Genomic DNA, 57,671 nt, shown 5'->3' with positions numbered 1-57,671 from the left:
TGTTGGCAATGCTTACCATTTTGCCGATGGCCGTGCATGCGGCGGGCTTCGATTGCGCGAAAGCCGCGTCGCCGAGCGAGAAGGCGATCTGTGCGGATGCCGGGCTGTCGGCGCTCGACGGAGAACTGGCGGCGGCGTGGAAGAAGGCGCTTGCCAAGGGTGGCGATACGGCCGCGCTGAAGGCTGCGCAGCTGGACTGGCTCAAGCAGCGCGATCGTTGTGGAAACGATGCATCATGCCTCGGCGACCGCTATCGCGAGCGGCTCGCGAACCTGAACGGCACGTCGCTTGCGGCCGATCGCTGGCAGCAGACGTGGTATCGCGACAGCGCGAACCCGTCGTTCGGTGGCGTGTTGACGTTCAGCGGCACGGCACCGCGCCTTCACTTCGAACTGAGCGGCAACAACGGCGCGAATACCGGCGGCCTGAGCGGCGATATCGAACTGCACGGCGACACCGGCACGTTCCGCCAGGATCGCTGCCGGCTCGATTTCAGCCGCAAGGGCGGGCGCGTGCACGTCGCTCAACAGGGCGGCGATGCCGATTGCGGCGCCGGTGCAGGCGTCGTGTATTCGGGCGACTACGTGACGGCATCGAAGGCGCAGGCGAGTCAGGCGGCGGATCTCGTGACCCTGAAGGTGCTGACCGACGCGCGGCAGAACGCGATCGCACACAAGCTGCTCGGCGCCGATTACCAGACGCTCGTCGACACGGTCAATTCCAGCGCGGACGAGCAGGATCTCGACGGCCTGCATGCCGGCGTGAAGTCGTACTGGGTACGCGGTATCGCAACGACGAACGCCGCGATCGTGATGCGTCGCGGCACTGATCTGTGGATCGGCCTGCTGGTATTCGATGCCCACGGCAAGGTACGGATGCGCTATTACACGAGCGTGCCGGCATGGAAAAAGACCGTGCCGAAGACCATTCGCGCATGGCACGACAATCTCGACAAGACGTTGCCGATCGATTTGATGTGATCCGCCAGTGTGGTATGCCGGCGCGAAATGTGCGCGGCGGGCCATGACGCGTTTGTTACGTGACAATTGTCCACTAAATAGAGACAGCGAATCTTGTTTTGACGGATTGATGATTTCCGGTGAGACAGTAGACTGCATCGGTGCTTCGCCAGAACCGCACCGCAGCCCGCCACGACGGCGCGACGGAACGGATTCTTCGGCAGCGGGCCGGACGGCCCGCGGTTCGAGCGTGCGAGGAGGGTTCGTTGCCGATCCGTGGATCCGCCGTTGCGCGGCCGTCGGCACCGAATGCGTCAAACCGTCAAATCAAGGTGATTGCTATGCGTTACGTTTCGCTGGAGTCGAAGAAGGACGAGCTGCTGCTGGCGGCTCGCGTGCTGATGATGATCCTGTTCGTGTTGTTCGGCTGGCAGAAGCTGAACGGCTTCTCGGGCACGGTCGCGTACATGGCGTCGACCGGCGCACCGTCGCCGGAACTGTCGGCGGTGATCGCGGTGGCGGTCGAGCTGGTCGGCGGCGCGCTGATCGCGGTCGGGTTCTATACGCGTCCGCTCGCGCTGGTGTTCGCGGTCTATACGCTCGCGACCGCGTTGATCGGGCATCGCTACTGGGCGCTGCAGGGCATGGATCAGTATCTGGCGATGATCAACTTCTACAAGAACATCAGCATCATCGGCGGGCTGCTGTTGCTCGCGGTAAGCGGGCCGGGGCGCTATTCGTTCGACCGCAAGTAAGCGGACGCGAGACTTCGTGCCGCACGACGGGCCCGGTGCGCGCAATCGCGCATCGGGCCTTTTTCATCATACGCACGTCGTCGACGTGCGCGCGAAATCGACATCGACTGCGTGTTCTCGTATAGATTGGGGGCCCTCATCCCCTTTCATCGTTCGCCACCGTGCCGCATCCGACCATCCTTCTCATCGGCGCGTCCGGCCTGCTCGGCCGTGCGGTTGCTGCATCGCTGTCCCGCGAATCGTCGCTGACGACGATCGGAACGATCCGTCACCCGGACACCGCGGGCGCACGGCGCCTCGCGCTGTCGCCGGAAAACGTCGCCCGGCTCGACGTGCTCGATCAGCCGGCGCTCGAACACCTCTTCGCGACTTCCCGGCCGGCTGCCGTAATCATCTGCGCCGCCGAACGTCGCCCGGACGTCTGCGAACGCGACCCCGCGGCCGCGCGCGCGATCAACGTCGACGCACCGGCCCGCATCGGCGCGCTCGCCGCACGCTACGGCGCGTGGACACTCGGCATCTCCACCGACTACGTGTTCGACGGCAACGCGGCACCGTACCGCGAGGACGCAACGCCGAACCCGTTGAACATCTACGGCCGCACCAAGCTGGAAGGCGAGGCCGCGTTGCTCGCCGCGTCGCCGCTCGCATGCGTGCTGCGCCTGCCGTTGCTCTACGGGCCGATCGTCGACTGGCAGGAGTCCGCCGTCACGAGCCTCGTGCCGGCGATCGTCGCGTCCGCGCGACCGGGTGCGGATGCGGTCGGGATGGACGCGTGGGCGATCCGCTATCCGACCTACACACCCGACGTCGCGGCGGTCATCCGCGACCTGACGCTGCGGCATCTCGCGGGCTCGCCCGTCACGGGCATCCGTCATTGGTCGGGCGAGGAGCCGATGACGAAGTACGGCATCGCGCAACGGATCGCGGCCGCGCTCGGCATCGATGCGACGCTCGCGCGGATCGACACGCCGGCCGATGCGACGCCGCGTCCGTACGATTGCCACCTCGATGCATCGAGCGTGCGCGCACTCGGCATCGATCATGCGACGCCGTTCGCAACCGGGCTGCAAGCGGTGCTGCGCGATGCGCCGCCGCTGTCCTGACGCGTTCGAAGGATCGGGAGCGACGGCCCGTCGCGATACGTGTTCGTCACGGACGCGATCCGGCGCGCGGCTGCGTGCGTGCCGGTTTACGAACACGCCGAGCGCATCCGGGCCGCGTTGCCCGGCGAAGCTGAACGTTACGTCGTCCATATCGAGCGCGCGCTGAACGCCGCGCGCGGCAGCGATCCTGCATGCGCCGGTCGCGCCGGAGGGTTGCAGCTTCGGCATGTAAACCGCTGCACCTGCGCCGACACTCGCGGGCTCGCGAAGGCAAGTGTGCGCCGGACCGCAAAAGTCCTCGAACATGACGGATGCGCACTGCTATCATTCGCGCCATGCCGCGCCTGTCCGATGCGGCGGCAGGTGGCGAGGAGGTCGCCACCGACGGCTCGTCGCGCGCTCGAACGCGCCGAGCCTCGTGTTGCGTGCCGATGCCATGTGTTTTTCGACGATGGCGCGACATTCGGCATACTTCGAAAGCCTTACAGGTCCAGGCAACCGATTCACATATCGCAACACAGATTGGCGGAACTTCGTGATAGCTTCGCCCATCGGAGGTTTTTTGAATAAAAACATGCCCAAAGAGGATGAATACATGACCCAGGCCCTGCAGGAGCTCGAAGCACAACTTCGGGACCTGAACATCAAGCTGTCGGAAGCGAAGCAGAAAGAGAAGCAAGCCGCACTCGCGGCGTTCAAGGAGCAGGTCGAGCTGTTGGGCATCACGCAGCAGGAAGTGCTGAGCGCCCTCGGCTACATCGTCCAGCGAAAACGCAAGGCGCCTGCCAAGTATTACGATCCGACGACCGGCCGCTCGTGGTCGGGCCGTGGCCCGCGACCCAAATGGCTCGAAGGCAAGGATCTCGATACGCTGCTCGTCGAGCGCGCGGCAAAGACCTGGTGGCCCGGCGACGATCAGGGCTGAGGCAGCACCGCGCCGGCACCGCTCCAGTGCCGGTCGATCCGCGCCGGCGGCGATGCCGGCCTCGCAACATCCGCTTCATCGCGTTGTTTCGGTGTCCCGCCTGATTGTGCGATCGCCGACTTCACCATCTTTCAAATTCATTACCCGCGCGGCCTGCCTCCGTTCCCGGAAGCGGGCCGCGCGACGCTTTGCGCGTGCGCGCGTCCGCCGGCCCGTCATGCACGGGGGAGGCTTTAGAATGTCGCCCGGACATTTCCGGCAGGACACCATGGCAGCAAACATGAGATCTTCGGCGCTGGGCGATCCGGCGCCGTCGCGCGACGATCAGGTCAACGCGTACGCGTGGAAGGCGCTGGCCGGCTCGGCGATCGGCTATGCAATGGACGGCTTCGATCTGCTGATCCTCGGCTTCATGCTGCCGGCGATCACCGCGGCATTGCAACTGACGCCCGGGCAGGGCGGCGCGCTCGTCACGTGGACGCTGATCGGCGCCGTCGCGGGCGGCATTCTGTTCGGTGCACTGAGCGACCGTTACGGCCGTGTGCGCGTCCTGACCTGGACGATCATGCTGTTCGCGGTTTTCACCGGCCTGTGCGCGTTCGCGCAGGGCTTCCGGGATCTGCTCGTGTACCGGACCATCGCGGGCATCGGCCTTGGCGGCGAGTTCGGCATCGGCATGGCGCTCGCGGCCGAAGCGTGGCCGGCGAGCAAGCGGGCGCGCGTGTCGTGCTACGTTGCGCTCGGCTGGCAGGCCGGCGTGCTGCTGGCCGCGCTGCTGACGCCGCTGCTGCTGCTCCATGTCGGCTGGCGCGGGATGTTCGTGGTCGGCGTGCTGCCCGCGCTGCTCGCGTGGCTGCTGCGCAACCGGCTGCACGAGCCGGAGGTTTTCGTGCAGCGCGCGGCGCAGCCACGGGCCAACGCGTTCCGGATGCTCATCGCCGACGCCCGCACCGCGCGCACGAGTCTCGGCATCGTGATCCTGTGCTCGGTCCAGAACTTCGGCTACTACGGGATCATGATCTGGCTGCCCACTTTCCTGTCGAAGCAGATGGGCTTCTCGCTGACGAAGTCGGGGCTGTGGACGGCGGCGACCGTCGTCGGGATGATGATCGGCGTCTGGACGTTCGGGCAGCTCGCCGATCGCATCGGCCGCAAGCCGACGTTCCTGCTGTATCAGCTCGGTTCGGTCGTGACGGTCATCGCGTATGCGCGCCTGTCGGACCCGACGGCCATGCTGTGGGCCGGCGCGCTGATGGGGATGTTCGTCAACGGGATGGTCGGCGGCTACGGCACGTTGATGTCCGAAGGCTATCCGACCGCAGCGCGTGCGACCGCGCAGAACGTGCTGTGGAACATCGGCCGCGCGGTCGGCGGTTTCGGGCCGGTGGCCGTCGGCGCGCTCGCCGCGCACTATTCGTTCCAGACGGCGATCGCGCTGCTCGCCGGCCTCTACGTGCTCGACATGATCGCGACGCTGTTCCTGATTCCGGAACTCAAGGGCGTCGAACTCGAATGACGACGTGCGGCGTGGCGCCGGGTGCCGCGACCCGGCGTCACGCCGCAATTCAACTGGAATTCGTCACTGGAATTCACCATGCAACTCAAGAACCGAACGATCGGCGTGATGGGCTCGGGCAAGGAGCCATGGCTCGCGTTTTCCGAGCCGCTCGGCGCATGGCTCGCGCAGGCTGGCTTCAACCTGCTGACGGGCGGCGGCCAGGGTGTGATGCTGGCGGTCGCGCGTGCGTTCGCCGGCGTGCCGGGACGGGCCGGCCGGTCGATCGGCATCGTGCCGACGCGGGCCGATCCGCACGCGGGCTTCGTGCCGCTCGACGGCTATCCGCATCCGTTCGTCGAGATACCGATCCTCACGCCGCTGCCGCGCCGCGAGCCGGGCGCCGATCCACACACGATCAATCGCAACTACGTGAACGTGTTGAGCAGCGACCTGATCGTCGCGCTACCCGGCGGGCACGGCACGGCCGAGGAGATCGCGCTCGCGCGGCGCTGGTGCAAGCCGCTCATCTGCCTCGGGCCGGACGGCGCGTTTAGTGAACTCGCTGCGGGTGCGACATGCACGTCGTCGCTCGACGACGTGGTCCGGTTTGTCGACGCAGTGTTCGCGACGGCGTTGCCGCATGCGGCGCAGGTACAGTGATAGTGCGATCGCGATCGCGATCGCGGTCGTGCGTCAGTCGCCGGGGGCCGGTGCCCGCGGCAACCGGTCGTCGAGTCGGTCGAGCACATCTTGCCAGTCGAGCGGCAGCAGCGCGTGGTAATCAAGCCCGCGGGCGGCCATCCTGTCGACGAATGCATCCTGCACGCGCGCGCATGCCGAGCTCATCTCCGGCGTGACGCCGCCTTCGCGCAGCGTATCGCATACTTCGCGCATCTCCGCCGCGCGCCGGCGGCCGTGTTCGGCAACGCGGCCGATCAGGTAGCCGGGCAGGTCGGGCAGCGTCGCGAACGTGTCGAAGGTCTGCCGCAGCGACGCGAGCACGAGCGCGTCGGCGCCGTATGCGCGCGCCGCGCCGAGGCATTCGACGGTCAGCGCTTCGATTCCCTTGATCATCACGCTGCGGCACATCTTGGCCGCCGACGCCACGCCGACGCGGGTCGACACGGCCTGCGCATGGAAGCCGAGCGCATTCAGTTCGAGCGAGACTGTTTCGGCCGCCGGGCCGGCCAGCAGCATCGGCACGGCGAGGCCGTGAGGCGGTACGGGCGCCATCACCGCCGCTTCGACGTAGCTCCCGCCGGCGGCTTCGATCAGACGCTGGCCATGCTGCTTTCGCGCGGGTGATACCGAATTGATGTCGATGAAAGTCTGTCCGGCGCGGATGTGCACGGCGACCGCCGCCGCGACTTCCGCGTCGGACGACGCCGTGACGGCCGACACGATCCAGCGCGAGTCGCGGATCGCGGCGGCGAGTGAAGATGCGGCTTCGACGTGCAGGCGCGCGGCCTTGCCGCGCATCGCGGGCGCCGACCGTGCGTCGTCGAGTTGCCGGTCGTACATCGTCACGCGCACGGCGCGGGCGGCCAGCGCGCCGCCGAGCAGCCCACCGGCTTCGCCGAAACCAATGAAGGAAATTGCCGGGTCGATCATGCGTGTCGCTCCTCGGGTGTGTGATGCGCGGGCGGTATCGCAATGCCTTATGGCGGCTACGCGCATCGGTTGCACACGGCTCCGTGTATTGATTGCATTGTGGGGCAACGGATTCGACCGGCCCGATGCGAATCGGGCTCGCCGGCCATGCACTTTGCTTATCGCGCGATGGTCGCGGCAGGGGCGTGCGGCGTGCGCGCGACCTCGGTCGCGACGATGCGTATCGCGTCGATCAACGCACGCGCCGCGGGCGACGGTGGACTACCGGTGCGTGTCATCAGGCCGATGTCGCGGGTCGTTTCGCGCATCGGCACATCGAGCACGGCCAGCAGCCCCGCATCGCATTCGTAGCGCAGTTGCTGCGCGGACAGCACCGCGAGCATGTCGCTATGCAGCAGCAGGCCGCGAATCACCGCGAGGTCCGCGCTTTCGACCGTCGGCATCGGCGGCTTGAGCTTCATGCGCCGGAACAGCGATTCGAACAGGCCGCGCGCGGGCGCATGGCTGCGCGGCAGGATCCATTGCGCGCGGGCGAGGCTCGCGAGCCCGAGGTTCCGGACGCCGGCGAGCGGGTGATCGTGCCGCGCGAGCACGACGAGGTTCTCGGACATCAACCGCTCGTTCTCGAGTTCGCTTGCCGGATCGCTCGCGCGCAACGCACCGAGGATGAAGTCGATGTCGCCCGCGCGCACGCCGGCGACGAGCGCCTCGTATGCGCTTTCGTCGGTGATCACGTGCACCTTCGGAAATCGCGAGACGACGCGCGCGACCGCTTCGGGCAGGATCAGCGTGCGGCCGAGCGGCAGCGCACCGACGGTTACGACACCCTGGATGCTGCCGTGCAGCGCGGCGACGTCGTCGGCGACGTGCCGCAATTCGTTCAGCGCGCGCCGCACATGAAGCAGAAACGTCTCGCCGTCGGTCGTGAGCAGGAGGCCGCGCGGATGACGATGGAACAGCGCGAAACCCGCACCGCTCTCGAGAATCCGGATCGCGCTGCTGACGGCTGGCTGCGTGAGGCCGAGCGCTCGCGCGGCGCTCGGCATGTGCCGATACCGCGCGAGCGTCGAGAACAGCTGGAGCCGCCGCGTGTTGAGCAGATACGCGGGCAGGCCGCCTTCGGCCGATGCGCGGCGGCGCGACTGGCGCAGCGCACACCAGCTCGCGAGCGCGCCGAGTTCGGTGAACACGCGCTCACCGCGTTTCAGCACCGCGCGCCCGACCGGTGTCGCGAGCATGCCTGACGGCTTGCGATCGAACAGCGGTTCGCCGAGGGCCGTCTCGAGGTCCTGCACCGCGCGTGTGACGGCAGACTGCGCACGAAACAGTGTGGCGGCGGCGCGGCTCACGCTGCCGGTTTCGGCAACGCGCTGCACCGCGTACAGGAAGGCGAGGTTCGGGAGTTCGGTGTTGTCCATGGGTCGGTCGGGCGATGTGCGTCGCGGCGGCGATCGCGCATGACCTGCGTGCATCCGCGCGAGCTGCGCCAGCATCGAAGCGCGTTGACCGACTTTACCGGAACGGCGGCGGCAGAACTTGCGTCGCGCTTATCCAGCTATCTGTTTTATTTATCGATCGCGAATCGACGGACAACGGGCCGCGATCGGCAACCTAGCGCGTCTCCATCCCCGAGCGCCATGCCCGGCGGGCGTTCCAGGCATCGGCGGCGCCGTTCGCATGCCGGCTGAAAGCGTGTCGGACATGCCGTTTCGCTGCGATTAAAGGGTTTACCCTGACTGTTTCGTCCCGCTGCCGAATGAGTAATTTCAGTTCCGGCGACAGCAAGCGCGCGGTTGCCGGCGCATCGGGCCGCCATCTGATTCATTGTTCGTCCGATCACAAAGGGGTTGCGCGGAGCGCGGCGCCCCCATTCACGAATGAGGCAGCCCAATGGGACAGCAGCACATCATCGGAGCACGCGAAACGACGCAAGCAGCGCAGGACAGCACGACGTTTGCCGACACGGTACGCGCGGGGATTCGCGGCGGCCTGGCGGGGGCCGTGCTGATCTGGGTCTACGAGGCGCTCGTCTGGGTCGGTGCGCAGCACCTGATGCCGCTCGCCGGCATTCCGCGCAACGCGACGGGGCTCGTGTTCGGCAAGGCCGCGCAGGATGCGCTGGGCATCGGCGCGTACTTCATCGGCACAGCGATCCACTTCGCGTTCGCGCTGTCGTGGGGCATCGTGTTCGCGGCGATCTGGCCATGGTTTCGCCGGCGCGGCTTCGAGGCGACGTTCGTCGCGCTGTTCTTCGCGATCATCGCGTGGATCGTGATGCACGCGCTCATCATGATCGCGTCGAGCAATCACCCGAACTATTTCGATCCGAACGTGATCATCGGCGGGTTCATGTCGCATTTCGTCTTCGCCGTGCCGCTCGCGCTGATCGTCAAGCGCAGTCTCGCGCCGCAGCCGAACGGCCGCGGCGCGTGAGCGTACGCGCACGCATTCATCAGTAGCGGACGGCGAAGCCGGAACGCATTCGAGCATCACGAAGGAGCATTGGCATGGCACGGATCATCGGAGGCATCGCGGCCTCCCACACGCCCACGATCGGGTTCGCGTTCGACAAGAACAAGCAGCAGGACCCTGTCTGGGCACCGATCTTCGAAAACTTCGCGCCGCTGAGCGCGTGGCTCGCCGAAAAACGCCCCGACGTGCTGCTGTTCATCTACAACGATCACGTGACGTCGTTCTTCTTCGATCACTATTCGGCGTTCGCGCTCGGCGTCGGGCCGCAGTGGCATCCGGCGGACGAAGGCGGTGGCGCGCGAGACCTGCCGCCGATCGCGGGTCACCCGATGCTGGCCGCGCATATCGGCCAGTCGTTGATGGCCGACGAGTTCGACATGTCATTCTTCCAGAACAAGCCGCTCGATCACGGCTGTTTCTCGCCGCTGTCGGTGCTGTGCCCGCATCGTCCCGATTGGCCGGTGCAGCTCGTGCCGCTGCAGATGGGCGTGCTGCAGTTGCCGGTGCCGTCAGCGCGCCGCTTCTATCGGCTCGGGCAGGCACTGAGGCGCGCCATCGAGAGTTATCCGGAGGACCTGCGCGTCGCGATCGTCGCGACCGGCGGGCTGTCGCACCAGGTGCACGGCGAGCGTTCCGGTTTCAACAATCCCGAATGGGATGCGCGCTTTCTCGATCTGCTCCAGGACGACCCGGAGCGCCTGGCCGCAATGCCGCTCGGCGAATATGCGACGCTTGGCGGTTTCGAAGGCGCCGAGGTCGTGATGTGGCTCACGATGCGCGGTGCATTGCCGGCCGGCGTCGTGTGCCGGCACCGCAGCTACTACCTGCCGTCGATGACGGGCATTGCAACGGCCGTCTACGAGCCGGCCGACACCGACGTCGACGAGGCGGCGGCCGAACGCCATCGGCAGCGAATGGCGGCGGAGCTCTCCGGCGTCGAGCGACTGCCGGGGACCTACCCGTTCACGATCGAGCGCGCGGTTCGCGCGTACCGGATCAACGACTATCTGCACCGGATGATCGAGCCTGCGCATCGCGCGCAGTTCCTGAGCGACCCCGAGGCGAGTTTCGAAGCCGCGGGCCTCGACACGGCGGAGCGCGACCTGATTCGCCGACGCGACTGGCTCGGCCTGCTGCGCTACGGCGTCATCTTTTTCCTGCTGGAGAAGCTCGGTGCGGTGACGGGCGTATCGAACCTGCATATCTATGCGGCGATGCGCGGCGAATCGCTGGAGGCGTTCCAGCGTACGCGCAACGCGCCGGGGGCGCTGTATTCGGTAGCTGGAAAGAGCGCCGGGCCCTTGGGCTGGGACGGCGCGGACAAGCCGCGCAACACGTAAGGCAGGACGAAGGCGCGCGGGATCGCCGCGCCTGCGGGACCGGAACGCCGGAACGCCGGCAGCGTATCGAACCATATAAATAGGATGACGAATCGACAGGTCGATCGTCTCCAAGGAGACAGGAGAGTCATGATGGACAGTGGAAAGACAATCGACATCAAGGCATTCATTGACGAGAGGCCGGTGTCGCGCTACCAGTGGCTGCTGGTCGTGCTGTGCTGCCTCGTCGTGATCGCCGACGGGATGGACGTCGCGATCATGGGGTTCGTTGCGCCGTCGGTGATTCGCGACTGGGCGATCTCGCGGCCTGAATTCGGTCTCGTGATGAGCGCGGCGCCGATTGGCCTCGTGATCGGCGCGCTGCTGGCCGGGCCGAGTGCCGACCGGTTTGGGCGCAAGCGCGTGCTGATCGCGTCGGTGTTCCTGTTCGGCGTGTTCACGATCTTGACCGCGCACGCGCATTCGCCGTTCGAGATGGCGATGCTGCGGCTGCTGACCGGCATCGGTCTGGGCGCGGCGATGCCGAACACGACGACGCTGTTGTCGGAGTACGCACCGCAGCGGATGCGCGCGTTGATGATCACCGTGATGTTTACCGGCTTCAACCTCGGCTCGGCGCTGATCGGTTTCGTCGCCGGCTGGCTGATCCCGCTGCACGGCTGGCGCTCGGTGCTGCTGTTCGGCGGCGCGCTGCCGCTGCTGCTGATTCCGCTGCAGCTTTGGCTGCTGCCCGAATCGGCACGGCTGCTTGCCGTGCGCGGCGCGCCGTCGCAACGCATCGGCGCGTTGCTGAACCGCGTGTGTGGCGGTCAGTTCAGCGGCAACGAGACGTTTGTATCGAACGAGCCGCCGCTGCCGACGCGCAAGCCGATCGGCGTGCTTTTCTCGCAAGGGTATGGCCGCGTCACGTTGTCGTTGTGGATCACCTATTTCATGGGCCTGCTGGTGATCTATCTGCTGACCGGCTGGCTTCCGACGCTGATCAAGGACGCGGGCCTGTCCGTCAGCACGGCCGCGAACGTGACCGCGATGTTCCAGATCGGCGGCACGGTCGGCGCGATCTGCGTGGGCTGGCTGATGGACCGCGTGCGGCCGGCGCCGGTGATCGGCGCCGCGTATCTCGGCGGCGGCCTGTGCGTGGCCGTGCTCGCGTGGGCTGGCGCGCTGTCGTCGTCGCTCGCGCTGCTGGTGTTCGCGGCCGGTTTCTGCATGAGCGGCGCGCAGACGGGGCTGAACGCTTACGCGCCCGGACGCTATCCGACCGTTGCGCGCGCAACCGGTGTGAGCTGGATGCTCGGAATGGGCCGCTTCGGCAGCATCTTCGGCTCGGCGATCGGCGGCGCGCTGCTCGGCTTCGGCTGGAAGTTCGGCGCGATCCTGTCGATGCTCGCGGTGCCGGCCACGCTGGCCGCGATCGCGATCATGACGACGCAGCATACGGCCGCGCCGGAACCGCGGGAACTCGAAAACCCGGCGCACTGACGCACGTTGCGCGCCGCCGTCCGGCGCGGTCGTTGGCAAGGAGCCGGACTCATCATCAAACGCAGGAGCATCAATGATCATCGACATTCATGGTCACTACACCACCGCGCCGAAGGCGCTGGAAGCGTGGCGCAATCGCCAGGTCGCGGCGCTCGGCAGTCCGTCCGAACAGCCGAAGGTCGCCGAGCTGAACATCGGCGACGACGAACTGCGCGAATCGATCGAGCACAACCAGCTGCGGTTGATGCGCGAGCGCGGCCTCGACCTGACGATCTTCAGCCCGCGTGCGAGCTTCATGGCCCATCACATCGGCGATTTCCAGGTATCGAGCACATGGGCGGCCGTATGCAACGAGTTGTGCCATCGCGTGCATCGGCTTTTTCCCGATCATTTCGTGCCGGCCGCGATGCTGCCGCAGAGCCCGGGTGTCGATGTCGCGACGTGCATTCCGGAGCTCGTGCGCTGCATCGAGGAATACGGCAACGTCGCAATCAACCTGAACCCGGACCCGTCGGGCGGTCACTGGACCAGCCCGCCGCTGTCGGACCGCTACTGGTACCCGATCTACGAGAAGATGGTCGAGTACGACATTCCCGCGATGATCCATGTGAGCACGAGCTGCAACGCGTGCTTCCACACGACAGGCGCGCACTACCTGAACGCCGACACTACGGCCTTCATGCAGTGCCTGACCTCCGACCTATTCCGCGATTTCCCGACGCTGCGGTTCGTGGTTCCGCACGGCGGCGGCGCAGTGCCGTATCACTGGGGACGTTTTCGCGGGCTCGCGCAGGAGCTGAAGAAGCCGCTTCTGAAGGACCACCTGTTGAACAACGTGTTCTTCGACACGTGCGTGTATCACCAGCCCGGCATCGACCTGCTGACCGGCGTGATTCCGGTGGACAACATCCTGTTCGCGAGCGAGATGATCGGCGCGGTGCGCGGCATCGATCCCGAGACGGGGCACTACTACGACGACACGAAGCGATACATCGAGGCGTCGTCGCTCGACGCGAACGCGCGTCACAAGATCTACGAAGGCAATGCACGGCGTGTTTATCCGCGCCTGGATGCGCAACTGAAAGCGAAGGGGCTTTGATCATGACTGAACTCGGCGTGGTGTACCGCACCATCCATCGCGCGGATCAGGACGTCGCCGCGCGGCTCGGCGCGCTCGGCTCGGCGACGGTACACGAAGCGATGGGCCGCACGGGGCTGCTGAAGCCGTACATGCGGCCGATCTATCCGCGCGCGCGTGCGTCCGGCACGGCGGTCACGGTGCTGCTGCATCCGGGCGACAACTGGATGATGCACGTTGCCGCCGAACAGATCCGTACCGGCGACGTGGTCGTTGCGGCGATTACCGCGGATTGCACCGACGGCTATTTCGGCGACCTGCTCGCGACCAGCTTCAAGGCGCGCGGCGCGCACGCATTGATCATCGATGCCGGCGTGCGCGACGTCGCGGTGCTCGAGGCGATGCAGTTTCCGGTGTGGAGCAAGGCGATTTCGGCGAAAGGCACGATCAAGGCGACGCTCGGATCGGTGAACGTACCGGTGGTATGCGCGGGTTCGCTCGTCAACCCCGGCGACGTAATCGTCGCGGACGACGACGGGGTGGTCGTGGTGCCGGCCGCGCGTGCGGCGCAAGTGCTCGAGAAGGCCGTGGCGCGTGAGGCGAACGAAGCGGCGAAGCGTGCGAAGCTCGCGTCCGGCGTGCTGGGTCTGGACATGTACGACATGCGCGAGCCGCTGCGTCAGGCCGGCCTGCGCTACATCGACTGATGCAGGCGGCGGCGATGGCGGCGTCAGGCGGGGCGGCGACCGCCGCGGGTATTTCGTCGATGGCGACGCGGCCACTGCTGGCGAGGCTCGCGGCCCTTTACGAGCACGAAACGGGTACACACGTGTCGATCACGTCGATTGGCGGGGTCGATGCCGCGCGGCGCGTGCGGAACGGCGAGCCGTTCGATTTCGTCGTGCTCGCGTCCGATGCGATCGAGCAGTTGGCGGCGAGCGGTCATGTCGATGCCGGCAGCCGCGTGGACGTTGCCCGCTCAGGCATCGCGGTCGCGGTGGCGAGCGGCGCGACGCGGCCGGAGATCGGCACCGAGGCTGCGTTGCGCGATGCGATCCTGCGGGCCGGCCGGATCGGTTACTCGACGGGACCGAGCGGTGCGCACCTGAATCGCCTGTTCGCGCGCTGGGGCATCGCCGACACGATCGCGCCGCGTATCGTGCAGGCGCCACCGGGCGTGCCGGTCGGCCGGTTGATCGCGGCCGGCGACGTCGAGCTCGGCTTTCAGCAGTTGAGCGAGCTGATGCATGCGCCGGGCATCGATGTCGCCGGACCGCTGCCGGATGAGGTCCAGGCGGTGACGGTGTTCGCGGCGGCAATATGCGGCACGGCGTCCGATCGCGCGGCCACTGCGCGGTTTCTCGCGTATCTCGCGTCTCCGCAAGCCGATTCCGTGAAGGGCTTGTACGGGATGGAGCCTGCATGAGGCCGGTTGGGCGCAACCGATAAACGGATCAGATGGAATATGGCCTTCTTCGCAACGGGTCGTGTCAGGAACGTAGTTATGCTGAGTATGAGGTAACGGGCGTGATGCGCCGCCCGATGTAGCGAATGGCCGACACCACGTCGCCGCATCGTTCATTCCCGAGCGAGCGACATAGCAAACAACGACAGGAGACAGGCATGCAGACGAACGGCAGGGCAGGGTGGATGGTGCGCGCTCGGCATCGCACGGCGCGCAACAGGTGCGATGTGCTGGCCAGGGTGCTGGCGATCGGCGTCGTGTGGTTGTGCGCTGCGCTGACCGGCTGGCCCAACGTGGCAAATGCCGCGAGCACCGGCGGCCTTGCAAATCTTCCGGCGGTGATGCCGGCGATGTCGTGCCCGTCGGTCGCGGCACTCGACCTGAGCGGCGTGACCGACGGTACCGTCACGATCACGTCGGCGGTGCTGCTGCCGGCCGGCACGGTCGTCGGCAACAATACACTACCCGCGCCCGTCTGCGACGTGAAAGGCACGATCGGCCCGGGCGCGTCGCTGTTTGAATTGCAGTTGCCGACGCAAGGCTGGACGCAACGCTATCTGCAGACGGGCTGCGGTGGCTTGTGCGGGAACCTGTCCGTCAATGCGCCGATGGCGTCGACCTGCGTGCCGGTGACGAACGGAACGATCGCGATGGCCGCGACCGACATGGGCCACGAAGGTGGCAACGACGGCTCGTGGGCGCTCGACCCAAAAGCGAAGCTCGACTTCGCGTACCGCGCCGAACATGCGACCGCGCAAGTGGCAAAAGCGATCATCGGCAAGTTCTATGCGCGGCCCGCCCGCTACGCCTACTTCGACGGCTGCTCGGACGGCGGCCGCGAGGCGCTGATGGAGGCGCAGCGCTTCCCCGACGACTTCGACGGCATTGCCGCCGGCGCACCCGCCAACGACCTGATCGTGCAGAACACGTTCCATCATGCGTGGCCGAACGCGGTCAACACGGACCCGAAGACGGGCAACGCAATCCTGCTCGCCGGCAAGCTGCCGATGCTGCACGCGGCCGTGCTGAAGGCATGCGACGGTCTGGACGGCGTGGTCGATGGCGTGATCGACAATCCGCGTGCGTGCCGTTTCGATCCCGCGACGATCGTCTGCGCACAGGGGCAATCGACTGCGACCTGCCTGACGTCGCAGGAAGCAGACGTGGTGCGCCGGATTCATGACGGCGCGACGGCGGCGGACGGCATGCGTCTCGAACCTTTCGTATCGCGTGAATGGGGCTCGGAGCTGAACTGGACGCTGTTCGTCCCGGCGACCGCCACCGCGCAGAGCGGCACGATCGGTTTCGTGCTGCCGTTCCTCCGCTATCTCGACTACTACAACGCGTCGTACCCGTCGGCGACGATCGCCGACCTCAAGTTCACGCTCGATGCATTCGCCAAGACGGTGCCGGTGTCGAACTACCTGGCCGCGACCGATCCGGACCTGAGCCGCTTCGCCGGCCGTGGCGGCAAGCTGCTGCTGTGGCACGGTCTGGAGGATCAGCACATCTCGCCGCGTTCGAGCATCGAATACTACGAAGCGATGAAGCGCTACATGGGCGATGCGAAGGTTGATCGCTTCGCGCGCTTCTATCTGTTCCCGGGTGTCGCGCACTGCGGCGGCGGACAGGGGCCGAACGTGTTCGATATCCTCTCGCCGCTGATGGCGTGGACCGAGACGGACGCGACCCCGGGCAGGATCGTCGCGTCGATCGTCGATACGAACGGCAACACGACGCGCACGCGCCCTGTGTTCCCGTATCCGGCCACCGCACGCTACACGGGCAGCGGCAGCACCGACGATGCGGCCAGTTTCGTCGCCGATACGCCGAATGCCGACCCGTACGTCGACCTGCGCTGGGCTGGCGAATGGCTGTACTCGCCCGGGTATGAGGCGCAGTGCCAGATCCAGGGTTCGCAACTCGTTTGCAAGGGCGGTAACGGCTGGCGTGCATATCGTCCTTGATCCGATGACGCCAGGCTCCGCCCCGATAACACATTAACCACTCAACGAGGCAAGGAAGGAGACTGATTGATGAACAAGCAGGCAATACGCGTGGCGCTGACGTTCGGTGCCGCGATGACGGCCGTTGCGCCGGCGTTCGCGCAGAGCAGCGTCACGCTGTACGGGATCGTCGATAACGGGATCGGCTACCAGAGCAATGCGACGACGCTCGGCTCGACGAGCGGTGGCAAGTCGGTCGTCAGGATGAACCAGGGGGTGTGGGCCGGCAGCCGTTTCGGCCTCAAGGGCGCGGAAGACCTCGGTGGCGGCACGAAGGCGATCTTCACGCTCGAATCGGGTTTCAACTCCGGCACGGGGGCGATGCAGTACACCGATGCGATGTTCGGGCGGCAGGCGTGGGTCGGGCTGACGAATGCGACTTACGGTACGCTCACGGCGGGCCGGCAATACGCGTCGTACTACCAGACGATGTCGCCGTTCAGCCCGACCACGTGGGTCACCGGCTATTACGGCGCGCACCCGGGCGACGTCGACGGGCTCGACACGATCTACCGCGCGAACAACACGCTCGAGTACACGTCGCCGAAATGGTACGGCCTGACGCTGAGCGGTTCGTATTCGCTCGGCGGCGTGGCCGGGAGCACGAACGCAGGATCGACGTGGGCGACCGGCATCCAGTACGCGGCCGGCCCGCTCGGCGTCGGCGTCGCGTTCGAGCGCGTGAACAACTCGAACACGGCCGGTGGCACGTGGGGCGCGAGTTCGACGACATCGAACGGCGGTTCACAGATCGGCGTGTCGGCGCTGACGAATGGCTACCAGACCGCGAAGGCGCAGCAGCGGTTCGCCGTTGGCCTCAGCTACCGGTTCAGTGATGCATGGGATGCGACGGCCACGTATACCAACACCGAATACATCCCGGGCTCGGCATCGAAGTTCTTCGATACCGCGATCTTCAACACGGCCGGCGCGGTGCTGCACTGGAAGCCTTCGGCGGTGTGGGATTTCGGTGCGGGCTATGCGTACACGCGCGCGACCGAGGCGAACGGTATCACCGACAGCGCGCAGTATCATCAGTTCAACCTGTCGCAGTACTACTCGCTGTCGAAGCGTACGGGCCTTTACCTGCTCGAAGCGTATCAGCATGCGAAGGGAAAGACGCTCGGCACGAGCGGCGCGGGCAGCGTCGTCGACGCGACGGCGACACTGGGTGACGGCTTCAACTCCGCACCGTCGTCGACCGGCAATCAGTTCGCGTTCGGCGCGGGGATCATTCACCGGTTCTGACCGGTGCATCATGCAGGCCGGGCGGCCATACGCCGGTGCAGCGCGTATGGCCGCCGTCACCGGCGGTCGGAGCGAACGCGCGGTCGCCCGTGCACGGCAGCGGCGAGCGGCCCTGCAACGGCCGGCTCGGACAAGCCGCGCCCGTCGCTCCGTCGTCCGACCGGCGCCGCCGCCTCAGCGTCCGGTCTTCAGTTGCGCCCACAACCGGTTCTGGAGACGGCGAATCTCGGGCGGCATCGGTTTGAGCAGCGTCATCTTGCTCAGCACCTCGTCTGCCGGATAGACCGACGGATCGCGTGCGATCGCGGGCTTCACGAACTGGCGCGCGGCCTTGTTCGCGGTCGGGTAGAACACCGCGTTGGTGATCGCCGCGTTGACCTTCGGGTCCTGCAGGTAGTTGATCCACTTCAGCGCGGCGTCGCGATTCGGTGCATCCTTCGGGATCACCATCATGTCGAACCACAGCAGCCCGCCTTCCTTCGGATTCGCGAAGCGGATCTCATACGGACGCTTTGCTTCCGCCGCCCGGCGATGCGCGATGCCGACGTCGCCGGAATAGCCGAACGACACGCACAGGTCGTTGTTCGCGAGATCGTTGATGTAACCCGACGAATTGAACTGCGTGATGTACGGGCGCACCTTCTTCAGCACTTCGTATGCGGCGCGGTAATCGGCCGGATTCGTGCTGTTCGGGTCCTTGCCCATGTACTGCAGTGTCGCGGCGAACACGTCGACCGCCTGATCCAGGAACGATACGCCGCAACTCTTCAACTTCGCCATGTTGGCCGGGTCGAACACCAGCGCCCAGCTGTCGACCGGCGCTTTGTCGCCGAGCGCCTTCTTCACGGCCTGCACGTTGTAGCCGATGCCGTCGGTGCCATAAGCCCACGGCACGCCGTACCGGTTGCCGGGATCGGCGTCGGCGACCATCTTCATCAACAGCGGATCGAGGTGCGCCAGGTTCGGCAGCTTCGTCTTGTCCAGTGGCTGGTAGACGTTCGCCTGGATCTGCTTGGCCATGTAGTTCGACGTCGGCACGACGATGTCGTAGCCGGAGTTGCCCGACAGCAGCTTCGCCTGCAGCGTGTCGTCGCTGTCGTAGTTGTCGTAGCGCACGTGCAGGCCGGTCTGCTTCTGGAAATTCGGGATCGTGTCCGGCGCGATGTAGTCGGACCAGTTGTAGATGTTCAGTTCGCCGGCTGCCCGGGCGTGCATGGCGCCGAAGGTGGCAATGCACGCGACGGACATCATGGCGGCGGTGGCGATGGTGCGGCGGAAGGTGCGGAGTTGCATGGCGTGTTTTCCGTATCGGGGGACGCGGCGCTCGGCGGCTGGCGAGTCGTCGCGTCTCGGTTCAGGGGACGGACGTGTGAAACCGGCCGGCGCACGAAACGGGCGCCGACGATGCATGACCATCACGAGTTCATTCGGGCTGCGAAGCGAATCGCTCGGACACAAAGCGCGCGCCGATCGCGTCGCGAGCCACGCGAGGCGATGCGCTGGTCGAAGGGAATGAAGTGGACGCGCTAAGGCAGGAGCGACGCCACGTCGTCGGTATGGATCGCGACGAACGCGCGTGCGGCGACGGAGTTGTGACGGCGGACGGAACGGCGGGACAGGATGGTATAGATCGACAGATGCAGGCGAGGACTCTGCCGGCGGTCACTGTCGTCGGCGGATGAGATCGCGACACGCACATTGCGCGCATCGCCTCGTCTCCACCGCACCAGCGGGCCACGGATTCTCACGATTACTCTCGACCGGTTGTTGAAAGTATTGAACACCTCGCGATGCGCGGGCGCTTGTCGTTTCACGCTTCGCTCGTCGCGGCTGCCGGTTAGTGGCACCGCGGCCGTCAAGCAAAACGAAAGCATTCTGCAAAGCGAAATCGCCGAAACATGGCGTTCCTGTGAATCATCAGGTAAATCGCTGTAAGGATGTCTCCGGATTTTCCCTAGTGATTCGCGTGCCGATGGAACCGGAAGGCGAGGGTGAGAACACGGGCCGCGCGTGCCCGTGTCGGTCGGCGTGTCGCCGAAGTGATGAGAATATTCGACGGATTGCCGGCGGCATGAGCGACATGCGCGGCACGTGAGTGCGCTCCCGAATAGCGGCCGCGACGCGAACAACGGCGCAAGCAATGGTCAAGCGACCCGGATCCCGAGATTCTCGATCAGCATCGCGGCCTGGTCATACGAGATGGTCGCGCCGCGCAGCACGCCCGACGCGAGCAGCCTGGGCGTGCCGCCGAGGTCCACGTCGCGCAGGTCGGCGCCGTCGAAGCGCACGTCGGCCAGATGCGCGTTGCGCAGGCTGCCGCCTTCGAACACGGCGTCGCGAAAATCCGTGCCGGCGAGATCGGCATCCGAGAAATCGAGCGCCACGAGCCGCGTCTTCCGAAACGAGAAACGGCGCAGGCTCGCTCCCACCAGCAGCGTGTTCGAGAACGCGATGCCGAGCGACTTGCATTCCTCGAAGTCGGCACCGGTGAGCCGGCATTCATCGAAGCGTGCCGAGCTCAGCTTGCTGCGGCGCCAACTCGTGTTGTTGAGATCGCAGGACTGAAACTGCGCATCTTCGAGATCGGCCGACGCGAAGCTTGCCTGGCGCGCGCGGCAACGAATCCACTCGGTCCGCGCGAGCGTCGCGCCGACGAACGACGCTTCCGCGAGCGCGCAACGCTCGAATCGCAGGCCGCGCAAATCGAGCCGCGACAGGTCCGCGCCTTCGAGATCGCAGTCCTCGAGATGAATCGGCGCGGGCGAGCTTTCGACGAGAAGCAGCAGGTCGGCGCGATCGAGCGTTCGGCCGGAGACGGAAATTCCGCAGGGTGCCATGGGGAATTCAGCGTGGGTTGAAGGTTTCGTGCCCGATATCGGCCATTCGGGCTCGCGGCTCATCGGCCGAGCAACGCGGGGAGGTTGCCTTCATGGAGATGAACGCCCACGTGAACGGTCTTGAACCACGAACATGCATACAGCTTGCCGCCGCACATCCGCCACTTCCTGCAGAAAGACAGATCCTCCGACAGCGAGCGTCCGTCGGGCTCCCTCAGGAATTCGAAGTGTTCGTACATGGTTGTGGAATTCGGCGACAGGCCTCGATAGCTCGACGGGAACTGCACCTTCGTTTCGGGAAAGGCTTGCGCCATCTTCTCGAATACGCCGTGCGCGATCATCATCAGGCCGGCGCCGCCCGAATGGACTTCGGAAACCGAATCGAGCTGGATCCGGGACGCTGCACCGTCCATCGCATACACGGTCTGGCTGTAATCGGCGCTGAACAACGCGAGCCGCTCGGGCGGCGCCGACGGATCGGCGCGCGCGGCGTCGGCGACTGCGGCCCAGTTGATGCTCTTGGACGGATACAGCCCGAGCATCACATCGTGCTGCTGTTCGAACATCCGGATCACGTCGCTGCCGCGAAAGCCGATGTCCGCATCGATGAACATCATGTGCGACAGGCCGCTCTGCAGGAAGCGCTCCACCGCGACGTTTCGTTGCTGATGCAACAATGCGGTGCCGCTCAGGTAGAAGTATTCGAACGCGAGGCCGGCGTCCAGGCACGCACGCTGAAGCTCCAGCAGCCCGTTCACGTAGGGCAGGTAGCACATGCCGCCGTAGGCGGGAGTGGCGACGAAAATGCCTTGTTTCATGGTCGGATGGCCTGATCGGGTAGTTGCCGCGTTCGCGCGGCGCGCGGATGACGATTCCGACCAAGCATCTTACGCTCCGTCACCGCGTGCCGGTCGGTGCTTTTTCAGTGTGGTGGCGAGATCGCGTCCGGCGCGAGCGCCGTCATTGCTACGGGCGCAGCAGATCGAATCCGCCGAACACGACCACGCCGCTGAGCGCAATCATCGCGACCGAATGCTGGCCGAAATAGAGAATCGCGGCCGCGAGCCACGTGGTCAGGCAGAAGGCGCCGATGCGGGCCATCGTGAGTTCCTCGAAATGCGTGATGAAGGGGGGCGCGCCGAAGTCGGCGCGTCGTCATGCCGATGTGGGCGTCGGGCCCGCTCTCCGGCTGCGCCGGAGGGCATCGCATGGCGAGCCTGACCGGGCACGCGCCTGCGCCGGGTTGGAGCCCGTGCAGGCCTTGCCGGAAGCCGCCGTTGTGCCGCGGCGGCAGGCCAGCCGACGATTTTACCAGCGTCGCCGGTCAGGCAATCCGGCCCCTTCGCGACAATCGACGGTCGGCGCACGTCAGCCACGGCACGGGCGTCGCTCAAGCCGCTTCGGAGGACGGGCCTAAAGTTTTATCCGACGAATACCGTAAACCGGTTGCAAGGTATTTGCCTGTTCAACCTATTCGGGTTGCACGCTCATTACGGACCAACACGATGCAGATCGATCTTTCTTCCGCCCCGCAAACTTCGCTGGCCGCCGGCAATGCGAATGCCAGCGCGTCCGGCACCGGCACCGGTGCCGCATCGACGGCGACGTCCACCGCTTCGTCGCCGACGAACGGTGCCACGCCGGCCGATGGCGCGGGGCAGACGGTGGGCGCGTCGGGATCCTCGGGCGAGGATCCCGCGGTCAAGCAGCTCAAGCAACTCATCGAGCGTCTGCAGAAACAGCTCGCGCAGCTGCAGCAGCAAATGGCGGGCGCCGCGCAGCGCGCGAAGAGCGACCCGGCCGCGGCGATCGAGCAGCAGACGCTGAGCGCGGAAGCCAGCACGATCTCCGCCGCGCTGTCGACGGCGATCGCCCAGCTTGCCCAGGCGATCCAGAAGTCGGGCGGCTCGACGTCCGGCGGGCTGGTGTCGACGCAGGCCTGACGGCACGGCGCCGTATCGTCCCGCAACGCGGTGCGCGCACGCGTCCCGGCACGCCATCCGCGCATTACAATCCGAAGCTCGTCTCCCTCGAAAGGACGGCAGGACGATGAATGCGGAATACGCCGACGACGATCTCGCCCGTTTCGACGCGCAGGGCGGCACGCCGCTGCCGGCGGCCGACACCGAAGGATGGCTGGACCACGACGGCGCGCGCATCTGGCACGCGTCGTTCGGCCATGGGCTGCCGGTCGTGCTGCTGCACGGCGGCCTCGGCCATGGCGGCAACTGGGGCAACCAGGTGCCGGCGCTGCTCGAGGCCGGCTATCGGGCGATCGTGATCGACAGCCGCGGCCACGGCCGCAGCACGCGCGACGATCGCCCTTATTCCTACGAACGCATGGCCGGCGACGTGCTCGCCGTGCTCGATGCGCTGCGCATCGGGCGCGCACGCTTCGTCGGCTGGAGCGACGGGGCGTGCGTGTCGCTCGTGCTGGCCGCCCGCGCGCCGGAGCGTGCTGCCGGCGTGTTCTTCTTCGCATGCAACATGGATCCGGGCGGCACGAAGGAGATGGCGCCGAGCCCGCTGATCGACCGCTGCTTCGCGCGGCACCGCAAGGACTACGCGCGGTTGTCCGCGACGCCGGGCGAGTTCGATGCGTTCGTTGCGGCCGTCAGCGAAATGATGCGCACGCAACCGGATTACAGTGCGGCCGACCTCGCGGCGATCGGCGTGCCGGTCGCGATCGTGCAGGGCGAGCACGACGAGTTCATCCGTCCCGAACACGCGGCGTATCTCGCACGCACGATTCCGGGCGCGACGCTGACGATCCTTCCGGGCGTGAGCCACTTCGCGCCGCTGCAACGGCCCGCGCGCTTCAACGCCGCGATGCTGGCGTTTCTCGACCGGCTGCCGGACTGACGTTCGCATCGCCGGTTCACATGCCGCATAAGATTTTCTTTAGGCTCGCGCAAAATTTCATCGATTGTTGGCAAGCGGCAGGCGGCGGATAGTCCTGCTTCGACAGGCCGGCTGCCGCGAAGGGCGCGGCGCGGGCGAACCTGTTGTCCACGCAACCATCAAGAAATCGAAGGAACCGCAATCATGCGATTCAACGCGATCCGCATTGCCGCGACCTTGTTCGTCGCCGCGTGCGCCGCCGCCACGGCCGGCCGCGCGGCCGCCGCCACGCAGGAAGAGATCCACGACACGGTGACGCGCCACGTCGCGCCGCTGATGAAACGGTTCGCCATTCCCGGCATGGCGATCGGCGTCGTGGCGGACGGCAAGCCCTATGTGTTCGACTACGGCGTGATGTCGACGCAAACCCGCGCGCCCGTGACCGCCGACACGCTGTTCGAGATCGGCTCGGTCAGCAAGACGCTCACCGCGACGCTTGCGGCGGACGCACAGGAAGGCGGCGAACTGTCGCTCGCGGACCGAGCCGGAAAATACCTGCCGGCGCTGCAGGGCAAGCCGTTCGGTGCCGTCACGCTGCTCAATCTCGGCACGCATACGCCCGGTGGAATGCCGCTGCAGGTGCCGGACAGCATCCGCGACGACGCGGACCTGATGCGTTATCTCGCCGCATGGCGGCCCGCATACGCGCCGGGCACGCGTCGCACGTATTCCAACGTCGCGATCGGGATGCTTGGCATTCTCACCGCGAAGGCGATGCACGAAGACTTCACGGTGCTGATGGAACAGCGGCTGTTCCCCGCGCTCGGGATGACGCACACCTACATCGACGTGCCCGCCGCTCGCCAGGGCGACTACGCGCAGGGTTATGCGCAAGATGGCAAGCCGATCCGGATGACGGGCGGCATGCTGTGGCAACCGGCGTACGGCGTCAGGACGACGGCGGCCGACCTGCTGCGCTTCGTGCAGGCGAGCATGGGTCTCGTCGAGACGTCGCCGCGGCTGCAACGCGCGCTCGAACGCACGCATACCGGCTATTTCCGGGCGGGCCCGCTCACGCAGGACCTGATCTGGGAACAGTATCCGTATCCCGTCGCGTTGCCGACGCTGCTCGCGGGGAATGCGCCGCCGATGCTCTACGACGCGACGCCTGCGACTCAACTCGAGCCGCCGCTTGCGCCGCGCCCGGACACGTGGATCAACAAGACGGGATCGACGAACGGCTTCAGCACCTATGTCGCGTTCGTTCCCGCGAAGCGAATCGCGATCGTGATGCTCGCGAACCGCAGCTTCCCGATCGAGGATCGCGTGAAGACTGCGTACCGGATCGTCGCGTCGCTGCACGGTAAGCCGTAACGTGCGCCGTCGCGGCCCGCATGCAATTGCCGACGATCGGCGCGAAGTGTGGATGAGCGACTCGCGCGACGAACGAGCGGCGATCGATCACAGTCGCGCCGGACGTGATGTCACGTACCGGCGCGTTGCGGCCCGAGCAGGTGCTCGGGCCGAAGAACGGGCTCAGGCGGGCGTGGCGTCCGTGGTGCGGGAAGCGGGCTCGCAGGACCCGTTGGCCTCGCTGGCCGAAGACGCTGCGGCCAGACGCCGATAGCGCGCGAGCGCCCACAGCGGGAAATACGCGGTATAGCCGTGATACTTCAGGTAGAAGATGCGCGGAAAGCCCGGCGCATTGTGCGACCGGTGCCACCAGAAGCCGTCGTCCTGCTGCACCGATTGCAGATACGCGATGCCACGCTTCACCGAGTCGGATTCGCAGTCGCCGAATGCCATCTGCGCGAGCAGTGCCCACGCGGTGCAGTTCGACGTGCTTTCACCCGCATTGGTGCCGGCGAGCGCCGGGTCGATGTAGCTGTCGTTCGTTTCGCCCCAGCCGCCGTCCGCGTGCTGGCGAGCGCGCAGCCACGCAAGCGCGCGGGCGATGTAAGGCTGCGACGGATCCTCGCCCGCGAGCGCGAGCCCGGCCAGCACGCTCCACGTGCCGTACAGGTAGTTCGTGCCCCAGCGGCCCCACCAACTGCCGTCGGGTTGTTGCGTGCGTTTCACGTAGTCGATCGCGCGCGCGAGCGATGCGCGGTCGTCCGGGCGCTTCGTGACGCCGAAGCACAGCAGCACGCGGCCCGACACGTCCTCCGTCGGCGGATCGAGCAGTGCGCCGTGATCGGCGAACGGGATCGCATTCAGGTACATGCGGTCGCAGTCCGCGTCGAAAGCCGCGAACCCGCCGTTGCGCGATTGCAGCCCGCGCATCCAGTCGAGCGCGCGCGCGACGCGCGCCGCATAGGGATGCGACCCGTCCGCGTTGCGATGCGCGCGCCCGCGGCGGTCGAGCATCGCGGTGACGACTGCGGTGTCGTCGATATCCGGGTAGTACGGGTTCGCATACTGGAACGCCCAGCCACCCGGTTGCGTGTCGGCGGGCGCGTTCTCGATCCAGTCGCCGCGCAGGTCGTTCACCTGGCGCTCGGCGAGCCAGTCATACGCGCGCGTGATGCGCGCGTCGAGTTCATCCAGTGTGCCCGCGGGTGTGCCCGATTCCGGCGTGGCCACGCCGCGCGCCTGTTCGAGTGCCATCGTGCTCCACGCGGTGTCCCATACCGGCGAAAGGCACGGCTGGCAGTAGACGCTGCCGTCAGGCCGCGTGACGAGCAGCTTCTCGAGCGCGTTCTCGCAGTCGCGGCGCAGCGGATGATCGTCAGGATAACCAAGTACTTCCATCATCTGATAGCTGTACACGATCGGCGGAAAGATCCCGCCGAGGCCATCCTCGCCGTTCATGCGCTCCGCGCACCACGCTTCCGCATGCCGGATCGCGCGCTGCCGCAGGCGTTTCGGCAGCAACGGCTCGACATGGCGCACCACGCGGTCGAGCACGAGGAACGCGCGGCGCATCCCGCGCGCAGGCGGGAAATACTGGCGTTCCTGGTCGGGCGGCGTGACGAACAGTTCGGGAATCGCGATGTTGCGCGGGTTGCGCGCACGCGCTTTCAGCGAGCACAGCACGAGCAGCGGCACCATCGTCGTGCGCGCCCAGTACGCGACCTTGTACATCGAGATCGGTACCCACTTCGGGAACAGCACGAATTCGATCGGCATGAACGGCGTCGCGCGCCACGGCACCTGTCCGAACGTCGCGAGCAGGATGCGCGTGAATACGTTCGCGCGGGCGGCGCCGCCGAGCTTCAGGATCGCATCGCGCGCGCGGACCATGTGCGGCGCGTGCTCGCTGTCGCCGGCGGCCTTCAGCGCGAAGTACGCCTTCACGCTGCAGGAGACGTCCGGATCGCCGTCGACGTACAGGTCCCACCCGCCATGCGTGTCGAGCCGCTGGATCGCGCGCAGGTAGCGCGCCATCTGTGCCTGGCGCGCGTCGTCGATCTTGTCCATGAAATGCATCATCAGGATGTATTCCGCGGTGATCGTCGCGTCGGATTCGAGTTCGAAACACCAGCTGCCGTCAGGCTGCTGAAGACGCATCAGCGCGTCGCGTCCGCGCGCGATCGCGGTGTCGAGCGCGGACCAATGGGAGGGGGCGGGTTTGTTCATGCGGCGGATCATACCATCCAGATGGAATGTTTACATCGAGACCGCGAGTGCTAACATCGCCCCCATGAAAAAACGCTCCGAATCCGCTTCGCGCGACATCGCCAAGCCCGCCGACGCTGCCACACCGGCAGGCGCACCGGAAGCCCACGAAGCCGCACCTGTCGCCGGTGTGCGACGAAAAAAGGCGCCGGAACAGGTGCGCGCGCAGTTGCTGGAAGCCGCGTCCGAGATCGCGACGCATCACGGCGTGGCCGCGTTGACGCTCGACGCGGTCGCCGAACGCGCGGGCGTGACGAAAGGCGCGCTGCAGTATCACTTTGCGAACAAGCAAGGCTTGCTCGACGCACTGTTCGAGCAGGCGACCGAGCGTTTCGCATCGCAGATGGCCGCGCATCGGGCGGCCGATGCGCACGGCAACGGTGCGGCGGCGCGCGCGTATCTGCATGCCGTGCTCGACACCGCGCAGCCGGCCGCGAGCACCGACGTCCTGCGCGTGCTGGTCGCGTCGATGATCACCGAGCAGGAGACACGTGCGCGCTGGTCGGTGCCGATGCGCGAGTGGACGCGACCGGACCCGGTGCCGCTCGAACAGGCGGCGACGCTGATGATCTGCCGGCTCGCGGCCGACGGGCTGTGGATCTCCGAGCTACTCGACAGCGTGGAAATTTCGGCGGAGTTGCGCGCGGAGATCGTCCGGCAACTGGACCGGATGAGTGCGGGCGAACCGCCGACCGGCAAGAGCGTGCGCGGCCGGCACCGCTGAGAGGGTTCGGTCGGCGCGCGGTAGAGCAGTGCCCGTCGATCTCGCCCCCGCGTTGATCTTGCTGCGCACGGTGCCGGGCCGCACATCGTCAACGCGCATTGGACATTTCCAGTCGCTGGTTCCCGCACGCGCTGCATGCGCGGATGCGATGCGATCGATTCCCGCCCGCATCCTCAATATTGGGGATGCCGGCGCGGCGGGGAGTATCTACGATTGTCGACCGAGGATCGCGGCGCGGATGCGGCCGGCACGGCGGCGCCGTTTCGAAGATGGCGCGGCAATGGTCCGATGATATGAACGAAATCATTGCGCGGATCGATGGTGTTCTGACACACGGCGTGCGTACCGTGACGGGCAGCGAATACGACGGGTCCCGCGAACAGACCATGCGGCGACGCGACGATGACGACAGGCCGACGCAGTGTTGCGGGGAGTACCGATCAGATGCTGACGAGAGACTATGTGGAGCGCGAGCTCTCGCATATCGAGAGGATGGTCGCGCTACTGGAAAGCGATGCCGATCGCGGCGACGCGGCGATGCCTTGTGCGATGCGGGTGAACCGTCCGAGTTACTGGCGCGGGCGCATCGAAGCGCTGCTGGCGATCCCCGGCATGCCGCGGCACGTGACGGAATTCGGGAACGGCCTGCTCGCGAAGATCGACGGGATCGAGTCACGGCCGGTGACGCTGAAGCCGTGACGGGCCTTGGCCCCGGCGGGGCGATGCCGGTCACGCTGAGGGCCAGGGCGAAGACGAGAAAAAGCCACGGAGCAATCCGTGGCTTTCCCTTTCAGTCACGCAGCTGCGTCACGGCCGCGCGCCGCGCGGCATCGTGCGAATGCGCTTACGCAATGCTCTTCGACCAGTTCGCGTACCAGTTGCGGAACAGCGTGTACTGCGCTTCCGCGTAGTTGCGTTGCGCGTCGCTCAGTACGTCGGTTTCGTTGAAGTGCAGCGTGTATTCCTTGTCGCCATTCAGCACCATCAGGTACTTGTAGTACAGGACCAGATCGCAGCCTTCGTCGAACGACGACAGCACGGCCAGCGCCGCTTCGAGTTCCTTCGCGCGCGCACGGGCGACTGCATCGCCTTGTGCGGCCTTCTTGCACAGGTCGACCAGTTGCAGCACTTCGCGCGGCAGCGCGTTGCCGATGCCGGTGATCGCGCCCGCGGCGCCGCAGTTCACGAAGCCGTGGAAGACTTGCGTGTCGACGCCGGCCATCAGCGTCACGCTGTCGTCCTGCGACGTGATGTGCTCGGCTGCGTACCGCATGTCGGCGGCACCGCCGAATTCCTTGAAGCCGATCAGGTTCGGGTGCTGGCGACGCAGTTCGAAGAACAGGTCGGCGCGGGTCGCGAAGCCGTAGTACGGGCTGTTGTAGATCACGGCCGGCAGGTTCGGCGCGGCGTTCAGGATCGCGGCGAAGTGTGCCTTCTGTGCGGCCGGCGATGCGCCGCGCGACAGCACGCGCGGAATCACCATCAGGCCGTGCGCGCCGACCTTCGCGGCATGCGCGGCGTGCGACACGGCTTCCTTCGAGTTCACCGCGCCGGTGCCGACGATCGTCGGGACGCCGGCTTCGACCAGGCGTGCGACGCCTTCCTGGCGCTGCGCTTCGGTCAGCAACGGCCAGTCGCCCATCGAGCCGCAGTACACCACCGCGCGCATGCCGAGCGCCACCAGTTCCTTGCCCTTCTTCACCAGCGCGTCGAAATCCGGCTGACGGTCAGCGGTGCACGGCGTCATCAGGGCCGGAATGGTGCCGGTAAAAATGTTGTCGCTCATCTCGTTTCCTCACATTCAGATAGGGTCAACTGCCATTGCTGGCAACGTGGGCGGTACGCGTGCTCGCCGTCACGTCGGTGCTTCACGTGAGCGGGCGGCGGCTGGCCACCTCTCGTTTGCCTCGGTGCCGAAACGTTGCCTCCGGTTTCGCCCGAGAGTCAGCCATCGACGAGTGCATTCTAGCGAGTTCGCATATTTTATACAATATAAAATAAAAAGGGCGTGACGAGGGTCGTCGGCACGGGGCATCCGGAGGTCGGCGAGCTGCGTCGCGACAGCCTCCGGCGACGATCGCGAATGATCGCGGCGAATTCGGCGCGATGCGGGTCGAGGCCCGCCACGATGGCCCGCGGCGCCCGACTGCCGTCGCGCAAAGCCCGTCCAGTCGCGCTTTCATCTGACTGCAATCCCTTCTCCACTGGCTCCCGGAACGACCAAACGCTCTACGCCGACGCGTCGCATTTCCACCGAAAGCATTTTTGAGATTGCGTGGATTGTGTATTGGATATTGTATAAAATCTGTCGGCGAGCTTACTCGCGAACCGGCCCGTCAAGGGAACTGGAAGACAACGAGAGGAGATACGGAGATGACAAGTCAGGTCGGCGAGGCAGTCTCGCCTGGTACTGCCGGGGCCGTGCAGGATACGGCGTCGAAACGGGAATTGAAGCGGGTCGTCGCGGCGTCGATGGTCGGGTCGGTGGCGGAGTGGTACGAGTTTTTCCTGTATGGAACGGCGTCGGCGCTGGTGTTCGGCACGCACTTCTTCAAGAAGACGGGCAACCCGATCGACGGCCTGCTCGCGGCGTTCGCGCTCTATGCGGTGGGATTCGCCGCGCGGCCGATCGGCGGGCTGGTGTTCGGCTACTACGGCGACAAGTTCGGCCGCAAGTATCTGCTGCAGGTCAGCCTGATCGTGGTCGGCATCACGACGTTCCTGATGGGCTGCCTGCCGACTTTCGATGCGATCGGCTACTGGGCGCCGGTGCTGCTGGTATCGCTGCGCCTGATCCAGGGCTTCGCGTTCGGCGGCGAATGGGGCGGTGCGATCCTGCTGGTCAGCGAGCACAGCCCGGACAACCGCCGTGGCTACTGGGCCAGCTGGCCGCAAGCCGGTGTGCCGGCCGGCAACCTGGTCGCGACCATCATCCTGCTGGTGCTGTCGAGCTCGCTGTCCGAGGCGGACTTCCTGTCCTGGGGCTGGCGCGCGGCGTTCTGGTTCTCGGCGGTGGTCGTGCTGATCGGTTTCTGGATTCGCCGCAAGGTCGACGATGCGCCGATCTTCAAGGAGGCGCAGGCGCGCCGCGCACGCACGCAGGAAAAGCAGCTCGGCGTCGGGCACGTGCTGAAGTACCACTGGCGGCAGGTGCTGATCGGCATCGGCGCGCGCTTTGCCGAAAACATCCTGTACTACATGGTCGTCACGTTCTCGTTGACGTACCTGAAGCTGGTCGTGGGCTTCGATACCACGCGGATCCTGAAGCTGATGTTCGCCGCCAACGCGATCCACTTCTTCTTCATCCCGCTGATGGGCCTGATGTCGGACCTCGTCGGGCGCAAGCCCGTGTACCTGACCGGCGCGATGCTGACTGCCGGCTGGGGCTTCGTCGCGTTCCCGATGATGGATACGGGCAACGACTGGATCATCATGGCCGCGATCGTGCTGGGCCTGTTCATCGAATCGATGACCTACTCGCCGTATTCGGCGCTGATGACCGAGATGTTCCCGACCAACGTGCGCTATACCGCGTTATCACTCTGCTATCAGGTCGCGCCGTTGATGGCCGGCTCGCTCGCGCCGTTGATCGGTCTGACGCTGCTCGAGCGCTATCATTCGTCGACGCCGATCGCGCTGTACCTGGTCGCGGCGGCGGCGATCTCGATCGTGTGCGTGGGCGTCGCGAAGGAAACGCGCGGCAAATCGCTGCGCGAAGTCGATGCCGAGGCGAATCGGCGGACTCGCGCGTGAGGCATGCGGCCGAAGCGTGATTGAACGCACGGAAGCCGCCCGCGAGGGCGGCTTTTTCCGGTACGTCGCGGATTGTCGGGGAAGAGCAGGGAAGACGGCCGGTGTTCGGACATGAAGGATCAGGCGACCGAATCCGGAAATCGCTGGAAACCGGTCCGATTCTCATCGATCGCTGCCGACCCCGACGAGCGCATATCACACGCGTCTTGTGCGAATTGCTCGCCCGGCTTGACGATCGCGGCAGCTTTCGGGAATTGAATCGGGATCCTATGTAACCGCCGGTGCGCCCGCGAGCCTGCCGGAGCGGCGATGGTCCTGCCCGACACGCCGCGTCAGCGCAAAGCCTCGCCGCCGCCCGGTGATGATCGTCGGCTGCAGTCGCGGCTCAGGCCGCCGCCTGCTGAATCGCGTCGTTCCGATCGCCACCGAGGATATCGACGAGATCGGTCAACATCCGCCCCAATTCACCCGTCATCAATGTAACGTCCGAATCGAAGCGTTCGTCGTCGTTCTGCGCGGTGGGATCCGTCGCTTCCTTGATCACGTCGAGCGGCGTGACGCGCTTGATCGTCAGCGACGGCGTCAGCACGAAGGAAATGCGGTCGTTCCAAGTCATCGCGAGGCGCATGCACTGTTTACCGGCCTCGATGTGCCGGCGCATGTCGTCCGCTTCGAGCGCGTGGCCGACGTATCGCACCGTGGCACCGCCTTCGCCGCTCGAGCGCAACTCGGCGTCCTGGTCGACGGTGAATCCGCCCGGCGCGTCGCCGGACAGCAGCCAATCCGTCATCGCGGCAACCGGCGAATGTGCCACCTGAACGCCGGCGAGCGGCAATTGATCGATCGATTTGACGAGCAGCCCGCGAACGTCGTCGGCGAGAGCCTGTGCTGCTGCATCGATGACCAGCCAGCCGTTCACCGTATCGATCCACACGCGGGTATCGCGGCGAATGGTGAACGCGCGCGGCAGCAGTTCGTCGGTAACCTGCTCCTTGAGTTCGCGCAGCTGTTTTCGACCCACCTTGAAGCCCTGCTGCTCCTCGATTTCGAGCGCCCGGGCCTTGGTCACCTGATTGACGACCGACGCCGGGAGCAGCTTCTTTTCGGCACGAAACGTCAGCAGCATCTGCCGGTTGATCGAATACACGAGCGCGCCGTCGTCACGCGGCGACGCCCATCCGACGCGCTGCATTTCGATGCTGGTGCCCGGCTGAAACGCGTGGGGCGCCAGCCATTCTTCCATCTGGTCGGCGGTGACGGCCCACGGTGCCGGAAGACGATGAAGCTGAAGATTCTTGAACCACATAGGCGTGCGGGCAAAGCGCATCATTCTATATGACGGTGACGCATACCGGTCGGGAGCGCCGATCGATTCGATGGTTGCGTGGGCGCCCGGACGTCGGCTTCGCCCGCTGAACGGTCATTACCATCGACCGCGACGCGTTGGCACACTTGCAGGACAGACGCTCGGGGCGCCGCTACGGCCGTTGAACGAGCGCGTGGCTGCACGCGCCGAACGTCGGTGTCCGGCGGCGCGTTGCACCTTGCGAATTCGCGGCACCTGTCCGGTGCGACCCGTGCGATGATGTGCGATGACCAACATGAGAGATGGAATGACGACTAGCTTCGACGAGGCGACGACGGCGGCGATCGCCGCGTTTGCCCAATTGGATTTCTACACGGCTGTGCAGGCGATGCGCGCCGAGGCCGATTACGACCACGAACGCGACCAATGGATCTCGCGCTACATCGACGAGCACGGCGGCGGCGCGGACGATGCAGCATACGATGCGCTGCACGCGCAGGCTCAGGCAACTCCGGAGTACGCGGAGTTCGTCGATGCGGTTCGCCGCGAAATCTTGCAGTACTTCGGCGTGTCCGACGAACAACTGGACATCATGATCCTGCTGCGCAACGACGACAGCGATGAGCTGTGGGCGGAAGTCAATCGGCAGCGGAGCGCGCTTGGAACCGGTGAGGTGCGCGGAGATCTCTGACCGCTGCTTGCCATCGTGTCTCGAGTCGCGCCAACTGCGGGACAGGCGTTGACTTGGGGCGGGCGGTGCATCGCGCTTGCCGTTGCTGCGACTGATCGGTCAATCGCCGGCGCGCTTTCGGATCGTGCGAACGAGTAATCGTTGGGCTCCGATATTTGTCGTTGCTAGTGGTAAGGACCGACCTCCGGTGGCGGGCCGGGAAGCGACGTCCGCGCACATCCGTGAAGCGCCTTCGGCGCATCAGAACGAGCGGCGCGGCGACGTGAACCACCATGCGGCGGCGGCCTCACGACGGCCCTTCGGCGGCACGGGTGCTCTGCTAATATTGTAGAAAGTATGCAATATCCGTCGCCGCGCCGGCACTTGCCTGACCGCCTTCCCCCTCCGAACCGCAACATGAACGAGAAACGCCCTGCTCTTGTCTACGCCACGCGCGCCGAAGCCGCAGCGAACGAATTGCGCCGCCGCATCCTGACAGGGGAGTATGTCGACGGCTACCAGCTTCGCCAGGACGCGCTGGCCACCGAGCTCGGCATCAGCCGGATCCCGCTGCGCGAAGCGCTCGTGCAGCTCGAGAGCGAAGGGCTCGTCAAGATCCTGCCCCACAAGGGCGCCATCGTCTCGGAACTGTCCCCGGAAGACATCACGGAACTGTTCGAACTGCGCGCGCTACTGGAGCCCGTCCTGCTGAAGAAGTCGATTCCGAAGCTCACCGCCGAGGATTTCGCCAGGCTCGATGCGATCCTCGAGGAATACAGCAAGGTGCTGCATGCCAGCCAGTCCGGGCGCTGGGGGGAACTGAACACCGAACTGCATCATCTGCTGCTGTCGCGTGCCGACCAGCCGAAGACGGCGGCGATCGTCGCGTCACTGCTGCAGCAGACCGACCGCTACACGCGCGTGCAGTTGTCGCTGTCCGAGGCTGCGCGCGACGTGGCCGAATCCGAACACGCCGAACTGGTCGCGTTGTGCCGCAAGGGCGATGCGCGCGCGGCGGCAGCGCTGCTCAAGCGACATATCGAGCATGCGGGCGGCGAGTTGAACGCTTTCCTTCGGGATCGGCGCCTCGGCCGTTGAGCGCGTGTCCGTCCCGGACGTTGCCCACTTCACGTTGCAGTAGTTCGGGGGCCGAAGGGCGGTTGCATGCTGCGGGGTGCTGCCCGCCTGCGCATCGCGGCAACCGGCCAGCACCTGGGTGCTTCGGCTATCCGCCGCCGATTCCCTGCAGCACCTTGCCCGTGCCGCCGCACACCGTGCACGGCTGGCCTTCGATCATGCCCGTGCCGCGGCACACGCTGCACACGTCTTCGCCCACGCCGGGCGCATCGGGCGGCCCTTCGTCACCCGGATTCAGCGGCGTGTCCTGATTCGGCCCCGCCGACGTTCTGGTCGTCTGCATCTCGTATCTCCTTTCGCGTTTCGGACCTCGCCGCGAGCACGCATCGCGCGTGCCCGTGGCGCCCGCACGCGTGCAGGCGCCGATCCGCATGCCGGAAGTGCGCAACGGCAGGCGCACCGCCCACCAGGACGCGGTGCCTCGTGTGGCGGCCGGTGCGGCGTCGCCAATCGCGGACTAATCCAGCAAGTTCGTGCCGGTGAAAAAAGGTGGCGCTGGCTTCCGGCGCGGATGGCGCGGAGCGCGCCGCGCGGGCGCGGGCGCGGGCGCGGTCGCACGGCGCATGCGGTCGGGCCGGCATCGGCTTGTGGCGTTGCAGGTCGTGGCACCATGTGATCAGTCGTCAGATCACAATGGAAATTGAAACGAAAGTCGACGGTAGGCATCGGGAAAACGAAGCATCCGGCTTGCCGATTCAAATGCACGCGGTTCTCCGGAAAACGTTTCGCCGAGAACTCACACAAACAAGAGGGTTTTCCTCCTTGACCAGCCCTTAACCCGATGCAGTCGGACTTATACGGGTATGCACCAAGTGAGTTAAACGATTAACCGACGTACATTCGCTCCGACACGTCATACAACGTATGACTGCGGTCACGGGGCGCGCACCGACGCATGCGGACGCCGACCGAATCGCCGCCAAACAACGAGCAAACCAAAGGAGACTGACGATGAAGCACCGATTCACCCGCTCCCGTACCGCACTGGCCGTCGCGCTGATGGCCGGCTTCGCGGTGTCCGCGCAGGCCCGCGTGTTCCGCTCGGCGGACGTGCACGGCGACAGCTTCCCGACCAACATGGCGGTCAAGTACATGGGCGACGAGCTGTCGAAGCTGACGGGCGGCAAGGATTCGATCAAGGTGTTCGGCAACAGTGCGCTCGGCTCCGAGAAGGACACGGTCGACCAGGTGCGGATCGGCGCGATCGACATGGCGCGCGTGAACGGCGCGTCGTTCAACGAGATCGTGCCGGAGTCGCTGATTCCGTCGTTTCCGTTCCTGTTCCGCGACGTCGACCATTTCCGCAAGGCGATGTATGGTCCGGCCGGCCAGAAGATCCTCGACGCATTCGCGGCGAAGGGAATGATCGCGCTGACGTTCTACGAGAGCGGCGCCCGGTCGATCTACGCGAAGCGCCCGGTGCGCACGCCGGCCGACATGAAAGGGCTGAAGGTGCGTGTGCAACCGTCCGACCTGATGGTCGACGAGATCAAGGCGATGGGCGGCACGCCGACGCCGATGCCGTTCGCCGAGGTCTACACGGGCCTGAAGACGGGCCTCGTCGACGCAGCGGAAAACAACCTGCCGTCCTACGAGGAAACCAAGCACTTCGAGGTAGCGCCCGACTACTCGGAGACGCAGCACGCGATGACGCCTGAAGTGCTGGTGTTCTCGAAGAAGATCTGGGACACGCTGTCGCCGCAGGAACAGGCCGCGATCAGGAAGGCCGCGGCCGATTCGGTGCCGTACTACCAGAAACTGTGGACCGCGCGCGAGGCATCGGCGCAGCAGGCCGTGACCAAGGGCGGCGCGAAGATCTTGCCGGCCGCGCAAATCGATCGCGCGGCGTTCGTGAAGGCGATGCAGCCGCTGTGGGCCAAGTACGAGAAGACGCCGCAGATGAAGCAGATCGTCGACGAGATCGAGGCCACCAAGTGACCCGTCGCACTTCCCTGAACGGCGCGGCGGCCGTGGGCGCGCCGGATGCGGCTGCCGACGATGGCGCGGCACCGTGCCGGCCGCGCGCGGCCGCGCCGCTCCTGCGTTGCGTGAACGACTTGCTGTTTCGCGCGCTGGCCGTGGTCGCGTCGCTGTGTCTCGCGGCGCTCACCGTGCTCGTGTTCTACGCGGTCGTGATGCGTTACGTGTTCGAGAACGCGCCCGATTTCGTCGAGCCGATCGCGCTGCTTCTGGTGATCGTGATCGCGATGTTCGGCGCGGCGATGAAGGTGCGCGACGGCGGCCACATCGGTCTCGACTCGCTCGTGCGGCGCCTGTCGCCGGGTGCGCGCACCGTGGTGATCGCGATTCAGCACGCGAGCCTGATCGCGTTCGCGATCGCGATCATGGTCGGTTGCGGCAGCATGGCCGCGGAGACGATGGGCGACCGCATTCCGATCATCGGGCTGCCCGAAGGCGTGCGCTACCTGATCACGATTCCGGCGGCGATCGCCATCATCCTCTTCTCGCTCGAGCACCTGCTCGCGCTTCGTCGTTCTTCGTCGGGCCAATAACGCCATGGAACTCGCGATTCTGTCCGTCAGTTTTCTGATTTTCCTCGTGCTCGGCGTGCCCGTTTCGTTCGCGCTCGGGATCGCCTGCGTGCTGACCTACATGGTCGAAGGGCTGCCGATCGCAACCGCGATGCAGTCGATGATCTCGGGGATGAACGCATTCTCGTTCCTCGCGGTGCCGTTCTTCATCTTCTCCGGCGAGCTGATGCTGCACGGCGGCATCGCGGACCGGATCCTGCGTTTCGCGCAGGCGACCGTCGGTCACTTCCGCGGCGGCCTCGGGATGGCCAACGTCGTTGCGTGCACGTTGTTCGGCGGCGTGTCTGGTTCGCCCACGGCCGATACGTCCGCGATGGGCGGCGTCGTGATCCCGCTGATGAAGCGCGAAGGCTACAGCGCGGCGTACGCGGTCAACGTGACGACCCACGCGTCGCTCGCCGGCGCGCTGATGCCGACGTCGACCAACATGATCATCTACGCGTTCGCCGCGCAGGGCATCACCGGCATGCTGCACGGCCAGCAGGTGAGTGGCGTGTCGATCGGCGACCTGCTGTTCTCCGGGCTGCTGCCGGTGCTCTGGGTGATGGGCTTCGTGCTCGCCGCCGCATACTGGCAAGCCGTGCGTCACGGCTATCCGCGCCGTGAAGACGGTTCGTCCGCGCTGCCGGCGTTCCCGGGCTGGTATGCGGTGCTGCGCAGCTTCGTCGGTGCGGTGCCGGGCCTGATGGTGATCGCGATCATCCTCGTGTGCGTCGCGAAGGGGATCGCCACTGCAACCGAAGCGGCCGCGATCGCCGTCGTTTACTCGCTCGTGCTGACCGCGATCGTGTACCGCACGCTGACCGTCGAGAAGCTGCGCCGCGCGCTGTCGCATGCGGCGCGCACGACGGGCGTCGTGCTGCTGCTGATCGCCGTGTCGAACATGCTGCGCTTCCAGATGTCGTACCTGGAGATCCCGGATGCGATCGAGGGGCTGCTGAAGCAGTCGACCGCGGCTCCGTGGCTGATGCTGCTGTACATCAACATCATCCAGGTGTTCCTCGGCACGTTCGTCGACATGGCCGCGCACATCCTGATCACGACGCCGTTGTTCCTGCCGATCGCGATGGCGTGCGGCGTCGGGCCGGTGCAGTTCGGGATCATGCTGCTGCTGAACTGCTCGCTCGGCCTCGTCCATCCGCCGATCGGCTCGGTGCAGTTCGTCGGCTGCGCGATCGGCAACGTGTCGATCGGCGAGACGACGAAGATGGCGTGGCCGTATTACCTCGCGATCTTCAGTGCGATCAACATCGTCACGTACATGCCGTTTTTCTCCACCTGGCTGCCGAGCCTCATCAGCGGGCACGCGGTGTTCTGAGCGCACGTTTCGCTCGTCGCGGCGCGGGACGACCGAGGTTGTCCCGCGCCGTCGTCACGTCAACTGTCGTTTCGTGCACGGAACATTCACATCGACGTGAATGCAGCATGGCGCGCCGTCGCGGCCGCCGCGTTGCTGGCGCACGCAACGACGTCGAACGTCCGTCTCGAACAACCATGGCCGCGACGTGCCGGAGCTCGACGTCGTTGCGGTCGCGCGGCGTCAGTGCGAGACGGGTGTCACACGCAACGGCGGCAACTTGTGCGATGATTCGCCGCTTCGCGTTCGTCGCAGAACGCCGCGCATCGCGATGCCCGCTTTTTGGGCCGCCGCCGATCGCATTGACATCCGGAGACGACATGCCCGCACACATCGTTAATGGCAGCACACTGCATTACCAGGATCACGGCACCGGCTTTCCGGTGCTCCTCGGCCACAGCTATCTGTGGGACTCCGCAATGTGGGCGCCGCAGATCGACGCGTTATCGAGCCGCTATCGCGTGATCGTGCCGGATCTGTGGGGCCATGGCGAATCGGGCCCGCTGCCGGATGGCAGCCAGACGCTCGACGACCTCGCCGCGCACGCGAGCGCGTTGCTCGATGCGCTGGAGATCGAACGCTGCGCGATCGTCGGGCTGAGCGTCGGCGGGATGTGGGGCGCGCGGCTCGCGCTGCGCGAACCGCAGCGCGTGCGCTCGCTCGTGTTGATGGATGCGTCGCTGGAGTCCGAACCCGACGCGACGCGATTGCGCTACTTCGGGATGCTCGATGCGATCGCCGCCGCCGGTTGCATCGCGCCGCCGCTGCTCGATGCGATCGTGCCGCTGTTTTTCCAGCCGAACGTGAATCTCGCGGGCCCGGTGCCGACTGCCTTTCGCGCCGCGCTCGCAAACCTGCCGGCCGATCGGCTGCGGCAGTCGATCGTCCCGCTTGGCCGGTTGATCTTCGGGCGGCCGGATACGCTCGCCGAGCTCGCCGAACTGGATGCCGGGCGCACGCTGCTGATGTGCGGCGCGGGCGACATGGCGCGTCCGCCGTCCGAGACGGCGAAGATGGCCAGCGTGATCGGCTGCCGCCACGCGCTGGTGCCTGACGCCGGACACATCTCGAATCTCGAGAATCCCGCTTTCGTTACGCGGATGCTGCTCGACTGGTTCGACGAACAGCAGCTCACGGCGGACTAAACACCGCGCGCAATGCCGGCGGCGGGTGCTGTCCGGCGTCGCGTGACGACGCAACGGCTTGCTTACTGCTACTGCAGCACCGCCTTACCGGATTACGCGCGTTCGCCGATCGGCGTGAACTTGCGTTCGCGCACGCGCCCTTCGTCGACGCCACGGCGAATCAGGTTCTGCGCTTCCGCACGGCTCGCGACACACGGCGCGGAGCCGGGTAGCGGCCGGCGCGCGGTTTCGCGCAGCGCGAGTACCGACACGATGCCGATGAACGACGCACCCATCAGGTAGTAGGCCGGCATCATCAGGTCGCCGGTGCGATCGACCAGCCACGCGGTGACGAGCGGCGTCGTGCCGCCGAACAGCGACACCGACACGTTGAAGCCGATCGCGAGCGCGCCGTAGCGGATTCGCGTGGGGAACAGCGCGGGCAGCGCCGACGGCATCACGCCGGTGAAGGTCGACAGCAGCGTGCCGTAGATCAGCATCCCGCCGAATACCGGCAGCATCCCGCCGGTGCGGATCAGCAGCAGCGCGGGCACCGACAGCACGAGCAGGCCGACACAGCCGAACATCATCACCGGCTTGCGGCCGAGCCGGTCCGACAGATGCCCCGCGTAAAGCGTCATCGGCATCATCAGCACCATCACGAGCAGCACCATGAACAGGCCGTGCGTTTCATTGAAATGCAGCGTCGCCGACAGGTAGTTCGGCAGATACGACAGCGCCATGTAATCGGTCACGTTGAAGATCAGCACGAGACCGACACACTGGAGCAGCGGCCGCCATTGCTCGACCAGCAGCGTGCCGAACGACTGCTTCGGGCGGCTGCGCTCGTCTGCTTCACGCGCTTCGGCTTCCTTCTTGAACGCCGGCGTCTCTTCGAGCTTGAGCCGCACGTACAAGCCGACGAGGCCCAGCGGACCGGCGATGAAGAACGGCACGCGCCATCCCCACGACAGCAGGGCGTCCTGCGACAGCGTCGCCGTCAATATCGCGACGGTGGCCGCGCCGAGCGTGTAGCCGATCAGCGTGCCGAACTCGAGGAAGCTGCCCATGAAGCCGCGGCGCTTGTCGGTGGAGAACTCGGCGATGAAGGTGGCGGCACCGCCGTATTCGCCGCCGGTGGAGAAGCCCTGCACGAGGCGGGCGACGAGCAGCAGCACGGGAGCCATGATGCCGATCGACGCGTAGCTGGGGATCAGGCCGATCGCGAAGGTGCCGACGGCCATCATGATCATGGTGGCGGCGAGCACGCGCTGGCGGCCGATGCGATCGCCGAGCGGGCCGAACACCATGCCGCCGAGCGGGCGCACGAGGAAGGCGGCGGCGAACGTGCCGAAGGTCGCGAGCAGCTGCGCGGACGGGCTGCTGGACGGGAAGAACACCTTGCCGAGCGTGACGGCGATGTAGCTGTACACGCCGAAGTCGAACCACTCCATCGCATTGCCGAACGCCATGGCTCCGACCGCACGCTTCAGGACGGCAGGGTCGACGATCGTGATGTCGTCCAGCTTGAGGGCCTTGCGCGAAGACCGGGCTTTCGCGGGGTGCGCTTGCGATGAACTCAATGAACGCTCCTGGAGGGGCCTTCGGCTGGCCGGGCGGATGCGGAACCGTCGGGGACGAAGGCGGTTTTCTCGGGATCGCCGTGATGTCGGTGATGCGACGTGTCATGCGACATCCGGCCGGTATGTGCTGGTGTGAAGCAGTGTAGAGAAACGGAAGACGCGGACTATCGGTCATGCGCCCGGAAACCGGTCGTAAACGACACGGATGGCGTCGCCGGCCAACGCCGGGTAACAGGCGGTTCGGCACTTGGCGGTCCGGGTTGCGCCCATGGTGGTCTATACCGGTCGCCGATTTTGCCGCGAGTATGCATGCGGCACGTCGCGGCTCATGCGGACGCGGGATGGCCGATGCGTCGGGAACCGATTCGTGCGCGGCGGCGATCGCGCCGAATCGGAACGGGTCTTTGCGTAGCGAAGCCGGCGCAGAATAATTCGGAGTTCGAATGCAAGGAGGTGGCGATCCGGCATCGGGATCGCCACCGGTGCGTCAGAACATGTGACGGATCCCGACGTTCGCGGCGACGGTCGTGCCGGTGACCGCATAAAGCGCGTTGTTGATCCCGAGCCCGGTGTTCATCGTACCGTGGTTGTTGACCATCGCGACCTGCGCGTACAGCGCGGTCGCCTTCGACAGGCTGTAGGTCGTGCCGACGGCCGCGAGCAGCGAGTGATTGGCCGTGTCGTTGCGATCGCTGGTGAACCAGACGCCGCCGTTCAGGTCGACGGCCGGCGTCGCCTGGTAGTCGAGCCCGCCGCCATACACGTTGTTGCTGAACGATCCACCGACCTTGTAGCTCGTGAACGACGCCTTCGCGGTGACGGGACCGAACCGGTACGCGGCGCCGATCGTGCGGCCGACGAAGGCGACGGTGCTGGGCGTCGGCGTCGGATTGGTGCCGTCGTTGCCGTCGTAGAACGCGGCGTCGATCATGAAGCCCTCATGTTCGTACTTGAGGCTCGCCGAATACTGGCGGCCGGCCTGGAAGTCGCCGGCCTTGCCGCCGAACGCGAACATCGCGCTGCCGGTGAGGCCGGCGATCGTCGGGCTTGTATACGACACTGCGTTCGGGTTGAACAGGCCCGTCACCAGCACGTTGTCGACGTAATTGATCAGCCCGCTGCCGAAGTGCGAGAAGCTGCGTGGATCCGAATCGAAGATCGCGAGCAGGAATGGCGAATACTGCACGCCCGCCTTGACCGTGCCGAAGCCGCCGTCGAGGCCGACCCACGCCTGGCGGCCGAAGAAGTTGCCGTTCGAATGGGCGAACGCGCCGTTGGTGACGGCAAAGCCGCTTTCGAGCTGGAATTTCGCCTTGAGGCCGCCACCGAGGTCCTCGGTGCCGGTCATCCCGAACGTCGTCGGCGTCATGCCGGTGTCGGTCATCGCGAACTGATGGCCGGCGTTCGTGCCAGTGGCTGCGTCGAGCGTCTTGCTCGTATACAGCAACGCGGCGTCGAGATTGCCGTACAGCGTCACGCTGCTTTGCGCGAACGCGCCACCGCTAACTACGGCGCCCGCCAGCGCGGCGCAACCGATCACGATTCTGCTTTTCATTGAGTGTCTCCAGTGTTGTTGTACGTCGATGCATTGAACGGGGGGATGCGGCGGACGTCCGCGAAGCGGTGTCCGGCGCGCGGGCCGCATACGCAGGGTGGGGCGCGGCGAAACGCACGTGCGTGGCCGGGTGTCGGCCGCGTGCGACGCGTTCGTGGCGGGGATGGGCGCCGGAACGCGCGTGCGTCGAAGAATTCGGGCGGGGCCGGCCGACGCCGGCCCCGTCATTCAGAGCGACTGGCCGAGCTGCTCGAGGATCGCCGGGTTCTCGAGCGTGGAGGTGTCCTGCGTGATCGCCTCGCCCTTCGCGAGCGAGCGCAGCAGGCGCCGCATGATCTTGCCCGAGCGCGTCTTCGGCAGGTTGTCGCCGAAGCGGATGTCCTTCGGCTTCGCGATCGGACCGATCTGCTTGCCCACCCAGTCGCGCAGCGTCTTGGCCAGCGCCGCGGCCTCCTCGCCTTCCGGACGCGAACGCTTGAGCACCACGAACGCGACCACCGCCTCGCCCGTCGTGTCGTCCGGGCGACCGACCACCGCCGCTTCCGCCACCAGCTCGTGCGACACCAGCGCCGACTCGATCTCCATCGTCCCGAGCCGGTGGCCCGACACGTTCAGCACGTCGTCGATGCGGCCCATGATCGTGAAGTAGCCGGTGTCCTTGTCGCGCACCGTGCCGTCGCCGGCGAGGTACAGCCGCCCGCCGAGTTCCTCCGGGTAATAGCTCTTCCTGAAGCGCTCCGGGTCGCCCCAGATCGTGCGGATCATCGCCGGCCACGGACGCTTGACGACGAGAATGCCGCCTTGCCCGTTCGGCACGTCCTGGCCCGTTTCGTCGACCACCGCGGCCATGATGCCCGGCAGCGGCAGCGTGCACGAACCCGGCACCGTCGGCGTCGCGCCCGGCAGCGGCGTGATCATGTGGCCGCCGGTTTCGGTCTGCCACCACGTGTCGACGATCGGGCAGCGCTCCTGGCCGACGTGCTTGTGGTACCACATCCACGCTTCCGGATTGATCGGCTCGCCGACCGTGCCGATGATGCGCAGGCTCGACAGGTCGTAGCTCTTCGGGTGGACGTGGTCGTCGGCTTCCGCGGCCTTGATCAGCGAGCGGATCGCGGTCGGCGCGGTGTAGAACACCGTGACCTTGTGAGCGTCGATCATCTTCCAGAAGCGGCCGGCGTCCGGATAGGTCGGCACGCCTTCGAACACGACCTGCGTGCCGCCGCACGCGAGCGGGCCGTAGGTGATGTACGTGTGGCCGGTGACCCAGCCGATGTCGGCCGTGCACCAGAACACGTCGGCGGGCTTCCAGTCGAAGGTCCACTTCATCGTCTGCGCGGCCCACAGCAGGTAGCCGCCGGTGCTGTGCTGCACGCCCTTGGGCTTGCCGGTCGAGCCCGACGTATAGAGGATGAACAGCGGATGCTCGGCGCCGACCCATTCCGGAGCGCACGTGTCGGACTCGCCGTCGGCGATCTCGTGCATCCACAGGTCGCGCCCGGCGTGCCAGTCGATCTTGCCGCCGGTGCGGCGGTAGACGATCACGCTCTTCACGGCCTCGCAGCCGCCCATCGCGAGCGCCTCGTCGGCGATGCTCTTGAGCGGCAGCGTCTTGCCGCCGCGCGCCTGTTCGTCGGCGGTGATGAGCGCGACCGCGCCGACGTCGACGAGCCGCTCGTTGAGCGACTTCGCGGAGAAGCCGCCGAACACGACCGAGTGCGTGGCGCCGATGCGCGCGCAGGCCTGCATCGCGACGATGCCCTCGATCGACATCGGGATGTAGATGACGACGCGATCGCCCTTGCCGATGCCGCGTTTCTTCAGCGCATTCGCGAAGCGCGACACGCGCGCGAGCAGATCGGCGTAGGTGACGCGCGTGACGGTGCCGTCGTCGGCCTCGAAGATGATCGCGACGCGTTCGCCGTTGCCGGCTTCGACGTGACGATCGAGGCAGTTGTACGACGCGTTGAGCTCGCCGTCGTCGAACCACTTGTAGAACGGCGCATTGCTCTCGTCGAGCACCCTGGTGAACGGCTTGTGCCAGGTCAGGCCCTCGCGCGCGAGGCGCGCCCAGAAGCCTTCGTAATCCTGCTCGGCTTCGGCGGCCAGCGCGCGGTAGGCCGGCATGCCGGAAATGGTCGCACGCTCGCGCGCGTCGGCCGTCGGTTCGAAGATTCGGTGCTCCTGAAGGATCGATACGAGGGCAGTCAAGATGGTCTCCATGAAAATCGTCGGATGCGGCATGACCGTTGAAACGCAACTTGCATGCCAAATGCGAGGATTGGTGGTCTGAACGGCGTGCAGGCGCGCTGTTGTGCGGCTCGCGACGATTGATATGCACTGCAGATCAATGAAGGATAGAAAGCGGCACGCGCTTGCCGGCACTTACGTTGCGTCGAAATGCAGCAACCGGTGTTGCAAGCGTCAACACGACACACGGCGTTCGTGCCGTGCGGCGCGCGTCGTGCTATGCGATGAACGACCGGAGCACGCCGAGCGCGTCCGACGCGCGAAGGCGGGTGAGCGCCGACGCCTCGATCTGCCGCACGCGTTCCGCGGACAGGTTCATCTGGCGGCCGATGTCGCGCAGCGAGCATCCTTCGTCGGCATGCAGCCCGTAGCGCAGCCGGAGCACCGTCGCCTCGCGCGGCGGCAGCCTGTCGATCGCGGCGGCGATCATGTTGCGCAACTGCATGGCGCCTGCGGCGTCCTCGGGTGACGGCGACGACAGGTCCGGCGCGATGTCGGCGAACGTCATGTCGCCTTCCGGCGAAACCGGCAGGTCTGCCGACACCGGTTCCTTCACGATCGCCAGCAAGTCGCGCACCTTGTCGACCGGCTCGCCCATGTGCACGGCCAGTTCTGTCGGCGTCGCGGCGATGCCCGCGCGTTGCCGATGCTCGCGCGCGAGCCGCGTCAGCTTGTTCAGCGCGTCGACCGTATGCGTCGGCACGCGGATCGTGCGGCCGAGGTCGGCGAGCGCATGCGTGATTGCCTGCCGGATCCACCAGGTCGCGTAGGTCGAGAACCGGAAGCCGCGGCGGTAGTCGTAGCGCTCGATGGCCTTCAACAGGCCGATGTTGCCTTCCTGGATCAGGTCGGCGAACGGCAGGCCGCGATCGGGATAGCGCTTCGCGATCGACACGACGAGCCGCAGGTTCGCGTCGAACAAGCCGGCTTTCGCGGGCTGCATCGCGCGTTCGATCGCATCGAGCCGGGCATCGAGCGACGCGGTCGGATCGGGCGGCAATTCAGACGCCGGTGCGTCGCGCGCGATCGCGGCGCGTGCATCGATGAATTCGGCCGCGCGTCGCGTCAGCGTCGGCGCGCAGGCCGGATGTGAGGCAAGGCACGACGCGAGCCAGCCGGCGTGATCGTCGTGGTCCGTCTGTGCGAACGACGGCGGGACGCCGGCTTCGGCCAACAGGCGCGCCAGCCGTCCCCGCAGTGCGCGATGCCGGCGTGCGCGGCTGCGCAGCGGCTCGCTCATCCGTTCGAGTGCACGCGCCGACAGGCAAAGCGTACCGAGCAGCGCCGCGGCGTCGCGCACATGCATGCGATACGAGGTAGACGCGACGCCACCGGATGCCAGCGCGGCACGGATGTTGTCGGCGATCGCGTCGATACGAGCGAGTCGTGTCAATACCGCGTCGCGCCAAGCCGAATCCTCCGAGGGCGCCTCGTCGTCGCACCCGGCGTCGCCGGCGGACGCGCGGCGCGCACCTGCCTCGGCGTGGTTGCAGGCTCGATCGTCGCGCGGAGCGTCGGCCAGGAAGAGCACATAGGTCGATGCGGCGGTCCGGCACTCGGCAATCTCGGTACGCATCGACACGAGCACGTCGAGCGCATCGGGATCGCCGCACAGCACCGCGACCGACGCTGCGCGGCCGCGCTCGATGCGTTGCGCGTACGCGAATTCCTCGTCGCGCGTGAGGAGCGGCGTCGTGCCCATCTCGCGCAGGTACAGCCGGACCGGATCGGTCGTGCGCGGGGCGAGCAGGTCCGCTGCGGCGAGCGTGCCGTCGCCGTCTCCGTCGACCCATGCGCGTGCGGGCGGCGCGGACCGGAAGTAACGGTCGAGTGTCCAGCCGCTCGCGGTATCGGCGCGCTCGGACACCGCGATGCCGAGTTCGGCGAGCACGGCGGCAGCCGCGTCGATACTGCTTTCGTTTGCGTCGTCGTCGGACAGCGCATCGACGATGTCGGCGCGCGTGACGAAGCCGCGCGACAGGCCGGTCGCAATCAGCGCGTGCAGATGCGCGACGGTGTGCGGCGGCGCGCCGTCCTCGATGCCGGCGGCGGCCGCCGGTGCGCGCCGTGCCGGCAGCCCGTCGCGCGACGCGTCACGCGCGCTTCGCATACACGTTGCACCAGCCGTCCGCCGCCACCAGCTTGCCGGCGAACATCGGGCACGTGCCGGCGGCATCCGCCGCTTCGCCCTTGTAAAAGCGGCAGTTCGCACAGCGCTGACCGGCCTGGTATTTCGGGAACTGCGCGGTGTCGACGCTGGACGCGTGCGCGCGATAGCCGAGCGTCTTCGCGGCGGCGTCGTTCTCGTCGACCAGCGGCGGGGCCGCGCATGCCGTGCGGGCCGCGGCGAGCGTCGCACACAGGCCGATGGCGTTGATGATGAAGGTTCTGCGGGAGGTCGGGTACGTCACGGTCGTTTCCTGTTGAAGATGAAATCGTGCGGAAGGGCGCGGCCCCCATCGCGAGGCGGTGCCGCTTGCCCGGCGTTACTGGCTTGCGTCCTTGTGCGCGGCGGGACCGGCGACGAGCGGCGCGGTCGACGCGTGTGCGGTATCGGCCGTCAACTTGCTCTTGCTGGCGGCATAGCCGTTCGACGCGAGCAGGAAGGCCATCAGATCCGCGTATTCGTCGTCCTTCAGCTTGCCCGGCTGGTCCGCCGGCATGTTGGTGGCCATGTAGCCGAACACGCCACCGATCGTCAGGTGCGAATGCGACAGCGGCGCGAACGACGGGCCGCTCAACGCGGGCGCGGTGTTGCCTTCGAGATCGGCGCCGTGGCACTTTGCGCACGCGTTGCCGTAGATTTCCTTGCCATGGGCGACCTGGCTCGCGTCGAAGGACGGTGCCGCGTCGCCGGTGCTCGCGCCGACGCGGATGAAACCGCCGCCGGCAGGCACGTTGCGCGCGCGCAGCAGGTTACCGGGCGCGCGGCCTGCGCTCGCCGTCGCGCCGTCGAGGAAACGGGACGGCATGCGCGACTCGTGCGCTTCGAGCGCGCTACCGGGCAGCGCCCACTTGCGGGTCAGCGCGGCGAGCCGGCCGTTGTTCTTCATCTGCGTGAGTGCCGCGTCGATACGCTGCTGCAACGCGGCCGAGCGCGGCGCGAACGCGAACGTGAGCTGCCATTCCGCATACGGCGACGAGGTCGCGCCGATGCGGAACCCCTGTTTCGGATGCGCGGCCTGATACGCGACGACTGCCGGATACCAGACGATCGCGCGATGCGCGCGGCCGCGCGCGACCGCGTCCACCGTTTGCTCGGACGTGTTCTCGAGATCGAAGCGTGCGTTCTTTTGCTGAACCGCGATCAGTTGCGCGGGGCTCGCGTAGGTCGCCGCGACGATTTCGCGGTCGGTGGCCGGCGCGCCGCCATCGCGACGCGTGACGCTCACGTAGCCCGAGCGCAGGTAGCCTTGCGAGAACAGCAGCTTCGTATCCGATGCGTCGGCGATGGCCGAGCGCGGAAAGCCGGCGAGCACGTCGCAGTCGTGTTCGAGGAGGTGGGCGAGCTCGTGGGCGGACACGCCGTCGTCGTCGCTGCCGCCCGCGTCGTGTCCCGAGAAGGTCGCGGCGATACCGGCCGTGCGGAACGCGTCGCGGGCGACGGCCTTGTCGAGCGCGGCCGTCGGCGTGCCAGGCAGCGAGCACACGCGCACCGCCGTCGCGGCCGTGGAGAGCGCCGGTGTCAGCGCCGTGCCTGCCGCGAGCGCACAGGCCACGGCGAGGCGGGAAAGTCGGAGGTTCATGATCGTACGCCCGGTTGAAATGGAGAAGGAGAGGGCGCCCGCGCCGGCGGCGCGGGCGCAATGCGATTGCGCCGGCTGACGATCAGCCGCGGTCAAGGGCGAACACGTACAGCGTGCCGCCGCGCGGCACGTCGTCCGCCGCCTTGGCCATCGGGCCGCCCCAGATCGGATTCGCACCGCCGTAGCCGGCGAGCACCGCTACGTACTCCTTGCCGTCGACTTCAAAGACGGACGGTTGCGCGATGATCCCGCTCGCGAGCTTCGGGCTCTCCCACAGCACCTTGCCGGTGGTGACGTCGAACGCGTACAGGTGGCCGTCGAGCGAGCCGCTGAACGCGAGGCCGCTCGCGGTCGTCGCGACGCCGCCGTTCCAGGGCAGCTTGCTCCAGTGGCTCCATACCTTCTTGCCGGTGTTCACGTCGATTGCCTGGAGTTCGCCGTAGCCTTCGCTGCCCGGCTCCGGCTTGATCTCGAAGCCCTCGCCGAGATACGGCAGCCCTTCCATGTAGTTGACCGACTTGCCCGACAGGCTCATGCACGCATGCAGCGAAGGAACGATCGCGAGATGGCGCACCGGGTCGTACGACACCGACCACCAGTTCTTGCCGCCGAGGAAGCTCGGGCACGTGTCGATCGTCGTGCCGACCTTCGGATACTTCGCGGGATCCTGGATCGGCGCACCGTCTTCCGTGTAGCCGGTCACCGACGTCGCCTTCACGAACGGTTCCGCATAGATCAGCTTGCCGGTGTCCCGATCGATCGCATGGAAGTAGCCGTTGCGGTCCGCGTGGATGATCGCGTCGTGCTCCTTGCCCTTGTACTTGATCGTCGCGAGCACGGGCGTGTTGACGCCGTCATAGTCCCAGGTGTCGTGCTTCGTGTACTGGTAGTGCCACTTGAGGTCGCCGTTCTTCGGATCCAGCGCGAGCAATGAATCGGAGTACAGATTGTCGCCGGGGCGCAGGTCAGCGAGCCACGGCCCCGGGTTGCCGACGCCCCAGTACAGCGTGCGCGTTGCCGCGTCATAGGTGCCGGTCAGCCACGCCGGGGCGCCGCCGTGCGCCTGCATGCCGTCGGGCCAGGTGTCGCCGTGCTTCTCGCCCTGGCCGGGGATCGTGAAGCGCTTCCACAGCAGCGTACCGTCGTTCGGGCTCAGCGCCGCGATGAAGCCGCGCGCGCCGTATTCGCCGCCCGAGCTGCCCACCACGATCGCGCCGTCGAGCGCGAGCGGCGCGAGCGAGAACGCGTAGCCGAGCCCCGGTTCGAACATCTGCTTCTTCCACACGAGCGCGCCCGTTTGCGCGTCGAGGGCGGCCACCTCGCCGCTCAGCATCGCGACGTATACGTTCTTGCCGTACAGCGCGACGCCGCGGTTCACGACGTCGCAGCAGGCCGTCTTGAACGATTCCGCGCCGAGTTTCGGTTCGTATTTCCACAACTGCGCACCGGTGGCCGCGTCGAACGCGTACACGTTGTCCTTCGGCGTGGTGACGAACAGATAGCGGCCGTTGACGATCGGCGTGGCTTCGAAGCCCTGCTTCAGCTCGGCCGGAAACTTGTAGCTCCACGCCAGCGTGAGCTGCTTCACGTTCGACGCGTCGATCTGCTTGAGCGGCGAATGCGCCTGGCCGTTGTACGTGCGGTAGTAAGTGAGCCAGCCCGGATCGCGTTGCGCATCCGTGAGCCGCTGATACGTGACGGCCGGATAATCCGCGGCAGCGTCCACCAGGCCGGGATTCAAGGCGATCGCTGCTGCCGCCGCGATTCCGATGGTTGCCAGTCGGCTCGTCGAAGCCGAGAGTTTTTTCATGGTTGTCTCCTGAGTCATTGTGGTCGCACCGCGGCCAACACTTGGCCGGGCCGGCAGGGTGGGGATCCGGATCCAGTGCGCAGCCAGTCACGCAAATCGCATGCCATTGCGGCGCATGCCCTGTCGCGCAACGCACAGCGGCCGATCGAACGGGTCGTGGCGACGTGCGCTGGCACGGCGCGAATGATCCGCATGTGTTGCGTTCGGGGACAGCCTCGGGCGGAGTGTTGCGAAAGATGACAGTGCGGTGCGCGGGCAGAGGTGTCGCGCTGCTGATCCAAATTGACACAGGCGCAACGCGGGTGACACGAAATGCAACAGGTGCGCGCTTGCGTCTCGATGTGCGGCGGCTGCGCCGGGCGATCGGCCGGGCGTTGCACGCATCGGCATGCTTCTTGCCGTTCGACACGGAAATGTTTCCGCGCTGCGAGAGGCTGCCATGCATGTCCCGATTTCGTCCTATGCCGCGCGCAAATGCGAACGCCGCCGTGTGGTCGCGCTCGCATACGGCGTCGCGCCTGCCCACGCGTACGCAGCGACGATCGCGATGCCGCAGGCCGTGCGCCGACGCGAGCCGGTGCGGGCCGTCGGGCTGACGATATTTGCCGTCCATGCGGCCATCGTGGTCGCCCTGTGGCATGCCTGGGTACCCGATCGACGCCCCGCGCTGCTGCGCGCACTGGCCGTCGAGGTGGACGCAAGCGAATTCGCGCAAGCGGCAGAACCCGGCGTGCACAGTTGGCGGGATGTGGCGACACAGGTTCCTCCCGAGCGCACGCCGTCGCGTTCGAGCCGGGACACAGTCGTACATCGAGAGAATCGGTCAACGGCGGTCGTAACGCGCCAGATCGATCATGCCGCTTCTTCGCGCAAGTCCGCTGGCGCGATTGCCGCGGCGCAGCCGGACGGAGAACGACCCGTGCCGGAGCGGGAACCGGTTCAGCCTGCCGCTGCAAATGCAGCGGCGGATACTGCGACGATGCCCGCGCGTGCGATGCCAGCCGAGCGATCGTCGGCGGCAGCCGAACCCGTGACCGCGCCGCGCTTCGCGGCGGCCTACCTGCACAACCCCGCACCCGATTACCCGGACATCGCGCAGCGGCGCGGCTGGGAAGGCACCACGTTCCTGAACGTGCATGTGCTCGCGAACGGCCGAGCCGACCAAGTGCTGCTCTCGGCGAGCAGCGGACACGACGCGCTCGACGATGCGGCCGTCGCGGCGGTCACGGACTGGCGCTTCGTGCCGGCGAAGCGCGGTGCGGAATCGACTGACGGATGGGTCAGGGTGCCGGTCGTGTTCAAACTCGGAAACTAAGGAATCCGTCATGTCAAATTTCATCCACTACGCGGTCATTGGCGCGTTTGTGCTCCTCGCGATGTTGTCGGCGCTCACCTGGACGCTGATCGTCGTCAAGACGCTGCTGTATGCGCGCGTCGCGTTCGGTAACCGCCGTTTTGCCGCGCGACGCGGCGATCGTGCGGCGCTGTCGATGCCGGCGGACGACGATGTGGCCGGCAGCCTGAACGCGCGCTTGCAGCGCGCGGTGTGCGTTGCATTGCGCGATCTCGATGCAGCCGAGCCGGACGTACCGGCCACGCTGGCCGCATGGGATCGCCGCGACCTGCTCGAACGCACGCTCGCGCGCGAGATCCGGCGCGCGCAGCGCTCGCTCGAGCGCGGGCTTGCGGTGCTCGCGTCGATCGCGAACGTCGCACCGTTCGTCGGGCTGTTTGGCACCGTGTTCGGCATCGTCCACACGTTGCAGTCGATGTCGGCCGCGAACGGCATCGAAGCGATCGCGGCGCCGATCGGCCAGGCGCTGGTCGCGACCGGGATCGGCATCGGCGTCGCGATTCCGGCCGTGCTGGCTTACAACCTGTTCCTGCGCCGGCAAAAGATCGTGACGGCCGGGCTCGACGAGTTCGGGCAGGACCTGATCGCGCTGGCCGAGCAGCGGCGGTTCAGGGTCGACGCACCGGTGCACGCCGCGCCACCGGCTACCAGCAGCGCGGGCACCGTGCGTCCGGCGGCCGTATGAAGACGGATGAACGGGAAGCCGACGTGGGCGAGCCGCTCGGCGAGATCAACGTGACGCCGCTCGTCGACGTCGTCCTCGTGTTGCTGGTGATCTTCATGGTCGCCGCGCCGTTGATGACGCATGCGATCCGCATCGACCTGCCGAAGGCAGCCGCCACCGCACACGACGCGCACGCATCGGCCGTCGTCGTGACCGTCGACGCGCACGGCGCGATCCGTATCGATGGCGCGCCGGCCATGCCGGCGGAGGTAGAGACCGTGCTGGCACGCCGCGTCGCGCGCGACCCGCAGACAAGCGTCAGCCTGCACGCCGACCGCAACGAGTCGTTCGGTACCGTGGCCGGCGTCATCGCGTCGATCGGGCGCGCGCGTGTCGCGCATGTCGCGATCGCGACGGCAGACGTTGATTCCGGTGCGGCGCGATAAGGCGATCGACGCAAAGTCGCGCGATCGACGATGCGTCGATATGGACAACGATATAACGACGCTGAAACAAGAAAACAGGAGACGAGGAGATGAAGGAAAGGGATGGCGCGAAGCGCCGCTTCTGTGCGCGGCGCGCGGGCGTGACGCTGTGCTTCGGCGGGATGCTCGGCTCGCTGACGCCGGCATCGGCACGGGCCGAACCGGCCGGCAACGTCGACGCGCCGACGCTCGCGCCGATCGTCGTCGTCGGCACGACGCCGCTGCTCGGGATCGGCACGCCGCTGTCGCGCGTGCCGGCCAACGTCCAGACGATTCGCGGCGAGGACGTCGCGCGACAGCACGGCGACGTGCTGACCGACTACTTCGAGAAGAACGTGTCGAGCGTGGATATCAACGAGGCGCAGGGCAACCCTTACCAGAAAGACGTGAACTACCGCGGCTTCACCGCATCGCCGGTCGTCGGCACGCCGCAGGGGCTGTCGGTGTTCGTCGACGGCGTGCGCGTGAACGAGCCGTTCGGCGACGTCGTGAACTGGGATCTCATCCCTCAGGCGGCGATCGACACGATGCAGCTGATCCCCGGCTCGAATCCCACCTACGGGCTCAATACGCTCGGTGGTGCGCTCGCGATCACGACGAAGAACGGCAGGACGAGCCCGGGCGGCGCCGCACAGGTTTCGATCGGCTCGTGGGGGCACAAGACCGCGCAGATCGAGCAGGGCGGGCGCATTGGTGGCAACCTCGACTACTACGTGACGGGCAACGTCGCGAACGACAACGGCTGGGCCGATCACAATGCGAGCCGTGTGCGGCAGGGATTCGGCAAGCTGCGCTACAACGATGCCGATTCGACGCTGTCGATCTCGGCCGGCGGCGCGGACAATGCGCTGCAAGGTTCGCAGACGATTCCGCGCTCGTTTCTCGACAATCGTGCGCAGGCCTATACCTATCCCGACCTGAATCGCAACAGCGTCGCGTATGTCACCGTGTCGGGCGATCATTCGTTCGACGATCACGTGCAGCTCAGCGGCAACGTCTACTACCGGCATTACCGCAATACCAACACCAGCAGCAATGTGAACGACGATTTCGGCAGCGTCGACGGCAGCGGCGCCCTCGATGCCGTGCACGCGACCAACGACCGCTCGGTGATCACGACCGACAGCTATGGCGCGAGCCTGCAACTGACGCTGCTCGGCAAGCTCGCGGGCCTGGACAACCAGCTCGTCGTGGGCGCGTCCGCCGATCTCGCGAACTCCGGATTCGAGCAGTCGGCGCAGGATGCGCGCTTCACGGATACGCGCGCGACGGTCGGCATCGACGACTTCACGCCGAAGACGCGCGCGAAGACGCGCAACGCCAGCTACGGCGTCTACTTCGACGACACGCTGGCGCTGTCGCGGCAATGGTCGCTGACGCTGGCCGGGCGCTACAACTGGTCGCGGGCGGCGATCGAGGATGCGAGCGGCCTGCAACCGTTGCTCACCGCGCGTCATACGTTCTCGCGGTTCAATCCGGCCGTCGGCATCACGTGGAATCCGCTTCCCGGCTTCACCGCATATGCAACGTACAACGAAGGAATGCGCTCGCCGACCGCGATCGAGCTCGCATGTGCGGACCCGGCGGCGCCGTGCTCGCTGCCGAACGACTTTCTTGCCGACCCGGCGCTGAAGCCGGTGATCGCGAAGACGATCGAGCTGGGCGCGCGCGGCCGGGTGGACCCGGCGACGACGTGGAGCGCGGCCGTCTACAGCACGACGCTCGACGACGACATCCAGTTCGTCAGCAGCAACGGCGGCGCGAGCACGCTCGGCTATTTCCAGAATGTCGGCAAGACGCGCCGCCAAGGCATCGAACTCGCCGGTCATACGCGGCTGGGGCCGGTCGGAATCGGCGTCAGCTACAGCTATGTCGACGCCACCTACCGCTCGACGTGGACCGAAAGCAGTGCGAGCAATTCGAGCGCGGATGCGCGCGGCAACATCGTCGTTCGCTCCGGCGACCGCATACCCGGGATTCCATCGAGCACGGTGAAGCTGCGGCTCGACTATGCGGCGACGCCGACGTGGACCGTCGGCACCAACATCACGTATCGCAGCGGCGTGTTCGCGCGCGGCGACGAGAACAACCGGGACGTGAACGGCAAGGTGCCCGGCTATGTCCTGATCGACCTCGACACGACCTGGCAGATGACGAAGCACCTGCAGCTGTTCGCGTCGGTCACCAACCTGCTCGACAAGCGCTACGCAAGCTTCGGGATGCTCGGCCGGAACTTCTTCAATGGTCCGAATCATTCGTTCGACGGGCTCAATCCCGTCAACGAGCAGTTCGTCGGGCCGGGCGCGCCGCGCGGCGCGTGGGTCGGCGCCCGCTATGCGTGGAACTGATCGGGCGGCGCGATGTGCAGGGACTCGTCTGCTGCCGTGACCGGGAGCATCGCGCGCACCGCTCGTGCGATGCCACGCGCGAGCGCAGCGTCGCTCGCGAGATGCCCGGCGGGCACGCGTTCGACGACGGCTGCCGGCACCGCGCACGCGAGCCGCTCGACGTTATCGACCGGGCACACGCGATCGCGCGTGCCGTGCACCGCATGCAACGGCACACCGGCGTGCGCGGCGTGCCGCGCAAGCGCGAGCAACCGGCGCTCGCCGAGCCAGCAGTTGCGTTGCAGGTAGTGCGCCTGGATCCGGTATTTGTCGATCAGCCGGTCGATGACGGGTTGCGTCGGTCGCGCGCCGCGCGCCGGCCGCCCGGTCAGGATCGCCTCCTCATATGCGTTCCAGGCGAGCGCGACTGCGCGTTGCCGCAGCGCGCCCGCGCCCGGCTGGAGACGTCGTGCGCAGCACGCGATCAGTCGATCGGCGCGCGCGGTGCCGGCGGCGGCCGTCAGCCGCCGCCAGGCCACCGGCGCCCGTGCGCGCGCGCCGACGAACAGGCCGCGCACTTCGCGCGACGACGTGAGGAACAACCCGCGCAGTACGACGCCCGTCACGCGCGACGGATACCCTCCCGCATACGCGAGTGCGAGCGCCGCGCCCCACGACCCGCCGACGACGCACCAGCGCGAGATCCCGAGCCGCGCGCGCAGCGCGTCCAGATCGCCGACCAGACGCATCGTGTTGTTGTGACGCAGGCCACCGCGAGGTGTCGATGCGCCCGCGCCGCGCTGGTCGACCAGCACGATGCGCATGCGCGTCAGGTCGAACAGACCGAGCACCGCCGGCCGGCTCCCGCTGCCGGGCCCGCCGTGCAGCACGACGACCGGATCGCCGTGCGGGTTGCCGGCTTCGGTCCATGCGATCCGGCATGCGTCGCGGGACAAGGCCGGTCGGGACGGGCGAGCGGAGCGTAGCGGTCGCTGTGTCATGTCGGGTCGGAAAGAGGGTGGCGCGTCAGCGCCGCAACGGCGGTGTCCGGGGGAACCCGCGAGCCGGCCGGGATCTTGACCCATGTCAAAGCCAGAATCGCGCCAGCGAACACGATGGGGATCAACCGGGTAGCAGCGACAGGCGGAATCGCGATATTACGTCCGTGCGCGTCATCTCGCGTGCGCGGCATGCGATCGACGTTCCTTTCATTTTCATTTCGGCGCGTGCCGTGTGACGATGTTTGGCGTCCGACGCAAGCGCTGCGGACACCGTGGCCCGAAGTTTGCTTGATCCAGCACAAAGTCCGGCACCGACCGGAAGGATCCCCGGAGGAGACAATGCGCGATGACGTTCATCCGACGGCCAACGCACGGGCCACGCATGCGCCCGGCTGGCCGACGCCGACGATCCAGAAGTCCCATGAGCGGTCCGAGACGTTCGGCCTGCAGGCATCGGCACGTCCCGACTACGACGTGCTGTCCGGCGCCGCGCTTGCGCTCAAGCGCGAGCAGAACCGCGTGCTGTGCGTGCATGCGATGCCGGTGATGGAGACGCTGCACGAGCAGATCGTCAATACGCAGAGCATGATCGTGCTGACGGATGCGGAAGGCCTGATCCTGCATTCGATCGGCGACGACGACTTCCTGCGGCGCGCCGAACGGGTCGCGCTGCGCCCCGGCGCGAACTGGGCGGAGAACCGGCAGGGCACCAACGCGATCGGCACCGCGCTCGCGGAGCTGTGCCCGATGGTCGTGCACGGCGACCAGCACTTCCTGGCCGCGAACCATTTCCTGACGTGCTCGAGCGTGCCGATCCTCGACCCGTATGGCGACGCGATCGGCGTGCTCGATGTGACGGGCGACCACCGCAGCTATCACCAGCACACGATGGCGCTCGCGAAGATGTCGGTGCAGATGATCGAGAACCACCTGTTCACGACGACGTTCCAGGAGACGCTGCAGGTGTCGTTTCACGGCCGCCCCGAATTCCTCGGCACGTTGATGGAAGGGATCGTCGCGTTCACCGCGGAC

General features: G+C 66.6%; 50 protein-coding genes (2 of these 50 only partly in view). 31 read left to right on the top strand and 19 right to left on the bottom strand.

The window, feature by feature from the left end; translation table 11 throughout:
* The 6 genes from WS51_RS29545 to WS51_RS29520 all read left to right on the top strand — a co-directional run.
* On the top strand, positions 1-980 hold the 3' portion of the coding sequence (locus WS51_RS29545; RefSeq protein ID WP_069230390.1) for a lysozyme inhibitor LprI family protein. The gene continues 4 nt to the left of window position 1, outside the view; only the last 980 of its 984 coding nucleotides appear in the window; its start codon lies beyond the left edge, outside the window; it ends in the stop codon at positions 978-980.
* Positions 981-1,300: 320 nt separating this feature from the next.
* The gene (locus tag WS51_RS29540) at positions 1,301-1,714 is read left to right on the top strand and encodes a DoxX family protein (RefSeq protein WP_059449243.1); all 414 of its coding nucleotides are present in this window, start codon (positions 1,301-1,303) and stop codon (positions 1,712-1,714) included.
* Positions 1,715-1,875: 161 nt separating this feature from the next.
* A complete protein-coding gene (locus WS51_RS29535) occupies positions 1,876-2,820 on the top strand; it encodes a dTDP-4-dehydrorhamnose reductase family protein (protein ID WP_069230299.1) in 945 nt (314 codons plus the stop codon).
* Positions 2,821-3,415: 595 nt separating this feature from the next.
* Positions 3,416-3,745 carry an H-NS histone family protein gene (locus WS51_RS29530; RefSeq protein WP_059449241.1) on the top strand — a complete coding sequence of 110 codons (330 nt, stop codon included), beginning with the start codon at positions 3,416-3,418 and terminating at the stop codon, positions 3,743-3,745.
* A 268-nt stretch (positions 3,746-4,013) separates the two neighbouring features.
* The gene (locus tag WS51_RS29525; RefSeq protein WP_069230298.1) at positions 4,014-5,261 is read left to right on the top strand and encodes an MFS transporter; all 1,248 of its coding nucleotides are present in this window, start codon (positions 4,014-4,016) and stop codon (positions 5,259-5,261) included.
* 78 nt (positions 5,262-5,339) lie between these two features.
* Positions 5,340-5,903 (top strand): SLOG cluster 4 domain-containing protein, encoded by a 564-nt coding sequence (locus WS51_RS29520; RefSeq protein WP_059951769.1) that lies wholly within the window; start codon positions 5,340-5,342, stop codon positions 5,901-5,903.
* A 33-nt stretch (positions 5,904-5,936) separates the two neighbouring features.
* On the opposite strand, the gene WS51_RS29515 is transcribed toward WS51_RS29520, so the two are convergent.
* Both WS51_RS29515 and WS51_RS29510 read right to left on the bottom strand, forming a co-directional pair.
* The gene (locus tag WS51_RS29515) at positions 5,937-6,920 is read right to left on the bottom strand and encodes an NAD(P)-dependent oxidoreductase (protein ID WP_236872434.1); all 984 of its coding nucleotides are present in this window, start codon (positions 6,918-6,920) and stop codon (positions 5,937-5,939) included.
* Positions 6,921-7,012: 92 nt separating this feature from the next.
* Positions 7,013-8,272: a LysR family transcriptional regulator gene (locus WS51_RS29510; RefSeq protein WP_069230296.1), complete on the bottom strand. Its 1,260-nt coding sequence runs from the start codon at positions 8,270-8,272 to the stop codon at positions 7,013-7,015.
* A 472-nt stretch (positions 8,273-8,744) separates the two neighbouring features.
* Between WS51_RS29510 and WS51_RS29505 the strand changes: the two genes are divergently transcribed.
* The 8 genes from WS51_RS29505 to WS51_RS29470 all read left to right on the top strand — a co-directional run bounded on the left by WS51_RS29505 (position 8,745) and on the right by WS51_RS29470 (position 17,945).
* Positions 8,745-9,287 carry a hypothetical protein gene (locus tag WS51_RS29505; RefSeq protein ID WP_147957545.1) on the top strand — a complete coding sequence of 181 codons (543 nt, stop codon included), beginning with the start codon at positions 8,745-8,747 and terminating at the stop codon, positions 9,285-9,287.
* 74 nt (positions 9,288-9,361) lie between these two features.
* A complete protein-coding gene (locus WS51_RS29500) occupies positions 9,362-10,666 on the top strand; it encodes a gallate dioxygenase (RefSeq protein WP_059845922.1) in 1,305 nt (434 codons plus the stop codon).
* Positions 10,667-10,798: 132 nt separating this feature from the next.
* The gene (locus tag WS51_RS29495; protein ID WP_059951803.1) at positions 10,799-12,148 is read left to right on the top strand and encodes an MFS transporter; all 1,350 of its coding nucleotides are present in this window, start codon (positions 10,799-10,801) and stop codon (positions 12,146-12,148) included.
* Between the two features lie 73 nt (positions 12,149-12,221).
* Complete coding sequence (locus WS51_RS29490) at positions 12,222-13,247, top strand: amidohydrolase family protein (protein WP_069230295.1); 1,026 nt, start codon at positions 12,222-12,224, stop codon at positions 13,245-13,247.
* Positions 13,248-13,249: 2 nt separating this feature from the next.
* Positions 13,250-13,933, top strand: a complete 684-nt coding sequence (ligK, locus tag WS51_RS29485; protein ID WP_069230294.1) for a 4-carboxy-4-hydroxy-2-oxoadipate aldolase/oxaloacetate decarboxylase — start codon at positions 13,250-13,252, stop codon at positions 13,931-13,933.
* 59 nt (positions 13,934-13,992) lie between these two features.
* Positions 13,993-14,652: a substrate-binding domain-containing protein gene (locus tag WS51_RS29480; protein WP_230938242.1), complete on the top strand. Its 660-nt coding sequence runs from the start codon at positions 13,993-13,995 to the stop codon at positions 14,650-14,652.
* A gap of 197 nt (positions 14,653-14,849) precedes the next feature.
* Positions 14,850-16,658 (top strand): tannase/feruloyl esterase family alpha/beta hydrolase, encoded by a 1,809-nt coding sequence (locus WS51_RS29475; protein ID WP_060273532.1) that lies wholly within the window; start codon positions 14,850-14,852, stop codon positions 16,656-16,658.
* Between the two features lie 69 nt (positions 16,659-16,727).
* Positions 16,728-17,945: a porin gene (locus WS51_RS29470; protein WP_069230293.1), complete on the top strand. Its 1,218-nt coding sequence runs from the start codon at positions 16,728-16,730 to the stop codon at positions 17,943-17,945.
* A 174-nt stretch (positions 17,946-18,119) separates the two neighbouring features.
* On the opposite strand, the gene WS51_RS29465 is transcribed toward WS51_RS29470, so the two are convergent.
* The 5 genes from WS51_RS29465 to WS51_RS33055 form a co-directional block, all read right to left on the bottom strand.
* Positions 18,120-19,196, bottom strand: coding sequence for a polyamine ABC transporter substrate-binding protein (locus WS51_RS29465; RefSeq protein ID WP_236872433.1), 1,077 nt, complete (start codon positions 19,194-19,196; stop codon positions 18,120-18,122).
* A 275-nt stretch (positions 19,197-19,471) separates the two neighbouring features.
* Positions 19,472-19,759 carry a hypothetical protein gene (locus tag WS51_RS29460; RefSeq protein WP_414127607.1) on the bottom strand — a complete coding sequence of 96 codons (288 nt, stop codon included), beginning with the start codon at positions 19,757-19,759 and terminating at the stop codon, positions 19,472-19,474.
* Positions 19,760-20,089: 330 nt separating this feature from the next.
* The gene (locus WS51_RS29455; protein ID WP_059845928.1) at positions 20,090-20,782 is read right to left on the bottom strand and encodes a pentapeptide repeat-containing protein; all 693 of its coding nucleotides are present in this window, start codon (positions 20,780-20,782) and stop codon (positions 20,090-20,092) included.
* A gap of 59 nt (positions 20,783-20,841) precedes the next feature.
* Complete coding sequence (locus tag WS51_RS29450; RefSeq protein WP_155773641.1) at positions 20,842-21,600, bottom strand: hypothetical protein; 759 nt, start codon at positions 21,598-21,600, stop codon at positions 20,842-20,844.
* Positions 21,601-21,748: 148 nt separating this feature from the next.
* Positions 21,749-21,883, bottom strand: a complete 135-nt coding sequence (locus WS51_RS33055) for a hypothetical protein (RefSeq protein WP_006750603.1) — start codon at positions 21,881-21,883, stop codon at positions 21,749-21,751.
* A gap of 404 nt (positions 21,884-22,287) precedes the next feature.
* On the opposite strand from WS51_RS33055, the gene WS51_RS29445 reads away from it, so the two are divergent.
* From WS51_RS29445 to ampC, 3 genes are all read left to right on the top strand, one after another.
* Positions 22,288-22,725: a hypothetical protein gene (locus WS51_RS29445; protein WP_059772516.1), complete on the top strand. Its 438-nt coding sequence runs from the start codon at positions 22,288-22,290 to the stop codon at positions 22,723-22,725.
* A gap of 106 nt (positions 22,726-22,831) precedes the next feature.
* On the top strand, positions 22,832-23,644 hold the full coding sequence (locus WS51_RS29440) for an alpha/beta fold hydrolase (protein WP_059505782.1): 813 nt from the start codon (positions 22,832-22,834) through the stop codon (positions 23,642-23,644).
* A 183-nt stretch (positions 23,645-23,827) separates the two neighbouring features.
* Positions 23,828-24,997: a class C beta-lactamase gene (gene ampC, locus WS51_RS29435; protein WP_069230290.1), complete on the top strand. Its 1,170-nt coding sequence runs from the start codon at positions 23,828-23,830 to the stop codon at positions 24,995-24,997.
* Positions 24,998-25,159: 162 nt separating this feature from the next.
* Here the strand turns inward: ampC and shc are convergent, their stop codons facing one another.
* Complete coding sequence (gene shc, locus WS51_RS29430) at positions 25,160-27,214, bottom strand: squalene--hopene cyclase (protein ID WP_059951761.1); 2,055 nt, start codon at positions 27,212-27,214, stop codon at positions 25,160-25,162.
* 52 nt (positions 27,215-27,266) lie between these two features.
* On the opposite strand from shc, the gene WS51_RS29425 reads away from it, so the two are divergent.
* Together WS51_RS29425 and WS51_RS29420 are read left to right on the top strand one after the other, a co-directional pair.
* Positions 27,267-27,965 (top strand): TetR/AcrR family transcriptional regulator, encoded by a 699-nt coding sequence (locus WS51_RS29425; protein ID WP_060259235.1) that lies wholly within the window; start codon positions 27,267-27,269, stop codon positions 27,963-27,965.
* Between the two features lie 444 nt (positions 27,966-28,409).
* The gene (locus WS51_RS29420) at positions 28,410-28,664 is read left to right on the top strand and encodes a hypothetical protein (protein ID WP_059449230.1); all 255 of its coding nucleotides are present in this window, start codon (positions 28,410-28,412) and stop codon (positions 28,662-28,664) included.
* 145 nt (positions 28,665-28,809) lie between these two features.
* On the opposite strand, the gene WS51_RS29415 is transcribed toward WS51_RS29420, so the two are convergent.
* Positions 28,810-29,751 (bottom strand): dihydrodipicolinate synthase family protein, encoded by a 942-nt coding sequence (locus WS51_RS29415; protein ID WP_059505771.1) that lies wholly within the window; start codon positions 29,749-29,751, stop codon positions 28,810-28,812.
* 587 nt (positions 29,752-30,338) lie between these two features.
* On the opposite strand from WS51_RS29415, the gene abaF reads away from it, so the two are divergent.
* On the top strand, positions 30,339-31,718 hold the full coding sequence (gene abaF / locus WS51_RS29410; RefSeq protein ID WP_069230289.1) for a fosfomycin efflux MFS transporter AbaF: 1,380 nt from the start codon (positions 30,339-30,341) through the stop codon (positions 31,716-31,718).
* Positions 31,719-32,103: 385 nt separating this feature from the next.
* Here the strand turns inward: abaF and WS51_RS29405 are convergent, their stop codons facing one another.
* Entirely contained in the window at positions 32,104-33,024 is a 921-nt protein-coding gene (locus WS51_RS29405; RefSeq protein WP_059449227.1) for a recombination-associated protein RdgC, read from the bottom strand.
* A 307-nt stretch (positions 33,025-33,331) separates the two neighbouring features.
* Between WS51_RS29405 and WS51_RS29400 the strand changes: the two genes are divergently transcribed.
* Both WS51_RS29400 and WS51_RS29395 read left to right on the top strand, forming a co-directional pair.
* A complete protein-coding gene (locus WS51_RS29400; RefSeq protein WP_059505767.1) occupies positions 33,332-33,715 on the top strand; it encodes a hypothetical protein in 384 nt (127 codons plus the stop codon).
* Between the two features lie 396 nt (positions 33,716-34,111).
* Entirely contained in the window at positions 34,112-34,792 is a 681-nt protein-coding gene (locus WS51_RS29395; RefSeq protein WP_059505764.1) for a GntR family transcriptional regulator, read from the top strand.
* A gap of 127 nt (positions 34,793-34,919) precedes the next feature.
* On the opposite strand, the gene WS51_RS29390 is transcribed toward WS51_RS29395, so the two are convergent.
* A complete protein-coding gene (locus tag WS51_RS29390) occupies positions 34,920-35,114 on the bottom strand; it encodes a hypothetical protein (RefSeq protein ID WP_059505907.1) in 195 nt (64 codons plus the stop codon).
* 668 nt (positions 35,115-35,782) lie between these two features.
* On the opposite strand from WS51_RS29390, the gene WS51_RS29385 reads away from it, so the two are divergent.
* From WS51_RS29385 to WS51_RS29370, 4 genes are all read left to right on the top strand, one after another.
* Positions 35,783-36,769 carry a TRAP transporter substrate-binding protein gene (locus tag WS51_RS29385; protein ID WP_059505762.1) on the top strand — a complete coding sequence of 329 codons (987 nt, stop codon included), beginning with the start codon at positions 35,783-35,785 and terminating at the stop codon, positions 36,767-36,769.
* A complete protein-coding gene (locus WS51_RS29380; protein WP_059541567.1) occupies positions 36,766-37,344 on the top strand; it encodes a TRAP transporter small permease in 579 nt (192 codons plus the stop codon). Before WS51_RS29385 ends, WS51_RS29380 begins: the two co-directional genes overlap by 4 nt.
* Positions 37,345-37,348: 4 nt before the next feature.
* Positions 37,349-38,701 carry a TRAP transporter large permease gene (locus WS51_RS29375; RefSeq protein ID WP_059449222.1) on the top strand — a complete coding sequence of 451 codons (1,353 nt, stop codon included), beginning with the start codon at positions 37,349-37,351 and terminating at the stop codon, positions 38,699-38,701.
* Positions 38,702-39,060: 359 nt separating this feature from the next.
* Complete coding sequence (locus WS51_RS29370) at positions 39,061-39,885, top strand: alpha/beta fold hydrolase (protein ID WP_059505905.1); 825 nt, start codon at positions 39,061-39,063, stop codon at positions 39,883-39,885.
* A gap of 92 nt (positions 39,886-39,977) precedes the next feature.
* Here WS51_RS29370 and proP read toward each other — a convergent pair whose 3' ends face one another.
* The 7 genes from proP to WS51_RS29335 form a co-directional block, all read right to left on the bottom strand.
* A complete protein-coding gene (gene proP, locus WS51_RS29365; protein WP_069230288.1) occupies positions 39,978-41,447 on the bottom strand; it encodes a glycine betaine/L-proline transporter ProP in 1,470 nt (489 codons plus the stop codon).
* A gap of 487 nt (positions 41,448-41,934) precedes the next feature.
* A complete protein-coding gene (locus WS51_RS29360) occupies positions 41,935-43,002 on the bottom strand; it encodes a porin (protein WP_059505756.1) in 1,068 nt (355 codons plus the stop codon).
* A 228-nt stretch (positions 43,003-43,230) separates the two neighbouring features.
* A complete protein-coding gene (acs, locus tag WS51_RS29355) occupies positions 43,231-45,225 on the bottom strand; it encodes an acetate--CoA ligase (protein ID WP_069230389.1) in 1,995 nt (664 codons plus the stop codon).
* Between the two features lie 244 nt (positions 45,226-45,469).
* A complete protein-coding gene (locus WS51_RS29350; protein WP_081333654.1) occupies positions 45,470-47,329 on the bottom strand; it encodes a sigma-70 family RNA polymerase sigma factor in 1,860 nt (619 codons plus the stop codon).
* A 16-nt stretch (positions 47,330-47,345) separates the two neighbouring features.
* Positions 47,346-47,663 (bottom strand): high-potential iron-sulfur protein, encoded by a 318-nt coding sequence (locus tag WS51_RS29345; protein WP_059452222.1) that lies wholly within the window; start codon positions 47,661-47,663, stop codon positions 47,346-47,348.
* A 75-nt stretch (positions 47,664-47,738) separates the two neighbouring features.
* Positions 47,739-48,998, bottom strand: coding sequence for a c-type cytochrome (locus WS51_RS29340; protein ID WP_069230286.1), 1,260 nt, complete (start codon positions 48,996-48,998; stop codon positions 47,739-47,741).
* 82 nt (positions 48,999-49,080) lie between these two features.
* Positions 49,081-50,808 carry a methanol/ethanol family PQQ-dependent dehydrogenase gene (locus WS51_RS29335; protein WP_069230285.1) on the bottom strand — a complete coding sequence of 576 codons (1,728 nt, stop codon included), beginning with the start codon at positions 50,806-50,808 and terminating at the stop codon, positions 49,081-49,083.
* Positions 50,809-51,298: 490 nt separating this feature from the next.
* Here WS51_RS29335 and WS51_RS29330 point away from each other — a divergent pair, with 490 nt between their 5' ends.
* The 4 genes from WS51_RS29330 (at position 51,299) to WS51_RS29315 (ending at position 55,659) form a co-directional block, all read left to right on the top strand.
* Entirely contained in the window at positions 51,299-52,123 is an 825-nt protein-coding gene (locus tag WS51_RS29330) for an energy transducer TonB (protein ID WP_236872412.1), read from the top strand.
* A 10-nt stretch (positions 52,124-52,133) separates the two neighbouring features.
* The gene (locus tag WS51_RS29325; RefSeq protein ID WP_069230283.1) at positions 52,134-52,847 is read left to right on the top strand and encodes a MotA/TolQ/ExbB proton channel family protein; all 714 of its coding nucleotides are present in this window, start codon (positions 52,134-52,136) and stop codon (positions 52,845-52,847) included.
* Positions 52,844-53,272: an ExbD/TolR family protein gene (locus tag WS51_RS29320; protein ID WP_069230282.1), complete on the top strand. Its 429-nt coding sequence runs from the start codon at positions 52,844-52,846 to the stop codon at positions 53,270-53,272. Before WS51_RS29325 ends, WS51_RS29320 begins: the two co-directional genes overlap by 4 nt.
* Positions 53,273-53,361: 89 nt before the next feature.
* Positions 53,362-55,659 carry a TonB-dependent receptor gene (locus WS51_RS29315; RefSeq protein WP_069230281.1) on the top strand — a complete coding sequence of 766 codons (2,298 nt, stop codon included), beginning with the start codon at positions 53,362-53,364 and terminating at the stop codon, positions 55,657-55,659.
* Here the strand turns inward: WS51_RS29315 and WS51_RS29310 are convergent.
* On the bottom strand, positions 55,644-56,639 hold the full coding sequence (locus tag WS51_RS29310) for an alpha/beta fold hydrolase (protein ID WP_069230280.1): 996 nt from the start codon (positions 56,637-56,639) through the stop codon (positions 55,644-55,646). The genes WS51_RS29315 and WS51_RS29310 overlap by 16 nt on opposite strands.
* 339 nt (positions 56,640-56,978) lie before the next feature.
* Here WS51_RS29310 and WS51_RS29305 point away from each other — a divergent pair, with 339 nt between their 5' ends.
* Positions 56,979-57,671: the 5' end (the start) of a sigma-54-dependent Fis family transcriptional regulator gene (locus WS51_RS29305; protein WP_059502520.1), read on the top strand. It continues 1,320 nt past the right edge of the window; the window shows 693 of its 2,013 coding nt (coding positions 1-693); the start codon lies at positions 56,979-56,981; its stop codon lies off the right edge, out of view.

The organism is Burkholderia territorii (assembly GCF_001718335.1).
Classification (GTDB): Bacteria; Pseudomonadota; Gammaproteobacteria; order Burkholderiales; family Burkholderiaceae; genus Burkholderia; species Burkholderia territorii.
Note: the sequence above shows the minus strand (reverse complement) of the source record. Positions and strands in the feature narration are given on the sequence as shown.

Bases quoted from the DNA above. Each gene is read 5' to 3' on its own strand.
- WS51_RS29500 (WP_059845922.1), top strand. From the start codon at position 9,362: ATGGCACGGATCATCGGAGGCATCGCGGCCTCCCACACGCCCACGATC.
- abaF (WP_069230289.1), top strand. From the start codon at position 30,339: ATGACAAGTCAGGTCGGCGAGGCAGTCTCGCCTGGTACTGCCGGGGCC.
- WS51_RS29520 (WP_059951769.1), top strand. From the start codon at position 5,340: ATGCAACTCAAGAACCGAACGATCGGCGTGATGGGCTCGGGCAAGGAG.
- WS51_RS29375 (WP_059449222.1), top strand. From the start codon at position 37,349: ATGGAACTCGCGATTCTGTCCGTCAGTTTTCTGATTTTCCTCGTGCTC.
- WS51_RS29440 (WP_059505782.1), top strand. From the start codon at position 22,832: ATGAATGCGGAATACGCCGACGACGATCTCGCCCGTTTCGACGCGCAG.
- WS51_RS29340 (WP_069230286.1), bottom strand. From the start codon at position 48,998: ATGAACCTCCGACTTTCCCGCCTCGCCGTGGCCTGTGCGCTCGCGGCA.
- WS51_RS33055 (WP_006750603.1), bottom strand. From the start codon at position 21,883: ATGGCCCGCATCGGCGCCTTCTGCCTGACCACGTGGCTCGCGGCCGCG.
- WS51_RS29400 (WP_059505767.1), top strand. From the start codon at position 33,332: ATGACGACTAGCTTCGACGAGGCGACGACGGCGGCGATCGCCGCGTTT.
- WS51_RS29475 (WP_060273532.1), top strand. From the start codon at position 14,850: ATGCAGACGAACGGCAGGGCAGGGTGGATGGTGCGCGCTCGGCATCGC.
- WS51_RS29420 (WP_059449230.1), top strand. From the start codon at position 28,410: ATGCTGACGAGAGACTATGTGGAGCGCGAGCTCTCGCATATCGAGAGG.
- WS51_RS29390 (WP_059505907.1), bottom strand. From the start codon at position 35,114: ATGCAGACGACCAGAACGTCGGCGGGGCCGAATCAGGACACGCCGCTG.
- WS51_RS29495 (WP_059951803.1), top strand. From the start codon at position 10,799: ATGGACAGTGGAAAGACAATCGACATCAAGGCATTCATTGACGAGAGG.
- WS51_RS29335 (WP_069230285.1), bottom strand. From the start codon at position 50,808: ATGAAAAAACTCTCGGCTTCGACGAGCCGACTGGCAACCATCGGAATC.
- WS51_RS29395 (WP_059505764.1), top strand. From the start codon at position 34,112: ATGAACGAGAAACGCCCTGCTCTTGTCTACGCCACGCGCGCCGAAGCC.
- WS51_RS29530 (WP_059449241.1), top strand. From the start codon at position 3,416: ATGACCCAGGCCCTGCAGGAGCTCGAAGCACAACTTCGGGACCTGAAC.
- WS51_RS29405 (WP_059449227.1), bottom strand. From the start codon at position 33,024: ATGTGGTTCAAGAATCTTCAGCTTCATCGTCTTCCGGCACCGTGGGCC.
- shc (WP_059951761.1), bottom strand. From the start codon at position 27,214: ATGATCCGCCGCATGAACAAACCCGCCCCCTCCCATTGGTCCGCGCTC.
- WS51_RS29525 (WP_069230298.1), top strand. From the start codon at position 4,014: ATGGCAGCAAACATGAGATCTTCGGCGCTGGGCGATCCGGCGCCGTCG.
- ampC (WP_069230290.1), top strand. From the start codon at position 23,828: ATGCGATTCAACGCGATCCGCATTGCCGCGACCTTGTTCGTCGCCGCG.
- WS51_RS29465 (WP_236872433.1), bottom strand. From the start codon at position 19,196: ATGATGTCCGTCGCGTGCATTGCCACCTTCGGCGCCATGCACGCCCGG.
- WS51_RS29385 (WP_059505762.1), top strand. From the start codon at position 35,783: ATGAAGCACCGATTCACCCGCTCCCGTACCGCACTGGCCGTCGCGCTG.
- WS51_RS29445 (WP_059772516.1), top strand. From the start codon at position 22,288: ATGCAGATCGATCTTTCTTCCGCCCCGCAAACTTCGCTGGCCGCCGGC.
- WS51_RS29490 (WP_069230295.1), top strand. From the start codon at position 12,222: ATGATCATCGACATTCATGGTCACTACACCACCGCGCCGAAGGCGCTG.
- WS51_RS29455 (WP_059845928.1), bottom strand. From the start codon at position 20,782: ATGGCACCCTGCGGAATTTCCGTCTCCGGCCGAACGCTCGATCGCGCC.
- WS51_RS29325 (WP_069230283.1), top strand. From the start codon at position 52,134: ATGTCAAATTTCATCCACTACGCGGTCATTGGCGCGTTTGTGCTCCTC.
- WS51_RS29315 (WP_069230281.1), top strand. From the start codon at position 53,362: ATGAAGGAAAGGGATGGCGCGAAGCGCCGCTTCTGTGCGCGGCGCGCG.
- WS51_RS29415 (WP_059505771.1), bottom strand. From the start codon at position 29,751: ATGAGCGACAACATTTTTACCGGCACCATTCCGGCCCTGATGACGCCG.
- WS51_RS29360 (WP_059505756.1), bottom strand. From the start codon at position 43,002: ATGAAAAGCAGAATCGTGATCGGTTGCGCCGCGCTGGCGGGCGCCGTA.
- WS51_RS29320 (WP_069230282.1), top strand. From the start codon at position 52,844: ATGAAGACGGATGAACGGGAAGCCGACGTGGGCGAGCCGCTCGGCGAG.
- WS51_RS29425 (WP_060259235.1), top strand. From the start codon at position 27,267: ATGAAAAAACGCTCCGAATCCGCTTCGCGCGACATCGCCAAGCCCGCC.
- WS51_RS29480 (WP_230938242.1), top strand. From the start codon at position 13,993: ATGGCGACGCGGCCACTGCTGGCGAGGCTCGCGGCCCTTTACGAGCAC.
- WS51_RS29505 (WP_147957545.1), top strand. From the start codon at position 8,745: ATGGGACAGCAGCACATCATCGGAGCACGCGAAACGACGCAAGCAGCG.
- WS51_RS29510 (WP_069230296.1), bottom strand. From the start codon at position 8,272: ATGGACAACACCGAACTCCCGAACCTCGCCTTCCTGTACGCGGTGCAG.
- WS51_RS29515 (WP_236872434.1), bottom strand. From the start codon at position 6,920: ATGCGCGTAGCCGCCATAAGGCATTGCGATACCGCCCGCGCATCACAC.
- ligK (WP_069230294.1), top strand. From the start codon at position 13,250: ATGACTGAACTCGGCGTGGTGTACCGCACCATCCATCGCGCGGATCAG.
- acs (WP_069230389.1), bottom strand. From the start codon at position 45,225: ATGGAGACCATCTTGACTGCCCTCGTATCGATCCTTCAGGAGCACCGA.
- WS51_RS29450 (WP_155773641.1), bottom strand. From the start codon at position 21,600: ATGAAACAAGGCATTTTCGTCGCCACTCCCGCCTACGGCGGCATGTGC.
- WS51_RS29470 (WP_069230293.1), top strand. From the start codon at position 16,728: ATGAACAAGCAGGCAATACGCGTGGCGCTGACGTTCGGTGCCGCGATG.
- WS51_RS29310 (WP_069230280.1), bottom strand. From the start codon at position 56,639: ATGACACAGCGACCGCTACGCTCCGCTCGCCCGTCCCGACCGGCCTTG.
- WS51_RS29540 (WP_059449243.1), top strand. From the start codon at position 1,301: ATGCGTTACGTTTCGCTGGAGTCGAAGAAGGACGAGCTGCTGCTGGCG.
- WS51_RS29370 (WP_059505905.1), top strand. From the start codon at position 39,061: ATGCCCGCACACATCGTTAATGGCAGCACACTGCATTACCAGGATCAC.